This is a genomic window from Bradyrhizobium sp. LB8.2, assembly GCF_040548035.1.
Classification (GTDB): Bacteria; Pseudomonadota; Alphaproteobacteria; order Rhizobiales; family Xanthobacteraceae; genus Bradyrhizobium.
On the sequence record NZ_JBEPQV010000020.1, the window covers coordinates 1 to 55261 of the forward strand.

Sequence of the window (55261 nt, forward strand, 5' to 3'; positions counted from 1 at the left end):
TCCGAGACCCGCATAATCCACCGAACCGCCGTATACGGACCCGTACGTACGGTGGTGTGGGAGGGGCGACGCCGCGAGGCGTCCCCCTATCCCGAATTGAGGCCGGGCAGAACAGTGTCAGGCGTAATCGCTGCCGCCGTCGTCTCCGCCGCCAAAGTCGCTGTCGTCGGCAACGTCCACATTGTCGTCGTCGTAATTCTGATCGTTATTCTGATCGTTGTCGTTGTGATCGTTATTCGACGCCTGATCTGCGAAGTTTTGACGCGAATCCTCGCGATTGCCCGAGCCGATGTCGTTGAGACCGGCGTCGCGCGCGAGCGAGCCGCCGGACTGGTCGCTACCGCTCCAGGGGCTGCGGTCGCCCGTGACATTGGTGTCGCCGAAGGCCTGCTGGTGCGATCCGCCCATCATGCCGCGAATGCTGGAGAGCAGCAGCGAGCCGCCGACGACGCCGGCTGCGGCTGCCGCCGCCGTGCCGAGAAACGAGCCGCCGCCACCGCCGACTGGCGGGGCACCATAGCCCTGACCTTGACCCGGACCTTGTTGACCTGGACCTTGGCCGTAAGCCTGCCCATAAGGCGGCTGGCCATATCCCGGTTGACCCGGCTGCGTCGCCTGGCCGCTGTTCCAGACAGGGCGCGAGTCGCGCTGCGGCACGTTCGGAACCGAGCCGCGCGACGGGCCCCCGCCGAACAGCGTGTCGCGCATGGTATCCAGGAAGCCGCCGGACTGCGCCTGCTCGGGCGCCTGCCCCGCCTCCAGTTCCTGGATGCGGACATGGGCCCGCTTTAGGGCTTCGTCCTGCAACAGCACGGTCTGCACCAGCGCATAGATGGCGCCGGGAGCCTTGCGCAGACCGTCGGAGATTGCGGCGATCGCGTCGGGGTCGCGCGGTGCGTTTTCCAGTTTCGATAGCCGGTCAAAAAGCTCGTCGACGAGCTGGCGTTCCTGCGGCGTCATGGTCAGTCTCCCTCGCGCAAAACAAGCGCGAGCCAGATGTAGGGTTCCATTGTGGCCCCAACAGTGCCGGCCGGATTAAATTTCGGTATGCGACAAGCTGCCTCGCGGGGGCGGCTTTTCGCCGATTTCATCCCAGCGTGACGCCGCTGTCCGTTAGCAGGCGCGCAAAGGCTTCACTGGCGAGATAACCGTGTTCGCGCTCGCGGACATCCGTCATCGGGTCGAGGCCGGTGAGGACTTCGTCGACGAAGCCGGGATGACACATGATGAGGCCGCCATCCGGCAGGCCTTCGAGAAATTGCCGCATCAATGCACCGAAATCGGCCGCCTGCGTGAAATCATAGGCGCCGGCGAAGCCGGGATTGAAGCTGAGGCCCGCACTGCCGGCGCGGCGGCGGAATTGCGCGCTGAGGATATCGAGCACCATGGCTTTTGGTGAAGCCAGCCGCTGCATAAGCGGCAGGTCCCGGCCGCCCTGGCGCACCCAGGCTTTTGGCGCGGCTTCGGCGACCGCGTCGACAAAGCCGTCGCGCACCTGCGGATAGAGCTGCACATGCTGATGGCCGTCGACGAAGTCAGGCGCGCGCCCGAACGCTTTCGCGAAGGCTGCCAGCTGCGCCTTGACCTCGTTGCGAAAGAATTCACGGTCGAGCCTTCGCGCAAGGCCCGCGCGCAGCAGCTTTGGAAACGGCAGAAACATGTCGCCGTCGAGCGGGCGGAAATGCATGGTGAGCGGCCGGAACGGCGCGGACAATGTCACGTGCAATCCGATCGCGCAGCGTGGGCTCGCCTTCGCCGCGGCCTGGAGCGCCTCGATCTCGCTGCGTTCGATCGCAGGTCCCACCATCATCACCGACGTGGCGTTGAGACGGCCGCGCTCGATCAGGTCGCGGATGGCGCGATTGACGCCCGGGCTGATGCCGTAATCGTCGGCGCAGAGCCAGATCCGCCGCGGACTCGCGGCCGCGCTCATTCGGCCGCCGTCCTCTTCGAGGCGTCGTCGGCCTTGTCGGTCTCGAAATGCTTTTGGCTGTGCTCGGCAACGAAGTAGATCGGGCGCGCCTTCAGCTCGGACAGGATCTTGCCGATATATTCGCCGACGATGCCGATCATGATGAGCTGCACGCCGCCGATTGTCATCAGGCCGATCACGAGCGAGGGATAGCCGGGCACCTGCTTGCCGGTGGTCAAGACCTCCCAAAGGATCGAGATGCCGAACAGGAAGGCGCCGCCGGCGAGGATCACGCCGAGCAGGCTGGCAAAGCGCAGCGGCGCCACCGAGAACGAGGTCACCCCTTCGATCGAAAGACCAAGCAGGTGCGCGGCGCTGAAGGTCGTCACGCCATGGGTGCGCGGCGCGGGCTCGTAATCGACGCGGATCTGGCGGAAGCCGATCCAGCTCGCGAGACCCTTGAAGAAGCGGTTGCGTTCCGGCAGCTGCCTGAGAGCCGCGACCGCCCGCGGCGACAGCAAGCGGAAGTCCCCGGCGTCCTCCGGGATCTTTTGGCGGGCACCCCAATTGATCAGCGCGTAGAAGCCGCGCCCGGCGAGCCGCCGCAGGAAGGGCTCGTTGTCTCGATGCGCCTTGGCGGTATAGACAACGTCATAGCTGTCCTCGATCCAGTGCCGCACCAGCTGCTCGACCAGCGCCGGCGGGTGCTGGCCGTCGCCATCCATGAACAGCACCGCGCCGAGTCTGGCATGGTCGAGGCCGGCCATCAGCGCCGCCTCCTTGCCGAAATTGCGCGACAGCGAGACCACCTGGACGTCGACCGCGTCGGCCGGCAGCGAGTGGGCGATCGCCAACGTTGCATCCGCGCTGCCGTCGTCGACGTAGACGATTTCGCAGCCGAGCCGATAGCGTTGCCGCAGGGTCTTGGCGAGTTCGCAGATGCGCTGGTGCAAGGCGGCGAGGCCCGCCGCCTCGTTGTAGAGGGGGACGACAATTGACAGTCCCTTCGCGGCGGCGCTCGCCGCGGTGGTCGTCATGCCGGAAACGTCAGAGCCCAGCGTCATCGATCAAGGTTCCAGAGGCGTTCAAGGTCATCTCAACAGCATATGGTAGCTGCCGTTTGCTGTCGCTACGCTGAACGGACCTGAGGCTCACTGCCGCAGGAATGCCTCGAGTTTGGCGAACAGCGGGTTCTCCCGGTCGAACACGTAATCCAGCGAAACCACCGAGACGGTCTCGGCGCCATGCGCGCGCAGGAAGCTCGCGAGTGCATAGAGCTGGCCCGGCGGGCAGTGCAGCGTGAGCATGCCTGACGAGGTCGGCCCGCCGAAAGGGGCTTCGACGCCGAAGCGCTCGTGGGCCTCGGTGAGCATGGCGGCGTCGCACTGCCGGAAGCGGGTGCGGACCTCGCGGTATTTGTTGGCCCGCGCCCGCGCCGCGATGTGATCCAGGATGACGCGCGCGGTCTCCCGCGCCTGCGGCGACCAATCGGCATCTTTCGACGCCACCAGATTGGCCTGGCTGCGCAGGATGATGCCGTCGTCGAGCACCCTGAGCCCGTTCGCGGCCAGTGTCGCGCCGGTCGTGGTGATGTCGACGATCAGCTCAGCGCTGCCGGCCGCGGGCGCGCCCTCGGTCGCGCCGGTGCTTTCGACGATGCGGTAATCGGTGATGCCCTGGCTCTGGAAGAAGGTGCGGGTGAGGTTGATGAACTTGGTCGCGACCCGCATCCGCATGTGATGCTGCTCACGAAAGCCGGTGGTGACGTCGTCGAGGTCGGCCATGGTGCGGACATCGATCCACGCCTGCGGCACCGCCACGACGACGTCGGCATAACCGAAACCCAGCCCCTCGATCAGCGCGACGCGCTCGTCGGCGTCCGCAATGTTCTCGCGCACCAGATCTTCCCCGGTAACGCCGAGATGCGCCACGCCGCGCGACAATTGTGAGGCGATTTCACTCGCCGAGAGGTAGGCGACCTCGACATGGTCGAGGCCTGCAATCGTGCCGCGATAGTCGCGTGCGCCGCCGGCCTTCGACAGCTTGAGCCCTGCACGGGCGAAGAAGGCTTCGGTGTTTTCCTGAAGGCGGCCCTTGGAGGGAACGGCCAGAACGAATGGCGCGCTCATGACTTAAGCTCCCACCTTGCGGCCGATCCTGGTCAGCGCGTCCACCCAGACCGAGAAGCCGACCGCGGGGATCGGCTCGATTGAACCGAGTTGGGTCATGAGCCCGTCGTAGCGGCCGCCGGCAACCAGCGGCTCGGCGCCGTTGCCGCGGTGATGCAGCTCGAATTCGAAGCCGGTGTAATAGTCGAGACCGCGTCCGAACGCAGTCGAGAAGCGGGTCTGCTTCACGTCGATACCGCGCGCCGCCATGAAGCCGACCCGGCTTTCGAACTGGTCGATAGCGGCAGCGAGGTCCAGCTTCGCGTCAGTGGTGAGCGCGCGCAGTTCGGCGACAGCGTCGTCGGGATTGCCGGTGATTCCGAGGAAGCGCTTGAGCACGGCGATGGCCTCGCGCGGCAGCGCGCCGCCCTTCAGCGTCGACTGCTCCAGGAAGCGGTCGGCGATCTCGGCTGTGGTGCGGCCGCCGACATTGGTGGTGCCGGCGATCGACATCAGATCGGTGACGAAGGCCAGCGCGGCCTTGCGGTCGGAGCCGGCCAGGGCTGCCAGCACGCCCTCATATTCGCTGCGGGTCGCAGGGGTTACGGCCGCCAGCCGCTCCAGATCCTGCTCCAGGCTGATCTTGCGGTTGAAATCCTTGACCAGGCGGCGGCGCCAGACCGGATAGAGATCGAGCGCGTCGAGCAGCGCGTTGAACAGCGCCACGTCGCCGGTGCGGATCTCGACGTCGCGGACGCCGAAGGCCGCGGTTGCCTCCAGCGCCAGCGCCAGCATCTCGGCATCGGCGGCGGCACGGTCCTGGCGGCCGAACGATTCGATGCCGGCCTGCAGGAATTCACTGGCCTGGCCGCTGCGGTAGCGGAACACCGGACCGAGATAGCTGAACCCGGCCGGCTGGCCGGCGTGGCTGGAGGCGAGGTAATCGCGCGCCACCGGAATGGTCAGGTCCGGGCGCAGGCAGAGCTCCTCACCGGACAGATCCGTGGTCAGGTACAGGCTTTTGCGGATGTCTTCGCCGGAGAGGTCCAGGAACGGTTCGGCCGGCTGCAGGATCGCGGGCTCGGCCCTGACATAGCCGGCCTGCGCGAACGACAACAGCAGCGTGTCCGCCCAGGCGGCGGAGCCGGCAACATTTGAGGTGGCAGTCGCGGTCATCTCGGGATCCATCGTCCCGGTGGAACCGGGCAGGGCAAGCAACGGAAGCGAATTGCCGCAGGCCTTAGCATGGCCCGAAAGCGGTTTCGACCTCCAAAGGATCAATCGCTTAACGGTCGGCCAATGCCGGGATCAAGCCGTCTTGCCAGCCCAATCGCCCAGCACCGCCTGCACCAGCGCCAGCGCCGCCACCGCGGCCGTGTCGGCCCGCATGATCCGGGGTCCCAGCGCCAGCCGCAGGATTTTCGGCTGCCGCAGCAGCAGCGCCCGCTCTTCCTCGGCAAAGCCGCCCTCGGGGCCGATCAGCACGTCGATGCCGTCTCTTCCTTGGTCGTGTCCCGCCTCGCGTGCGCCTTGCAGGCTCCGAATCGGGTTTTCGAGCTCCGCCGCCTCGTCGCAGAAGATCAGCAGCCTGCCGGCGGCGCGCTGGCTGAGGAAGCGCTCCAGCGGCGCCGGCTCGGCGACAGTGGCGATGCTGAGGATGCCGCATTGCTCGGCTGCCTCGACGACATTGGCGCGCATCCGCTCGGTATTGACCCGGGAGGCCTGGGTGAACCGGGTCAGCACCGGCTGAAGCGTGGCTGCGCCCATCTCGATGGCCTTCTGCACCATGTAGTCGAGCCGGGCATGCTTGAGCGGGGCGAAGACGTAAGTGAGGTCGGGCAGCCGGTCCTGGTCCCGGGTCTGCTGGAGGATGACGAGGCCGTCCGGTCGCTTGCGGCCTTCAATGGCGGCCTGCCACTCGCCGTCGCGGCCGTTGAATGCCAAAACCTCGGCCCCGGCGGCAAGCCGCAGCACATTGCCGAGATAATTGGCCTGATCTCGGTCGAGTTCGACCCTGCCGTCCTGGGCAAGGGGGGCGTCGACGAATAGGCGGGGGCCGCGGAAATCGTGGGAGGGCATCGTTCAAAGGTCCAATTTGTGGCCGTTCTTAACCGAAAGCAGTACTTTCGGGGTAAATATTGCCAAATTGGTGCGTCGGCGCGCCGCGCTCTTGCCCTATTCGGCGGGTTGTTAAGGGCCGGCGGGAATCGTAAAATCGCGAGCGCGCTGGTTGCGCTTCAATTGGGAAGACGCCGAATCCCGCAAGCTCCTGCCGGAGAGACTGCCTTGATGATCCGTCATTTGATGGTTCCAATCACTGCCGCCATGGTCACGATGGGTGCCGCTTGTGCCTATGCGCAGGGTTTCCCGGCGCCGTTGCCAGGTCAGGCCCCAACCAGTTCCGCGTTCCCGCCCGTGAATGGCTCCGCGCCCGTCGCCTCCGTCGGCGGCGCGCCGCAATCGTCCTTCCCCGTGAACGGCGCTGCGCCCGTCGGTGGCGGCACCGGCGCTTTCAGCGCGGCTCCGCCGACGCAAGGTGGTCCCGCCGAGGATTGCATGAAGGCGTTCATGCCTCTGCGTGAGGAAGCCGAAAAGCGCGGCAAGCTGATCAAGATCGCAAGCGACCGTCACGCGCCGCCGGACGAGGCCTGCAAGCTGATCCGCAACTTCAGCCAGGCCGAATCCAAGATGGTCAAATACATCGAGGCCAACGCCGCCAAATGCGGGATCCCGCCGCAGGTCGGCGGGCAGATGAAGGATGGCCACAAGAACACTGAGGCCATGCAGGCGAAGGTCTGCAACGTCGCGCAGCAGATGCAGAACCAGCCGCGCGGTCCGGCCGGCCCGTCATTGAGCGAAGTGCTGGGCTCGTCGGCCTCGGCGCCCGAGGCCAATGCGGGCAAGAAGGGCGGCAGCACCTTCGACACACTCAACGGCAACGTCCTCACCCGATGAACGACACATCCGCCCGCGTTGCCGATTCCACCGGCAACTGGGTCGATACGCGCGCGCCGCAATGGGCGCGGCCTTATCTGCGCTTGTCCCGCTTCGATCGTCCGATCGGCTCCTGGCTTCTGTTGATGCCGTGCTGGTGGTCGGCGGCGCTCGCCGCCGGCATGGCGCATGACGTCGGCCGCCTGCCGCTCACCATCGTCCTGTTCTTCGTCGGCGCCTTCGTGATGCGGGGCGCCGGCTGTACCTGGAACGACATCACCGACCGCGATCTCGACGACAAGGTCGAGCGCACCCGCTCGCGGCCGCTACCGTCGGGCCAGGTGAGCGCGAAGCAGGCGCTGGCCTTCATGGTCGCGCAGGCGCTGATCGGGCTCGTGGTGTTGCTGCAGTTCAACCGCTTCGCGATCCTGACCGGCATTGCCTCGCTGCTGATCGTCGCGATCTACCCGTTCATGAAGCGCATCACCTGGTGGCCGCAGACCGTGCTCGGGCTCGCCTTCTCCTGGGGCGCCCTGATGGGATTTGCCGTCACCTTCGGACGCATCGACGTCACCGCGCTCGTGCTCTATGCCGGCGCGATTTCCTGGGTGATCGGCTACGACACGATCTACGCGCACCAGGACGCCGAGGACGATGCGCTGATCGGCATCAAGTCCACCGCGCGCCTGTTCGGCGCCCATACGCACCAGGCGCTGATCTTGTTCTACGGCCTTGCGGTGATGCTGATCGGCGTGGCGCTGGCGTCAGGCGATGCGCGCTGGCCGGCGTGGCTCGGACTGATAGCCTTCGCCGTGCATCTGTCGTGGCAGATCGCGCGGCTGGATATCAGCGACGGCGAACTCTGCAAGCGCCTGTTCTATTCGAACCGCGATGCGGGATTTTTGCTGTTTGCGGGTTTGCTGGCCGACGCGGTGATGCGGGCGGCTTAAGTCTGCGCGATAATCTCGCGCTCATCGCGATGCACCGACAACTCCCGTGCGACACCGGTGCGCCGGCGCATCAAGAATTTCGGACGGCGGTCGCGGATCGCGTTGGCGCGGCGACGGCGCGGCGACGGCTTGCGTGCGCCTTCGTCGAGCTGCGGAAGCGCGAACAGCTCACTCCAGATCGCCCATGCTTCGCTGAGCTCGTCGCCATCGGCGCTGACCAGCAGCGGAACGGAGAGCGAGGGATCGCGGTGCACGAGGACGAGGGACTGCGCCTCGTCATTGCCGCGTAGCGCGACGCCGGTGAAGTCGCTGACGCGGACGTTGATTGCCATCCGCATGCCGCGGACGGCACGGCGCAGCACGACGCGTTCGCGATGAAGCTCGATCTGCCGGACATATCCGTCGGCGCGCGGATCATGCGCATCGAATCGGACCGGAAGGGAAAGGGGGTCGAGCCGCAGGGAGCGGCTCGACCCGGCGGGAGCGGTCCCGCTTGTTGCTGTTTGACGCCTCACGGCTTTAGTTCTCCCCGCCAGGATTATGTTCCCGGTCGATGTGAGGACCTTAGCGCGGGCGTTTCCGAAACCGCTTAAAAAGGCTGGTTAATCCAACCTCACCGCCGAGCATGATTGACAAGACCTTGGCGCGCATGATTGACGAGACGTTGCGCCAACTGTGCGAATCTGAACTTTCGGCGGGCTGAAAATGCTTGAAGTCCGCGCTATCAGGGCACATCTGTGGGTTCCGGTCCCGAACCCCGCCCCAACAGGATTTCGTTTGTGAACCCTTCACCAAGCTCGACGCTTTCGCCCAAGGATTCGTCCACATCCGGCCGCGACCTGTTTGACCAGTCTGCGCTCTCCGATCTCGCGCAGCGGCTGGTGGAGGCTGCCAAACGCGCCGGCGCAGATGCGGCCGATGCGGTCGCGGTGCGTGGCGTCTCGCAAGGCGTCGAGGTGCGCGACGGCCGCGTCGAGGAATCCGAGCGGTCTGAGGGCGACGATGTCGGCCTGCGCGTGCTGGTCGGCCGGCGCCAGGCGGTGGTCTCGACCAACGACGCCAGCGGCGATGCCGTGACCGCGCTTGCCGAACGCGCCGTTGCGATGGCGCGCGTTGCGCCAGACGATAAATATGTCGGTCTTGCCGATCCCGCGCTGCTCGCGCGCGATTTCCCCGATCTCGATCTGCTCGACCCCGACGTACCCGCAACCTCGGAGCTGGAGCGCCGCGCGCTCGAAGCCGAAGCCGCGGCGCTCAGCGTGAAGGGCGTGGCCAAATCCGGCGGCGCCTCCGCCTCCGCCGGCATGGGCGGCATGGTGCTCGTCACCAGCACCGGCTTCCACGGCTCTTATCTGCGTTCCAGCCAGGGCATCTCCGCCACCGCAATTGTCGGCGAAGGCACCGGCATGGAGCGCGACTACGATTTCACCTCGGCGCCGCATGGTGCGGACCTCTTGTCACCGGAGATCATCGGCCGTTCCGCGGGCGAGCGCACCGTGGCGCGCGCCAATCCGCGCAAGGTCGAGACCTGCAAGGTGCCTGTAGTATTCGATCCGCGCGTGGCGGGCTCGCTGGTCGGTCACGTCGTCGGTGCCATCAATGGCGCTTCGATCGCGCGCAAGACCAGCTTTCTGAAGGACAAGCTCGGCCAGCAGCTGTTCGCCAGGAACATCCGCATCATCGACGACCCCCTGCGCAAACGCGGCCTGCGCTCGCAGACGTTTGACGCCGAAGGCGTTGCGGTGAAGAAGATCGCGCTGATCGACGAAGGCGTGCTGACGACCTGGCTGCTCGACTGCGCCACCGCGCGCGAGCTCGGCCTCACCACCACCGGCCACGCCCATCGCGGCGTGTCCTCCTCGCCGTCACCCGGGCCGTACAATCTGCATCTCGAACCCGGCACGCCGACGCCGGCCGAGCTGATCGCCGACATCAAGCAGGGCTTCTACGTCACCGATTTGATCGGCTCGGGCGTCAACGGCGTCACCGGCGATTACAGCCGCGGCGCCTCCGGCTTCTGGATCGAGAACGGCGAGCTCACCTATGCCGTTAGCGAGGTGACGATCGCCGGCCATCTGTTCGAGATCTTCAAGTCGATGCAGCCGGCGAACAATCTCGAGTTCCGCTACGGCGTCAATGCGCCGACGGTGCGCATCGAAAGTTTGACGCTTGGCGGACGCTGACGCGAACTCAACAAGCGAAACCGTCCTGACGCGCGACGCCGCGCTGCTGAGAGACACGGTGCGAGAGGCGGGCGCACTCGCGCGATCGATGTTCCGCACCGAGCTGAAGAAGTGGACCAAGGGCGCGTCCTCGCCGGTCTCGGAGGCCGACATTGCCGTCAACGATCTCCTGGAAGCGCGCCTGCGCGCAGCGACGCCCGACTATGGCTGGCTGTCGGAGGAGAGCGCCGACGACGAGGTGCGGCTGTCGCGGCGGCTGACCTGGATCGTCGATCCCATCGACGGCACCCGCAACTACCTCAATGGCCATGACGAATGGTGCGTCAGCGTCGCGCTGGTCGAGGATGCCTTGCCGGTGCTGGGTGCGGTGTTCGCGCCGACCAGCGACGAGTTCTTCTTCGCGGCGCGCGGGCAGGGCACGACGGTCAACGGCAAGGCCGTGCGGGCGACGTCCGGATCCGATCTCGACTTCTCGCGTGTCGCGGGCCCGAAGCCCTTGGTCGAGCGCCTGAAGCCGTCACTGGGCGAGATCAAGCTGCATCCGCGAATCGGTTCGCTCGCGCTGCGGCTCTGCCGGGTCGCCCACGGCGCGCTGGATGCGGCTTTTGCGGGCGGCAACAGTCATGACTGGGACCTTGCGGCGGCCGATTTGATCGTGCAGGAAGCGGATGGTAGGATGAGCGACCTCTCCGGAGATCCCATCCTCTATAACCGCCGGGAAGTCACGCACGGGGTGCTGGTGGCAGCGGGTCGCGATCGTCATGCGAACATTGTCGCGCATTTTCGAAACCGCCCCTTGCCGTGAAGCGCTTTCTCGTGCTTGTCGAACACTGCTTTGCCGGGCAGCCCGTTAGGAACAGAACCGATGCCAGATAGTGCCCCGCAACAACTGCTCCACCTCGTCGTCGGCGGCGAGCTCGTCGATCTCGAGCACAACACCTTCAAGAACCTCGACGAGGTCGAGGTCGTCGGTCTCTATCCGAATTATGCGACGGCCCACGCGGCCTGGCGAGCCAAGGCGCAGAGCACGGTCGACAACGCGCAGATGCGCTATTTCATCGTCCATCTCCACAGGCTGCTCGACCCGAATCAAGAACCGGCGCGTTGAAAAAGCTGCTTCGCAATACGCTGCGGAGCAGCTTCGTTCAGCGTGCCGTGGGAATCCTGGCGGCCGAATATCTGCGTCTGGTCTGGCGGACCAACACATTCACGTTCGATCCGCCTGACGTCTATGACCGCGTCGAGCCGCAGATCCCGGCGATCTTCGCGTTTTGGCACGGCCAGCATTTCCTCACCCCCTTCATCAAGAACAAGGATTCGTACAAGGCCAGGGTCCTGATCTCCCGTCACCGCGACGGCGAGTTCAACGCGATTGCCGCCGAGCGGCTCGGCATCGGCACCATCCGCGGGTCCGGCGACCATGGCGGCGCATTTCACCGCAAGGGCGGGGTCGGGGCCTTCAAGGAAATGGTGCGGACGCTCCAGGACGGTTGTAATGTCGCGCTGACCGCCGATGTCCCCAAACGCTCGCGCGTGGCCGGGCTCGGCATCATCATGCTCGCACGGGAATCGGGGCGGCCGATCATGCCTTTTGCGATGGCGACCAGCCGCTTCGTCCGGCTCGAGAACTGGGACCGCACCACCATCAACCTGCCGTTCGGGCGGGGCGCATTGGTCGGCATCAAGGAAATCCACGTTCCGCCGGATGCGGACGCCGCCACCATGGAAGCGCTGCGGCTCGAGCTGGAAGAGACCTTGAACGAGGCGACCCGGCGCGCCTATGCGCAACTCGGCCGCCCGGGACCTGCAGATGCCTAAATCGCTGCCCGGCTCGCTGCCGATGACGCTGCGGATGTATCGGCGGCTGGCTCGCGGCCTGGTGCCGCTCGCGCCTGCGCTGATCAAGCGGCGCCTGAAACAGGGCAAGGAAGATCCCGCGCGGGTCGGCGAGCGGCGGGGCCTGTCCCGGGACGTGCGGCCGCACGGTCCGCTGGTCTGGATTCACGGCGCCAGCGTCGGCGAGGTGCTGGCCGCTGCCGCGCTGATCGAGCGCTTGCGCGATCTCAATTTGCGCATTCTGCTCACCTCCGGCACCGTCACCTCGGCCGCGGTGGCGGCAAAACGCTTTCCGCCCGACGTCATCCATCAATACGTGCCGTATGATTCCCCGCGTTATGTCGCGCGCTTCCTCGACCATTGGAAGCCGTCGCTGGCGCTGTTCATCGAATCGGATTTGTGGCCGAACCTGATCCTGGCGGGCGCTGCGCGACGCGTGCCGATGGTGCTGATCAACGGGCGGATGTCGCCGCGCTCCTTCCCGCGCTGGCGCCGCATGCACGGCACCATCTCGGCGCTGCTGTCGCGGTTCGACATTTGTCTGGCGCAGTCCAAGACCGATGCCGAGCGCTTTTCGACGCTCGGCGGCCGCGACGTGCTCACCACGGGCAATCTCAAGCTCGACGTGCCGGCGCCGCCGGCCGATCCCGCCAAGCTCGAACGGCTGATGACGATGACGCGCGGGCGTCCGGTCATCGTCGCCGCCTCGACCCATCCGGGCGAGGAGGAGATGCTGGTGGCGGCCCATCGCAGCCTCGCCGGTTTCTTCCCGCAGCTTCTGACCGTGATCGTGCCGCGCCATCCGGATCGCGGCTCCTCGATCGCGGGCCTGATCACGGCGTCCGGCCTGAAGCCGGCCCTGCGCTCGCGCGACGAGCTGCCGACTGCGACTACCGACGTCTATGTCGCCGACACCATGGGCGAACTCGGTCTGTTCTACCGCCTCTCGCCGATCGTGTTCATGGGCGGATCGCTGATCCGTCATGGCGGCCAGAATCCGATCGAGGCGATCAAGCTCGGCGCGGCCATCGTCCACGGTCCGCACGTCTTCAATTTCGCCGATGTCTACGAGGCGCTCGATCGCAGCGGCGGCGCGCGCCAGGCCGAGACGCAGGAACTGCTGATCAAGCAACTCGGGCAGTTGCTCGCCGATCCCACCGTGCGCGACAAGATGCATCGGTCGGGCGCCGGCGTAGTCGAGGATCTCGGCGGCGCGCTCAACCGCACCATGACCGCGCTCGAGCCCTATCTGTTGCAGTTGCGGATCGAGATGGGAGCCGCCAATGCGTGAGCCGGCCTTCTGGTACCGGCCACGTTCCCTCGAGTCGCGCGTATTATCGCCGCTGGGCGTGCTCTACGGCGCGATCACCGAACGGCGGATGCTGCGCGAGGGCGTGGACGCCGGCATCCCCGTAATCTGCGTCGGCAACTACCATGTCGGCGGCGCCGGCAAGACGCCGACCGTGCTGGCGCTGACGAAGCTCTTGCGCGAGCTTGGCGAGACGCCGGTAGTGCTCAGCCGCGGCTATGGCGGACGCCTGACGGGCCCGGTGATGGTCGACCGGATGCGTCACACCGCTTCCGACATCGGCGACGAGCCGCTGATGATGGTGCGCGACGTCCCTGTTGCAGTCGCGCGCGATCGCCTTGATGGCGTCGTGCTGGCGAAGTCGCAAGGCGCCACCGTGATCCTGATGGACGACGGTTTCCAGAACCCGCGTGTCTTGAAGGACACCTCGCTGATCGTGATCGACAGCGAACGCGGCCTCGGCAACGGCAAGGTATTTCCGGCCGGGCCCCTGCGCGCACCGCTGAAGGCGCAGCTCGCGCGCACCGATGCGCTGGTGCTGATCGGCGGTGGCCGCGCCGCCAACGATGTCGCGGCCGAGCTGGCCAAGCGCAACAAGCCGGAGCTGCGCGCGCGGCTGAAGCCGGATGCCGGGTCGGTCGCAAGACTGTTGGGCAAGCCGGTGTTTGCGTTCGCCGGCATCGGCGATCCCGAACGATTCTTCCGCACGTTACGCGCTGGCGGTATCGAGGTCGCGCGCACGCGCGCCTTCGCCGATCATCACATGTTTTCAAACGATGAGATCGCAGCCCTCGCCGCGGAGGCACAGCGCGAGCAGCAAATCCTGGTGACGACGGAAAAGGATCTCGCACGCCTGCACGGCCGCGAAGGCGTGCCCGATGGCATCGTGCCTTTCGCCGTCCAGCTCGAGTTCGATGATCCGGCCGCGCTCCGGCAGCTGATCAGCAATCATCTCTACAAGGCGCGCGAGCGGCGGTTCGGCAGGCGATGATTCTGTAGGGTGGCCAAAGCGACTCCGCCCTAGCCCAAAGAGCGAAGGCGAAGACGCGCCCCGTATCCATGCCGCCCCGAACGACCGGAAGCAAAGTGACTCGGAGAAAGATCAGATTGCACGTCGCTCTCGCCTTAGTGGATTGTGGACGCCACGGTGTGATGGAAAAACAGCTCACCCGGCGTGATGCGACAACTGACAGGGGCGACATGTCGCGGCTGATGAATTCTCTTCCGCACGTTCGGGAGTTGATGTAGCCTCGCATGAGAGCCGTCACCGCCTGGAAGCTGACATCTGGATCTAAAGCGAAGCCGCCGCAGTCGAACGAAGCGGCGGCAACGCTCACCTCACAGCAAGAATCATGTCTGCAAATCGAGGCGAAGCGAAGTCCTTCCAGCGTCCATTGACGGACCATGCTGAACGGCGCGTGCTGCATCCGGCGCCATAGGTCCGACCGAACGTGCTTGCCAGCGCCTCGGTACGGCCTGCGATCGCGGTTCAGCTGTCAATCATGCTCACCACGCCCCAACGGCCATCAATCCGATAATGGTCAGGCACGAGACGCAGGCCACCATGACGGTATAGTACTCGGCTGTATTCATTGCTGCCTCCCAACTGTTGCCAATTGCTTGGTCACTGCTACACGGGAGAGATCGCCGATCTCGGGGCCGCTTCAATTCGGCGCGCCGCGACCGGTCTTGCGTTGCGCGTCCGTCCTCTCATCGTCACCCTGATGCGGATGATGATGCGCTTCGAGAGCTTCAGAGCGTTCAGCTGCGATCAGAAGCTGTTTCCGCATTTCGGCGAGGCGGGCGCGGCAATATTCACGATAGAGCAGGTCTAGTATGGTGGGCATGATCAGCCCCGTCGTTTGACTTTCGATTTACAGATATTCCACCGCGATTTTCGAGGTGATCGTAGCCCGTCAGATGGCTCTTCGATATGAGCCCGTTCACAGACTGCGCCAATTCCAAAGCTCAATGGCCGTTTGGTTGACTTGATTGTCTGTGCGATAAAAGAGCAGGGCTAATTACCTAAGGTCTCACTATAGCAGCGCTCTGTTTCACCAAGACTTCGTCAAACAACCTGAGAATGCCGACCGCAACAAAGAATCCAACCACAACGCGAAATAACTAACCACGGAGTGCAAGCACTATTCGATGCAACGCGGATTGGCACGACGGAGATCATTTGCTGTGAGACGCGCACTTCAGGCGCGCGCGAACACCGTCGCGACGCCGATGCGGACCATTCTCATACCTCGCGATAAGCTGCACCTGTCGTGCTACGCCGGCAGGGCAGCTGCGCTTTGCCCATCCGACAGCAGCCTGCCATTCAGGCGCCATTCATCGCAAGCTCCTATCGTTTTCAGACGTTCAGGAGAATTCGATGAAGTTGTCGTCCGCCGCCGTCGCCGCCGGCCTTGTGTGTCTGATCATTGTGCCCGTGCTTGCACAAACGGCGCCACCGGCCGCTCAAACCGCCACGGTTCCGGTTCCCGCGACCAAGCGCGTGACGTGCCTCAGCTCGACGCAAAATACGAAGGGGCAGGACAAGCGCGACCAGATGCAGCTCTGCATGGCGCAGGCGCGGGTCGATTGCCTGAAGCAGGCGATCGACCAGAAAATCGTCGGCGAGATCAGGAAGAGCTTCATCAAGACTTGCGTGGGCGCGGATGGCACGGAGCAGCACTAGAAGCGCGCCCGCGGCCTCACGATTGCGGCTTTGGCGCGCCGGGGTAATGTCGCTCGAGCACGGCGGCGGGCGTGGCGTAGGCTTCCTGCAGGTCCACGCTCCAGTACTTCAACTCGTCGAGCGGGATGCGCGTGTCGGTGATGGCGCAGCGCACGAAGGTCCCCGGCGAGATCACGCGGAAATCGCCGTCGAGATACTGCACCTGCGCTTCGCCATGGCCCGAGGGGCCGAACTTGTTCAGCACGGTCGAAAGTCTCCGTGGAAGGCCGCTCCGTGGAAGACCCTGGAGGGCACGATGTGTCGGACGGGATGTAGCATAAATAGGGTGGCTTGTCCGCCCGGTAAACCCACCGGTTTGTGATGTTTTGGCGCCGTTTCCGCGTGATAGTGCTTGAGCGAAGGATCCAACGGCAGAGTCCGATGCGCCTTCCGTTAACCGCCCTGTTCCTGACGTTCCTGATATCGGCCGCGCAAGCGTCGCCGGCGCCGCAGCAGGTCGAGATTCCGCTGGCGTCGGGCGTGCTGCATGCGCAGCTCTACAAGCCTGAGGGCACGGGGCCGTTTCCGGCCGTGATCGCGCTGCACGGCTGCGGCGGGCTCGGCGGCCATTCCGATTCCGTGCTGTCGCGCTATCGCGACTGGGCCGAGCGTCTGCTCAAGTCCGGCAACGCCGTGCTGCTCCCTGACAGCTACGGCTCGCGCGAGCTCGGGCCGCAATGTCGCGTCAAGGAGATGCACGTCAAGGCGCGGCGTGAGCGCGTTGCCGACATCGCGGCTTCGCGCGCCTGGCTGATGAAGCAAAGCTGGGTGGTGCGCGACCGCGTCAGCCTGATGGGTTGGGCGAATGGCGCCAGCGCGCTGCTCTGGGCCGTGCGTCCGCAGGGTGCTGCGCGCGACGCTGGTCCCGATTTCCGCGCCGCGATCGCGTTCTATCCGGACTGCAGGATTTCCGCAGGTTTGGGGTGGAGCACGCGGGTGCCGACTTTGGTGCTGATCGGCGCCAATGACGACGTGTCGTCGCCGCCGGCCTGCCGCCAGATGGTCGAGGGCGCGCATGGGCGCAGCGCGCTCGCGCGCATCGTGGTCTATCCCGGCGCCTATCACGATTTCGACCGCGCCAACACGCCGCTGCACGCAGCTGCCGGCAGCACCGACGCCGCCGCACCCGAGCACGGTCAGCTCGGCACCGATGCGGTAGCGCGCGCGGAGTCGCAGAAAGAGGTCGCGGAATGGCTGGCGCGGTAGTGCGAAGCGGGGCCGCCCGAAGGAACAACCGCGGACAGCCCCGCATCGACCACCGCCCTGCACGGCACTTGATGGCCGACTGTAACTTTACGGAACGCGCGCCGATGCGGTTTCAACATTTGACGACGCCATCATTCGACCACGATGTCGAATAAATGCATCTTCCATGCGCAACCACTTCGTCCTGTTCTCCTCCGCACTGATTGTCTTCACCGTCGCGGTCTTCCTGTTCGAAGCCCATGCCGGCGCGCCGCAACTCGCGCCGGAACATTGCGGCTTCTGGACCACGATCGACGCGGGATTGTCCTGCCGGTAGGTAGGCACTCCGTCATTGCGAGCGCAGCGAAGCAATCCAGCGTCTTTCCGGTGAGGGATTCTGGATTGCTTCGCTCCGCTCGCAATGACGGGGATGGGGCTGCATTTGCACGCACACTCGCTGTCATCGCCCGGCTTGACCGGGCGATCCAGTACTCCGAGACGTCAGTGGCTCATCGAGAGGCTGCGGCGTACTGGATTCCCCGCCTGCGCGGGGAATGACACTGAGGGCGGAGCAGCGCCGCGCCTCTAGAACAAATTACCCTGATCCACCGGCTTGCCCATGCGCTTCGCTGCGGGCTTGGTGTCCTGCGCGGCGGGCTTCGATTGCGTTGGCGCGCGCTTCGCCGCGGGCGCAGGCCGATCCGCATCCGCCGTCGCGGCCACACGGCCATCCGCAAACTCGATCTCCATCCGCGCATTCGGCCCGACGCTGTCGGCCGAGTGCAGCGGATGGCCGGCTTCATCGCGCACCAGCGCAAAGCCGCGCGCGAGCACGCCGCGATAGGACAAAGCGGAGAGCAGCTTGCCGCTGTTCTCGACGCGGGCATCCAGCCTCTGCAACAACGTGACCAGCGCGCGGCCCGCGCGCTCGGCAAGTCGATGCGTGCGTTCGCGCTGACGCGCAATCGCGTTGCGTTGCGCCTGCGCGTTGGAGAGCTTTGAGGCGCGCAAGCGCACCTCCAGCCCGGCAAAGCGGTCGCGCCGCCGCCGCAGCAGCGAGCGCGTGGACAGGCCGAGCCGCTCGCCGCACACGGTGAGGCGATGATCGGCCTGCGCGATCTGACCATGCAGCACCCGCAGCGTCAGCTTGGCGCCGGCGGCGGTGAACCGGCGGAAATGCGCATGCGTGTTGGCCTTGAGGCAGCGGGGCAGGGACGCACCTGCCGAATCCAGCCGCTGCCGCGGGATCGCCAACAGGTCGCCGGCCGCCGGCAGGGCGCGCGCGGCGGCACGCAGTTCGCTGCGGCGGCTCTCATGGGCGCGCTGCCAATAGGCGCGGGTGCGGCGCCCGAGATCGGCGACCTCGACGAAGAGATCGCTGCGAACCGGCACCGCCATCTCGGCCGCCGCCGTCGGCGTCGGCGCGCGCTTGTCGGCGACGAAATCGATCAGCGTGATGTCGGTCTCGTGGCCCACCGCCGAGATCAGCGGGATCATGCTCTCGGCCGCGGCGCGGACCACGATCTCCTCGTTGAACGACCAGAGATCCTCCAGCGAGCCGCCGCCGCGTGCGACGATCAGCACGTCGGGCCGCGGAATCTTGCCGCCCGGGGCAATCGCGTTGAAGCCGCGGATCGCGGCCGCGACCTGCTCGGCCGAGCCTTCGCCCTGCACCTTGACCGGCCACACCAGCACGTGGCGGGGAAAGCGGTCCTCCAGTCGGTGCAGGATGTCGCGGATGACGGCGCCGGTCGGCGAGGTCACGACGCCGATCACCTCTGGCAGCCAGGGCAGCAGCTGTTTTCGCGCTTCGTCGAACAGGCCTTCGGCGGCGAGCTTCCTCTTGCGCTCCTCCATCAGCGCCATCAGGGCGCCGATGCCGGCCGGCTCCAGCGCCTCGATCACGATCTGGTATTTCGAGGAGCCCGGATAGGTGGTCAGCTTCCCGGTGGCGATGACCTCGAGTCCCTCCTGGGGCTTGAAGCGCATCCGCCCGTGCACGCCCTTCCAGATCACCGCCTCGATCTTGGCGCTCTCGTCCTTGAGCGCGAAATAGCAATGGCCGGAAGAATGCGGCCCGCGGAAGCCGGAGATCTCGCCGCGGACCCGGACATGGCCATAGGTGTCTTCCACCGTCCGTTTCAGGGACTGCGAGAGCTCGGAAACGGTGAATTCGGGGGTGTTGAGCAGGGGTTCCGCTGAAGGCATCGGCAAACGATTCGGCATTTTGGGGTCAGACCCGACGTTAAGGATTTTCGCCGCGCGGCGCCATCGGGGGATTGATCAAAAGAGTACTCTGTATTATAGAGTTCTCTATATTTTATCAGTTTGAAGGGAGTAGATCATGGCAATTCGACTGCTACGCGGCGGTTTGAACGGACTGAAATGGGCCTTGTGTGCGGTCGGCGGTGTCGCGCTGATCCTGACCGCGATGATCGCAACGCCGCTGGAGCGGCCGCCGGAGATGCGATCGGTCTCCGACTCCGCCAAGGGCATCGATTGGTCCACGCTGCCGGCCCTGGAACGCTTTCAGGCCCGCGACGGCACCTGGATCGGTTTCCGCCACTACGTTGCCAGCGGCCCCGCGACAGGCCGTGGCGCGATCTTCATCCACGGCTCTTCCGGCTCCAGCGGCACCGTCAATCATGCGCTGACCCATGCGATCGCCTCGCGCGGGGTGGAGACCTGGGCGCTCGACATCCGCGGCCATGGCGGCTCCGGCACGCGCGGCGACATCGGCTATGTCGGCCAGCTCGAAGACGACCTCGTCGACTTCGTCGCTCAAATCCGCAAGACCGCACCGGAGCTGCCGCTCACCCTGATCGGCCATTCCGCCGGTGCCGGCTTCTCCCTGCGCGTCGCCGCGACACCGATCATGCAGGACATGTTCGTGCGCACCGTGCTGCTCGCGCCCTATCTCGGCTACGACGCACCGACAAACAAGCCGCGTGCCGGCGGCTGGGCCAATTTCGATCTGCCGCGCTTTCTTGGGCTCGCCACCCTGCGCAAGCTCGGCATCGACTGCTGCGCGCAGCTTCCGGTGCTCGCACTCGCCGTGCCGGCGAGTTCGGCAAAGTATCTCGTCTCCACCTATTCGGACCGCCTGACGCGCAATTTCGCGACGCGCGGCTATCGCGTCGATCTTCCGGCGGTAACGCATCCGATCACGATCTTCGGCGGCGCCGAGGACGAGATGATGATCTCGGATAAGTATGCGGAGACCGTGCAGGCCATCAAGCCGTCGGTCGAGGTCATGATCATCGACGGCATCAACCACATGGGCATCGTCACCAATCCGAAGGCGATCTCGGTCATCGCCGAGGATGTGGCAACGCGCGGGGCAGGGCAGTCATGATGCGATCCGCTGATGGCAAGGCAATCGTAGATAGGAGCGGTTTCCCCGTGGCCATCCTTCGAGACGCCCGCCTGCGTCGGGCCCTCAGGATGAGGGCGGAGTTTGCGGCAGCCGCTTTAACGGGTCCTGGTGCAGCTGAGCCTCATCCTGAGGAGACCGCTGGAAGCGGTCGTCTCGAAGCCTCATCCTGAGGAGACCGCGTAGCGGTCGTCTCGAAGGACGAGGCGCGCGCTCAGGTGTCACCGAGCGTCATACGAGCCCAGGGACAGAAAGGGACGACATGATCGACAGCAAAGAGGCGTCCGCGGCGCTGGCCGATATCGACGATATCGTCCAGCGCGTGAAGCAATCGCAGCTCTACGAGCTGGCGGGCCTCGCGGTCGTCTGGTGGGGCATATTGGTGTTCGCGGGCAATCTCGTGACCTGGCTTTGGCCGGTCTATGCGATCTACGCCTGGGTTGCCGTGGATGTTGTCGGCGTCGTCGGTCTGGTTGCACTCCGCCTGGTCAATCCGCCGCGGCACTCCCATGGTCGCGGCTTCGAGATCAGACTGCTTCTGCTGTTCGTGCTGTTCTTTGCCTTCGGTTATCTTTGCACCAGCGTGATCGGCCATTTCGGTCCGCGCCAGCTGGGCACGTTCTGGCCGCTCTACTTCATGCTGTTCTACGCGCTGGCGGGTCTCTGGTTCGGCTATGCCTTCATTGCGATCGGTCTTGGAATTGCCGCGCTGACGCTGATCGGCTTCTTCTATATCGGCGAGGCGTTTCCGCTCTGGATGGCCTTCGTCAATGGCGGAGGCCTGATCCTCGGCGGCCTCTGGATGCGGCGGATCTGATGGCCGAGCTCGACGATATCATTCACCAGCCGTTGCGGCTGAAGATCATGGCGGCTCTCAACGCGCTGCCGGCCGCCGCAGGATTGGAGTTTTCCCGGCTGAAAAAGCTCACCGGCGCGACCGACGGCAATCTCGGTGCGCATATCGAGACGCTGGCCAAGGCGGGTTACGTTTCGGTGGAAAAAGCCTTCGTCGGCAAGAAGCCGCAGACCACGGTCACTGCCACCGCGGCGGGTCGTGGCGCCTTCGCGCGGCACGTCGCGACGCTGCAGGAGATCATTGCGGGGAAGCAGGTGTAGCGCCGATTATCGACCAATTTCCATCTGGCTTCCGAATGACCGTTACAGTAGCTTCGATCCGTACTGGCTACCAGGGGTTTTGGGAACAAAAATGACGCAACAGCTTAGTTTAATTGAAGCTCACGAAAGCAGACTCAATCAAATCTTCAGTGACGATTACGAATTCGAAATTCCGTCCTATCAGCGTCCGTATGCGTGGGAAGAGCAACAAGCTCAAGAACTTCTCACGGACTTCATAGAAGCCATGGACAACGGCGACGACGTTTATTTTCTCGGCAGCATCGTGCTTATCAAAGAGCCACACAAGCCGCTGTCGCGCGTTGTCGACGGTCAACAGCGACTTACCACTTTGACCATCATCTTGAGTATATTGCGGGACCTGACGACCGATCAGGAAGTGAGAGGAACGCGGCGCGTTTATGTCTATCAGAAAGCCAATCCAGATAGCGGCGCAGCCGAGCGGTTTCGCTTGTTGCTTCGCCAGCGTGACCGCGCATTCTTTCAGAAGTACATCCAGAATCCGGATGCAACAAACTCCCTTCCCGATCCGGACCTCCTCGAAGGTAGCCAACAAAACATAGCTCGCAATGCAATTCATCTCCGATCCGAACTCTCAAAACTCGACGAAGATCGGCGCAACAAACTGATTGCTTACTTAATTCAGCGTTGCTACCTCGTCGTCGTCGCTGTCCCGACGCCCGAAGCCGCGAGACGCATCTTCACTGTGCTCAACGCCCGCGGGTTGGACCTCACCGCCACTGATATTTTAAAGGCCAATCTTCTGGAGCGCGCGGGCTCGAACGAGAAGGACTTGGCCGAGCGATGGGAAACCGCCGAGCTTGCACTCGGTAGAGATCGCATGGTCGAACTGTTTGGCCACATTCGAACAATGTTCGAGAGAGACAAGCCCCGCATCGCGCTTGAAGTTGGCTTTCCGAAGTTCGTTCAAACCTTCAATGAGAACGCAGAAAGATTTGTGTCGGATACGCTAGAGCCGATCGCTGACGCAATGCTCCTTGTGGGCGAGTCTCCTGGCGTGAAAAAGCAATTCGGAGACGAAGCCGCAAAGGCCGTTCGCTCTCTGGAACGAATCGATAACAAGGACTGGATGCCGCCAGTTCTGCTTCGACTCTGGAAGCGCAAAAAGGACGATCAAACAAGCGTTGCCGCATTTCTGGTTGAGATCGAACGCCTCGCTTATTATCTCTTTGTGACGCGAGCGGATATTAACACGCGCATTGCGCGATACTCCGGGGTTATGGACGAATTCGACCCTCGTTCAGGCAAGGAGAAGCCAAAAGCGGGCATTGCTTTAACTGCTGCCGAGCAACAGGAATTCTTGGATGCACTAAGTGGGCCGCTTTATCAAAAGGCACGTGTTTGCAAACCCGTGTTACAGCGACTCGACGAAGCCCTGTCTAGCGGCGGGGCAAGCTATGATGAGCTTGTCTCCATCGAACATGTGTTGCCGCAGACCGTATCGGATAGCAGTGAATGGGCGACCCTTTTCCCTGAAGAGGCCCAACGCGCTGAATGGACGCACCGGCTTGCCAATCTTGTGTTCTTAACCCGCCGCATCAACACCCGCGCTTCGAACTGGGACTTCGGCCGAAAAAAGAAAGAGTACTTCGTATCCAAGGACGGAGCCTCGCCGTTTCCATTGACACAAGGTGTCTTACAGGCGGGCAGCTGGACGCCAGAGCATTTAGTTCAACGCCAAGCAACCCTGATAGGCCGGCTGGCAAGCGTCTGGAGCTTAGCTCAGCTTCCAACCGATGGGTCCACGCAGCAGGCCAAGGAAGGAAAGTTGACTACAACGGCCTGAGGACTGTCCACGCTTCGACGCGTGCTTGATGCCACCTCGCTTGCCTCCGCTCCGCCAGATTGACGGTGAAGAAGAAACACCCACCCGGAACGAAGTTGCGGCGGTACGCGGTCATGACGCGACGTCACCACGAAACAAGTGCGATGGGTTTCGCAAGCGCTCAACCCATCCTACGGGCTGGCGCGTTGCTGGGCTCCGCGAAGTGAGGGGCATTAGTATCATAGTCGCAACCCCCTAATGTTGAAAGAGAGTCGGCTCGGTTCTGCTGGCAGTGCAGTAATCACGCGAGTCGGAATCCGAGGATGTGTGAACTTGTACCGTCAGAACGAGATCGACGAATGGACCTAGGTTTTCAACCTCACTAAAATCGCAAGTAATTCAATCAGAAAGGCAAGGGGCGGGACGCAAGTTCCGCCCCTTGTCGTTTGTGACAGTAAATGCCCATCTTTGCGCTATCATAGTCGCTGAGAGGCCGAAGAAGTTAACGCGATTCAAACCGCCCTAGTTTTAAAGGGGTGTTCGAGTCTCGGGATATTAACCATTCGGCCTTAGGTTGTTTGGCAAACATTCGAACCCTCATTGTGAGGACAGGGATATGGCGGACGTGAAACTGCCCCAACGGGCGGGCGATAAAACTCGGCCTGAATCTGAACTAAGTCAGATCTTGGCTCGGGCACCCGAGCTGATAGCCGCCGCCGGGACTCGGTACGGTAGCTTCCTCGTCTTCATGGCCATCATGAGGAGCAGGGGGCCGTGGGGGATGGCCATCGGCTCTGTCGCCGTGCTGCTGTACAAGTACGGGCTGCGATAGCCGATGGTCGCGCTACGCCCAAAGGGGTGTTGACCGGAATCCCAGTAATTACTATCCATATACGCACTGAAGCCCGCCTCGGGTTGGATTCGAGAACGGGCTTCAGCTCTTACCCCTTGTGGAAGGGGGCAGTACGGGGTGGGTGACCGAGGTCACCTATTCGGTAATGTCCGGCTGATGATCCACATCAGTCTCCTCCTCTCCCTTCGGGTGTTGTGGACTGCTCCTTCGCTTTCCAGGGGACGGAGCCTTCCGAAGTTTAGATGCGGCGCGGGCCTTCTTGGCCGGCGCCGTTTTCTTTTTGGCCTCCTCCTTCGGCTTCTTCGCGTCAGGGTACCATGCGGCCAGGCCCCAGGTTCCTTGAGGCAGCCGGTGGAAGACAAGCGGCTGGGTGCGCAGCAGGGCGCGCATGCCGACCATGGCGATGTCGGGCGTCTTGGATTCGAACTGATAGCCGCCCTGGACAAGAGCGTCGTAGATCTCACGGGTGTTGGCTGGACCGAGGCCCTGTGCCTTTCGCATCTCTAGGTACGCGCGCATCGCCGGCGTCTGCTTCATGCCGTAGAAGGTGTCGTCGCTGATCTGCGTGACCTTGGTGGCGTTGCTGACGGTTGCCTCGTTGTAACGGGGAGGGTAGCCGGCCTCTTTGCACAGGTGGTTGATGGTCCGCTCCAGGTCAGCAACTCCCGCTAGCGCCTCCTCGCGGCGGCGCTCCATGGCGGCTATTGCTGGGTCGAACTCAGAAGGCATCGGAAATCCGAACAGGTGATGTTAGCCGCAATGTAAATGGGTTCCGTTGGAATCTACAAGGGCTTGGTGCAGATTCTTTCGGGGAAAGATGAAATTGGCTTGTCGCGTGTACCGCGCGGGCAAATATACGATATCATTTATTTCGGAATTAGATAGTAATTACAGTACTTTGATAGGAAGAACTGTTTCACATAAATTTTCACGTGAAACGAACGTCGAAACGACCGCCGCTGTAAAACACCGGGATAACACCGATACAAAACGTAATGCGATCACCGCAAATCATCATCAAGAACCATCACCGCGGCGAATCGCGCGCCCATACACCGAATTTTACAACCCCCGATTCGCCGAAAGCATTGCGGATACGGCCAGCTGCCCGTGCAATTAATTTCACTTCGACAACCGACTAAACGGAGGAGTTCAACGTGAGCATCGTCTATCAGCAGATGCCGGAGGGCACCGTCCTAGAGGCCGTGATGCCCGATTGGGTTAAGCTCAGCATCGCGGATTGCATCATTGTGTTCGGACGTGTCGAACAGAAAATGGTTGAGATTGCTTGGGACCTAGCCGGCACGACTGAGGTGAAAGATCGGGTGAAGCGCGCGCGTGTACCAGCTGCGGATAACTTCGACGAACTTCTTTCTGTCATTGAGGAAGCTGCAGGGCAGAAGTTCGATGCACTCAGAGAATCATTCACCAAGCTCGCACACGACCGCAATCTGATAGCCCATGGTCACTGGCTCATGGCTGGCGGCAAGCCGTACGTCGTGTGGCACGAGTTTTTGACGGACACCGATAGCGCGATGGGCGAATTCTTTGAAGAGCATCGCTTCCAGTACTTCAAGACGCGCGGAGACAAGCTGCACGACACATGCAAACGGTGGCACGACATGATTACGGAAGGGCAGGGCAAGACGGCCGGAATTCTTGACCGCATCCCCCACAGTTCACAAACCTAGCCGGCTGTGCGCGCAATAGCGCGTCCTGACGGGGAATGGGAGGTCACCCCCCCTTGAGCCCCACCCCGATTCATGCGACCTCGCGTCCAGCAAACCTCTCCTTTTCGAGCCCTCGATGCACATTCTCCTGCTTGGTTCCGGCGGCCGCGAACATGCCCTGGCGTGGAAGATCGCAGCCTCTCCCCTGGTGACCAAATTCTGGTGCGCGCCGGGCAATGCCGGGATCGCGCGCGAGGCGGAATGCGTGGCGCTCGACGTCGCCGACCATGCCGCCGTGATCGCCTTCTGCAAGACCAATGCGGTCGAGCTCGTGGTGGTCGGCCCGGAGACGCCGCTGGCGGCCGGGATCGTCGATGACCTCACCGCCGCCGGCATCAAGGCATTCGGACCGGACAAGATCCCCGCCCAGCTCGAAAGCTCCAAGGGCTTTACCAAGGCGCTCTGCACCGAATTCGGCATTCCGACCGGCGCCTACAAGCGCTTTACCAACGCCAGCGATGCGCGTGCCTATGTCCAGAGCCAGGGCGCGCCGATCGTGGTCAAGGCCGACGGCCTTGCCGCCGGCAAGGGCGTCGTCGTCGCCAAGACCGTGCGCGAGGCCGAGGACGCCATCGCCATGATGTTCGAGGGCGCCTTCGGCGAGGCTGGCGCTGAGGTCGTGATCGAGGAGTTTTTGCCGGGCCGCGAGATCAGCTTCTTCGCGCTGTGCGACGGCGAGACCGCCATTCCGCTGGCGTCCGCGCAGGACCACAAGCGCGTGTTCGACCACGACGTCGGCCCGAACACCGGCGGCATGGGCGCCTATTCGCCGACGCCGCTGGTCACGCCTGCGATCCACGACGCGATCATGGCCAAGATCATTCTGCCGACGGTCGGCGGCATGAAGCAGCGCGGCACGCCGTTCCGCGGCATCCTCTATGCCGGGATCATGCTGACGACGCAGGGCCCGAAACTGTTCGAGTTCAACGTCCGCTTCGGCGATCCCGAGTGCCAGGTGCTGATGCTGCGGATGATGTCGGACATCGTGCCGGCGTTCCTGGCGTCCTGCGACGGGCAGCTGAAGCATTTTGATCTGCGCTGGCATCCGGATTCCGCGCTCACAGTGGTGATGGCGGCGAAGGGATATCCCGGCGACTATCAGAAGGGCACGCGGATCGAGGGGCTCGATGACGCCGCGAAGGTCGAGACCGCCGAGATCTTCCACGCCGGGACGGTCGAGAAGGACGGCGCCATCCTCGCCAATGGCGGCCGCGTGCTCAATGTCTGCGCGCTCGGCAAGACCGTGACGGAAGCGCAAGGCCGCGCCTATCAGGCCGTCGACCGCATCAACTGGCCGGAAGGCTTCTGCCGCCGCGACATCGGCTGGCAGGCGGTGGAAGCCGAGAAGGCCAAGGCCTGACAGCGGTTTTTCGCACGCGCGCGCAATGTCCGGCCGCGCCCGTCGGCACTCCAAAATTGTGCAGGCAGGTGTTGAACTTAGCTACTGTGCATGGGGTTGTTTTCGAGATTTTTGTTTTGGGGCCTCCCAAGTCTTGGGCACTTCAAGACTGAGCAGATCCAGCTGACCAGATAAGGATGCAGAAGATGTCCGATCTCGCCGACCTCTATCCCGGCTTCGCCTCCGAATGGATCAACACCTCCTTCGGCCGCATCTTCGCCCGCGTCGGCGGCAAGGGACCGCCGCTGTTGCTGCTGCACGGCTTCTCCGAGACCAACGTGATGTGGCACCGCGTCGCGCCGCAGCTTAGCGACCAGTTCACGCTGATCATCGCCGATCTGCCCGGCTATGGCTGGTCCGACATGCCCGAGAGCGATGCGCTGCACATGCCCTACAGCAAGCGCGCGATGGCCAAGGCCATGGTCGAGGCGATGGAGAGCCTCGGCCACGTGCACTTCGCGCTCGCCGGCCACGATCGCGGCGGTCGCGTCTCCTATCGCCTTGCGCTCGATCATCCCGGCCGGCTGTCGCGCCTCGCCGTGCTCGATATCCTGCCGACCTATAATTACTGGGAGCGGATGAACCGTGCCTATGCGCTGAAGATCTATCACTGGACTTTTCTGGCGCAGCCCGCACCGTTGCCGGAAACGCTGATCTCGAGCAATGGCGAGTTCTTCCTGCGTTTCAAGATGGCGAGCCAGACCAGGTCGAAGACGCTCGACGCCATCGACGAGCGCGCGCTCGAACACTACATCGCCCCGTTCCGCGATCCCGCCCGCGTCCACGCGATGTGCGAGGATTACCGCGCCGGCGCCTATTTCGATTACGATCTCGACAAGGCGGACTTCGAGGCCGGCAAGAAGATCACCATTCCGATGCTGGCGCTGTGGGGCGATGCCGGTATTGCGCAAGCCGCCGCCACCCCGCTCGGCATCTGGAAGCAATGGGCGACGAATGTCGTCGGCATGCCGGTGGATTCGGGACACTTCCTCACCGAGGAGAACCCTGATGTCACAGCCAAGGCGCTGCGCGAGTTCTTTGCGGCGGGTTAGCGCCGCTCCTGGAAGAAGTCCTTGAGCAGCCGCGCCGACTCGCTTTCGCCGACCCCGGAATAGACATCCGGGACGTGATGGCAGGTCGGCGAGGTGAAGAACCTCACGCCGGACTCGACCGCGCCGCCCTTGGGATCGGCGGCGCCGTAATAGAGCCGCCTCACCCTTGCAAAGGAGATCGCGCCCGCACACATGGTGCAGGGCTCCAGCGTCACGTAGAGGTCGCAGTCGACCAGGCGCTCGCTGCCGATCTTTTTGGCGGCTTCGCGGAGCGCGATGATCTCGGCATGAGCCGTAGGGTCGTAGTCGGTCAGGGTCCGGTTCGCCGCGGTGGCGATGACCTCGAAGTTGCGGACCACGACGCATCCGATCGGAACTTCGCCCGACTTTCCGGCGTTTTCAGCCGTTCTGAGCGCCAAATCCATGAAAGAGGGGGCTTTCAAGCCTCGTATCATCCCGAGAAACCTGCTAGTAGCTGCGCCTTCAGCAGAAGTGCTTACCGAATTTGCCTGAGCATGCGGCTCGAAACGAGCGCGCACAATGCTTTCTGGCCACCCCCCTGAGTGAGATTATTCATGCCTCGCGACAGCGACAAAGACAATGATTCCCGCGGCCGGCGCGACCGTGGCCCGGCCAAGGGCGGCCGTTCCGGCAAGGCTCGGGGCCCCGAGAAGAAGTTCGCCAAGCGCGGATTTGAGGGCAAGAGCGACAGCCGCCCGCCCCGCGGCGACAGTGACAGCCGACCGGTCCGCCGCCGCGAAGACGGTGATGCGCCGCGCCGCGATTTCAGCGACCGCCCGAAGTTCAAGCGCGAAGACCGGCCGCGCGGCGAGGATCGGGGCGAGCGCAGCTTCAAGCCGCGTGGCGACCGTCCCTTCAAGCCGCGTGAAGACCGTCCGTTTTCCGATCGCCCGTCGCGCGACGGCGAGAAGCGCCCGTTCAAGCCTCGTGGCGACCGCCCATTTTCTGATCGCCCCTCGCGCGATGGCGAGAAGCGGCCGTTCAAGCCGCGCGGTGATCGCCCGTCCTATGGGCGTGATGACCGTCCGCCGCGCAGGGATCGCGACGATTCCCGTCTGGCCGGCCGGACCGGTGACACGAAATTTGGCGACAAGCGACCTTACGCACCGCGCGGCGACCGTCCGGAACGCAAGTTCGACGGCGAGCGGAAGTTTTCGCGCGGCGCACCGGGCCGTGGCGAGCGCAGCGATTCAAAGCCTTGGCAGAAGCGCGATGCGGCTCCCCGTGGGGACCGGCCGCCGCGCAAGGACTTCAGCAAGGGCCCGCGCAAGGATTTTGGCGGCAGCGACCGCGGTCAGGACAAGCCCTGGCAGAAGCGCGACGATCGGCAAGGCGGCGGCGAAGACCGTCCACGCTTTTCGCGTTCGCGCGACGATCGTCCATCGGGTGATCGTCCGTTCCGTGAGCGTCCCAAATTCGATCGTCCCCGCGATGATCGTCCCAAGTTCGATCGGCCCCGTCGTGACAGCGATGGTGAGCGTGGTGGGCGCGGCGGCGACCGCCCAAAATTCGATCGTCCGCGCGAGCGCTCCGACTGGCACGAGCATCCGCGCAGCGACAGCGATCGTCCGCGGCGTGAAAACGAGGACGACAGCCGGATCTTCGAGAAGCGTCCCGCCTTCGGCGGTCGCGGCGCTTATCGCGAGCGCGATCGTGATTTCGACCGCCGGCCGCGCCGGGAAGAAGAGCCCAAGCCGAAGAAAGCCGGTGAGCGTATCGCCAAGGTGTTGTCGCGTGCGGGTCTCGCCTCGCGCCGCGATGCCGAGGAGATGGTCACGCAGGGTCGCGTCGCCGTCAACGGCCGTGTCATCAATTCGCCGGCGCTCGACATCACCTCGAACGATGTCGTCACCATCGACGGCAAGCCGATGCCGGAGCGCGAGCGCACGCGGCTGTTCCTCTATCACAAGCCGCGCGGGCTGATGACCACGCATGACGACCCCGAGGGGCGTCCGACCGTGTTCGACAATCTGCCCGAAGGCCTGCCGCGGCTGATTTCGATCGGCCGGCTCGACTTCAACACCGAGGGCCTGCTGCTGCTCACCAATGATGGTGGGCTCGCGCGCACGCTCGAGCTGCCGGACACCGGCTGGCTGCGCCGCTATCGCGTCCGCGCCCACGGGGACGTCACGCAGGCGCAGCTCGACGAGCTGAAGAACGGCATCGAGGTCGAGGGCGTCAAATACGGTCCGATCGATGCCACGCTGGAGCGTGACCAGGGCGCCAATGTGTGGCTGGTTTTCGCGATCCGCGAAGGCAAGAATCGCGAAGTGCGCAATGTCTGCGCCCATCTCGGGCTCGAGGTGAACCGTCTGATCCGCGTGTCCTACGGCCCGTTCCAGCTCGGCGAGGTTCCCGAAGGCCAGGTCGAGGAGATCAAGTCCCGCGTGCTGCGCGACCAGCTCGGCGACAAGATCATCGAGAAGTCGGGTGCCCAGTTCGACGTGCCGCAGAAATCTGCCGCGCGTGAGGGAGACGACGCGCCGCGCGAGAAGAAGCCCGCCAGCAAGCGCGGCGTGATCAGCGACCGCAAGGGCCGCCGCGTGCTGGTGCAGCGCACCGGCAGCGAGGAGGCGCGCGAGCGCAATGAGTCCGAGGCCAGTGGCTACGGCCCGCCGCGCCGTCCCAAGCGCGGCTATCACGGCAAGCGCGATCTGGCGCCGAAGGAGGACTGACGTTGCGCGTCGTCGGCGGTCGATTGAAGGGGCGCAATTTGGCCTCACCGTCCTCGCGCGACATCCGCCCCACGGCGGACCGCCTGCGCGAGTCCGTGTTCAACATCCTCGTGCACGCCTATGACGATCCGATTTCGGACGCGCGCGTGCTCGATCTCTTCGCCGGCACCGGCGCGCTCGGCATCGAAGCGACGTCACGCGGCGCGAAGTTCACGCTGTTCGTCGACAACGGCGCGGAAGCGCGCGCCCTGCTCCGCAACAATGTCGAGTCGCTGGGCTTGGGTGGCGTCACCAAGGTCTATCGCCGCGATGCGACCGATCTCGGGCCTGCACATCCGGTCGAGCCGTTCTCGCTGGTATTCCTCGATCCGCCCTACGGCAACGGTTTTGCGGAGAAGGCGCTCGCGAGCCTGCGTGATGGCGGCTGGCTCACGCCAGGCGCGCTGCTCGTGGTGGAGGAGGCGAAGACGGCGCAATTCATCACGCCCGAAGGCTTCGAGGAATTGGAGCGGCGGGCGTATGACGACACGGAGTTCGTGTTTCTGAAGGCGCCGTAGCCTACGAACTCACCGCCGCCCGAACAGCTTCTCCACATCCGACAGCTTCAGCTCGACATAGGTCGGGCGGCCGTGGTTGCACTGGCCGGAGTTCGGGGTGTCCTCCATCTCGCGGAGCAGGGCGTTCATCTCCTCCGGCCGCAGCCTTCGGCCGGCGCGCACCGAGCCGTGGCAGGCCATGGTTGCGGCGACGTGCATCAGGCGGCGCTCGAGCGGCAGCGCCTCGTCCCACTCGGCCATGTGCTCGGAAAGATCGCGCAACAGCCCGCCCGCGTTGGTCTTGCCGAGCAGTGACGGCGTCTCGCGCACCGCGACCGCGCCGGGGCCGAAGGATTCGATCGCAAGGCCAAACGACGTCAGCTCTTCGCTGCGCTCGAGCAGGCGCTCTACCGTGGCCTCGTCCATCTCGACGATCTCGGGGATCAGCAGGATCTGCCGCTGCACGCCATTGGCAGCCAGCGAAGCCTTCAGCCGCTCGTAGACGATGCGTTCATGCGCGGCGTGCTGGTCGACAATGATCAACCCGTCGCGGGTCTGCGAGACGATATAGGTCTCGTGGATCTGGGTGCGTGCCGCGCCGAGCGGACGGTCGACCAGGTCGCCGACGGGCTGGCTCTCGATCCGCACGTCTGCGCTCGGCGCGCCGACGTCGAATGCGGCCTGCGCGCGCTCGGCGAAGGAGGGCGCCGCGGCACCGTCGAAAGACGGCATCGAGGCGGATGGCGACTGGCGCCAGTCCCAGCTTGCCGGGCGCGGCGTGAATGCGGGGCGGAACGAAGACAGTGCGCTTTCGCCGCCGTTGGCGGCCGTACGCCGGCCCTCCCGCGCGAGCCCTTCCTTCAATCCGTGCACGATCAGCGCGCGCACGAGGCCTGCGTTGCGAAACCGGACCTCGGTTTTGGCCGGATGGACGTTGGCGTCGACCTCGCGCGGATCGAGCGTGACGAACAGCGCCAGCACCGGATGGCGGTCGCGCGGCAGATAATCGGCATAGGCCCCGCGCACCGCGCCGAGGATCAGCTTGTCGCGCACCGGGCGGCCGTTGACGAAAAGATATTGCCCGAGCGCGTTGGCTTTGGTCAGCGCGGGCGCCGCGGCATAGCCGGCGACCACGACGCCCTCGCGCTCGGCATGGACCTCGATGGCATGGCTGCGGAACTCCGCCCCCAGGATGTCGCCGAGGCGGGTCAGTCGACCGGCGACGCCGGGCAGCGCCGCAGCCCAGGTCACCGGCGCGCGCTCTTCGCCCGCCAGCGTGAAGGCGATTTCGGGCCGCGCCATCGCGAGCCGCCGCACCACCTCGCGGATCGCTTCCGCCTCGGTGCGGTCGGTCTTCAAAAACTTCAGCCGCGCCGGCGTCGCGTAGAAGAGGTCGTTGACCTCGACCCGCGTGCCGTGCGCGAGCGCGGCTGGCATGATCCCGGATTTCTCGCCGCCCTCGACATTGAGCGCCCAGGCGTGCGGCTCGCCGGCATGCCGCGTGGTGATGGAGAGCCGCGCGACCGAGCCGATCGAGGGCAGCGCCTCGCCGCGGAATCCAAGCGTGCGGATCTGCAGCAGGTCCTCGTCGTCGAGTTTGGAGGTGGCGTGACGCTCGACCGCCAGCGACAGGTCCTTGGCGGTCATGCCGCCGCCGTCGTCGGTGATGCCGATCCGCCGGCGCCCGCCGCCATCGGTGAAGACGTCGATCCGGCTCGCGCCGGCATCGATGGCGTTTTCGACCAGTTCCTTGACCACGCTCGCGGGACGTTCGACCACCTCGCCGGCGGCGATGCGGTTGACGACCTGTTCTGGCAATTGGCGGACGGGCATGAACTCGATCTTGGGCTTGCGATCTGGATTCGCTGACAGCGCTATTCTAGGCCGTGTTGCGTCAAAAGCATGTGTTGGGCAACAGGAACGTGGCGGGCTGGGGAAAAGGGCCGTCTATCGCATTGAAGAGATTGGACGTTCGAGAAAATCGCGCACCCCGGATGGATTGATCTCCGGGTGCTGGTCCCGATTGTGGGGTACCGGGCTGCGGTGTAGCATCGTGAAAAAACGGCAACAGGACGGGAGGACGCCATGTGCCATCTCTTCGCGCACCAGCCCCAACGCGACTACGAATCCCAGACCCGTTCGTTACGGATCGGTGGGCATTGCACCTCGATCCGTCTGGAAATGGCATTCTGGGACACGCTGGACGAGATCGCGGCCAAGGAGAACATGAGCGTCGGCAAGTTCCTGACGACGCTCTACACCGAGGTGCTCGACCACCACGGCGAGGTCAATAATTTCGCCTCGTTGCTGCGCTGCTCCTGCCTGATCTATCGCTCCCGAAGCATAGCGTCGGTGCAGGAATTCAAGGCCACGGTGACGCCCATCCTCGATGCAGCCGAATAGCGACTATAAGATCCCTCCGCCGTCATTGCGAGGAGCCCTTGCGACGAAGCAATCCAGACCGTCACTGCGGCGGGATTCTGGATTATTTCGCTTCGCTCGCAATGACGGGGAGAGAGCGATCAGATCTCCTTCTTCTGCATCGCGCCGGCAATGTAATCCGCCTGCCGGATCGCGAGCGAGACGATGGTCAGCGTCGGATTGCAGGCCGCACCGCTGGTGAACTGGCTGCCGTCGGAGACGAACAGATTCTTGACGTCGTGGCTCTGCCCGAACTTGTTGACCACGCCGTCGCGCGGCTTCTCGCTCATCCGGTTGGTGCCGAGATTGTGGGTGCTCGGATAGGGCGGCGTCGGATAGCTCACGGTGGCGCCGACAGCGTCGTAGACCGCCGCCCCCTGCTTGTAGGCATGCGCGCGCATCGCGAGATCGTTGGGATGATCGTCGAAATGCACGCTTGCGACCGGCTGTCCGAACTTGTCCTTCACGGTTGGATCGAGCGTGATGCGGTTGGTCTCCTGTGCCATGTCCTCGCCGACCAGCCACATGCCGGCCATTCGGGGATAGCCGTCGAGCGCTGCGGTGAACGGACGTCCCCAGGCGCCGGGGTTGAGGAACGCCGCCATGAAGGGCAGGCCGATCGACAGCGTCTCCATCTCGTAGCCGCCGACGAAGCCGCGCTTCGGATTGTTGGTGGCCTCGTCGCGGATGATGCCGGCCATGGTGGTGCCGCGATACATGTGCACCGATTTCTCGAACACGGCGTAGACGCTGCCGGTCATGTGGCGCATGTAGTTGCGGCCAACCTGACCACTCGAGTTGCCAAGGCCGTCCGGAAACATCGTGGATGCGCTGTTCAACAGCAGCCGCGGGCTTTCGATCGAATTGCCGGCCACCGCAACGATGCGTGCCTTCTGGCGCTGCATCGCGCCCGTCTCGTCGGCGTACACCACGCTGGTGACCTTGCCGCCCGCGTCATGCTCGATCTTGACCGCCATGCTCGCGGGGCGGACTTCGAGATTGCCGGTCGCCTCGCCCTTGGGTATCTCAGTGTAGAGCGTCGACCATTTCGCGCCGGATTTGCAGCCCTGGAAGCAGAAGCCGATCTGCTGACAGGCGCCGCGGCCATCTCGTGGCTGGCTGTTGATGGCCATGTTGCCGGTGTGCACGGTTTTGTATCCGAGCTTCTTCGCGCCGGCCTCCATCACCCTGAAGTTATTGTTGCCGGGAAGTCCGGGAATGCCGTTGGTGCGGGTCACGCCCATCTTGTTCTCGGCCTTGGCGTACCACGGCTCCATCTCCGCGAGCGTGACCGGCCAGTCCAGCAGGTTGGCGCCGGGAAGGCTGCCGTAGGTGCTCTTCACCTTGAACTCGTGCTCGTCGAAGCGCAGCGACGCGCCGGCCCAGTGTGTGGTCGAGCCGCCGACCGCCTTGACGATCCAGGCAGGAAGACCCGAGAAGTCTTTTGCGACGCGCCATGTTCCCGATGTGGTGCGCGCGTCGGTCCAGGCGAGCTGCGAGAAGCTCTCCCACTCGTCATTGACGAAGTCCTGATTCTCGATGCGGGGACCTGCTTCGAGAATGACGACCTTGACGCCCTTCTGTGCGAGCTCGTTGCCCAGCGTGCCGCCGCCGGCACCGGAGCCGACGATCACCACAACGCTGGAGTCGTTCAGATCGAATTTTGCCATTTGCGTTCTCCTGAACCGTTGGGTGGCCTTAAGCCTTCGGCAGCCAGTCGATGTCGGCGAAGCCGCGGTTGATGTAACCGCCGTGCTCGGCGGAGGAGCCCTCGTAGCCGAACCGCGGCCAGACCTCCTTCTGGTTGTAGAGAGAGACGATGAGGTCGCCGCGCACCTTCTGGAAGAAGTCGCTCTGCTCGATCTCCTTCAAGAGCACCACGCGGTCGGCTTCCCAGGGCACTTCGGCATAGGGCGCCTTGTGGCGATCACGCGCGTTCTGATCGAGCCTGGTGATGCCGTCGCTGATCAGCACCTTGACGGACGCGTCTTTCGCCGCCTTGCCGTCCCACGGCTTGATCGCGGTGATGTAGTAGCTGTCGCCGAGGGCGTCGTGTGGATAGATATCGCGCGCGACCTTCAGCAGTGTCTTCATCGTCGCAGGCGAAAGCGCGCTTGCGTCATCGGCCCAGGCGCCATCGATGCTGACGGCGACGCTGGTCGCGACTGCCGCGACCGGAACGGCGGCCGCGGCGCCCTTGAGAAAGATGCGGCGGCTGTGCTTGCTTCGACGATCGACTTCTCTCATGGCATTCCTCCTTCGATTTTTGTGATTTTGATTTTTGTAGTTTGATCAGTTGAACCGTCCGCCGCGCTGGATCACCTCGATCTTGTAGCCGTCAGGGTCACTGACGAAGAAGAAGCGCGCCAGCGTTTTGCCGTCGTGCTTGAAGTCGCGCAGCGGACCCGGTGCGAGCTTTTCACGCTCGAAGCGGGAATGTTCGGCATCGAGATCCTCGACCACCACGGCGAGATGTCCATAGCCGTCGCCGAGCTGGTACGGCTCCTCGCGATCAGAGTTCACCGTCAGCTCCACTTCGAAGGTTGAGGAGGGGTGACGCAGATAGATCAGGGCAAAGTCCGAAAATTTCAGATGGTCGGCGATCTCCAGGCCGAAGGCGCGTCTGTAGAAGTCGAGCGAGCGCGCCTCGTCGAGCACGCGGATCATGGAATGAACGGGCTTCGCCATTCAGTTCTGCTCCTTCAGATAAGCGATAACGGCAGCGCGCGTCTCTGGCTTCGCCTGCCGGTAGACCATGGTCACGCCGGGAACGACGGCTTGCGGATCGGTCAGCCAAGCGTCGAGCCTGGTCTCGTCCCAGGCGAAGTCGGCTTTCGACAGCGCCTCTGAGTATTTAAAGCCTTCGGCCTTGCCGGCGGGGCGGCCCACGATCTTCACCAGTGGTGGGCCTTGCCGCATCGGTTCTGACAAGCTCAAGGTGTGGCACACCGCGCAGTGCTGCTTGAACAGTGTTGCGCCATCCGGCGGCTTTGCGGTCGGCAAAGGCATTTGCGCCTCGGCCACCCGCACCACCAGCACCATCGCGGTGCACAATCCCAGCACGATCGCGCGCATCGTCAAAAGCCCGCCCGTCCACGTCAATTCAGCGTGCGCAAACTCTAGGCGCGGCCAAACATGCGGTGGTAGTAGCGGGCTGTTTCGCCGCGAGCGGAGATGCTCACGGCCGCGTGTGTTCCGCACTGCCTAATATGCGGAGCACAATTCCGCGAAACCGCCGTCAAATCCCTAAACGATTACCACATGATGCGGATTGCATGACCAATGCGCCGCTTGATTTCTTTACGCGATGCAATGGACCGGTGCTGGCAAGCGGTGTCGGGAACGGCCGAGCCATTCATTGCAAAAAAATCCAGGAGAAATGGATGAAGTTGGTGAAGACCTCGATGATCGCATGCGCTCTGTCGGCTCTCATTGCGACGCCCGTTCTCGCGCAAGGCGCGCCATCCGCCAAGACAGGCGGCACCGTGCAAAGCAAACCCATGCAAGGCGGCACGATGGGCAGTGGCGATGAGGAGATGAGTGCTCAGCCGGGCGCAGCGGGCGAGAAGACCGGCATGAAGTCGACCAAAGGCACCAGAGGCACGGCCGGTACCACCGGCAGCGCTGCGCATAAGGGGACCGCCGACGATCCCACGACGGGCGGTGCTGCCCCATCCAAGCGTTACTAACCCGGCCGGGTCTGACGGCAGAACTCCGGTCGCCCTGCGGCCGGAGTTTTCTGCGCTAGCTAGTCGTCGAAGTGTCCGCCGCGCTTCGACTTGATGTCGCTGCGGCGCTTCTTGCCCTCGAGCCGGCGCTGCTTGGAGCCAAAGGTCGGCTTTGTCGCGCGCCGCGGCTTCGGCCGGACCATGGCTTCGCCGAGCATCTCCGTAAGGCGGTCGATGGCGTCCTGGCGGTTGCGCTCCTGGGTGCGGAAGCGTTGGGCCTGGATCACGATGACGCCGTCCTTGGTCATGCGCTGCCCTGCGAGCCGTGCGAGGCGCAACGCGGCATCCTCCGGCAGCGTCAGCTTCCGGGTATCGAAGCGCAATTGCGCCGAGGTCGCGACCTTGTTGACGTTCTGCCCGCCCGGGCCGGAGGCGCGGACAAAGCCGATCTCGATGTCGTCCTCGTCGATGACGAGATCGCGGGATATCCGCAGCATGGTGGCACCATTCGTGATGTCCGGACATATCGCGGACGTCTACGTTCGGCAATGGCGCTCATCCGAAACGCAAATGGCCGGGCGAACCCGGCCATTCCAAGCGACGTCGCGGAAGTCAGTTCGACTTCGGGGCCGCTGCGGCCGGTTGCGCCGCGGCCTGCGAAGCGCGGCCGACGACGACGGTCAGAAGCCCCTGGCCCCAGAGGCGCTTGGCGGCTGCCTTGGCGTCGTCCAGGGTCACCGCATCGACGACGCCGTTGCGCTTCTCGATATAGTCGATCGGCAGCTTGTCCTGCTGATATTGCAGCAGCGCCTGCGCGAGCTTCGAGGAGGTGTCGAGCGCCAGCATCTGTGAGCCCTTGAGATAGGATTTGGCCTCGTCGAGTTCCTTCTGCGTCGGGCCCTCCTCGGCGATCCGGCGCACTTCCTTCTCGATGGCGTCGATGGTGTCGCCGGCACGGTCGGCACGGGTACCGGTATTGCCGATGAAGACCGCCGAATGCTCCATCCAGAGCAGCGATTCGAACACCGAATAGGCCAGCCCGCGCTTCTCGCGCACCTCGCGATAAAGCCGCGAGGACAGCCCGCCGCCGCCGAGAATGTGGTTGACGACGTAGGCCGCCATGAAGTTCGGATCGCTGCGCTTCACCCCGGGGCCGCCGAAGGTGATCACGGTCTGGGGAACGTCGAGCGTCACGAAGGCGCGTTGCGGCGGCCTGGCGGCTTCGACGTCGGGGATCGGCACGAGATTGGCCTTGGCGGGCAGGCTGCCAAACGTGTGGTCGAGCAGCTTGCCGAGCGTGGCTGGATCGACGTCGCCAACCACCGCGATCTTCAGCGTGTCCTTGGCGAGTACGCGGCCGACATAATCCTTCATGTCGGCGATCGTGATTGTCGGGACACTGTCGAGATTGCCGTTGGACTGCCGGCCGTAAGGATGCTCGCCGAAGGCGACCTCCAGGAATTTGCGGCTCGCCAGCGAGGTCGGGTTGGTGGTCTCGCGGCGCAGGCCCGAGACCACCTGCGAGCGGATGCGTTCGACATCGGCGGTTTCGAAATGCGGCGAGGTCAGCGCGCTCCGCAGCAGGTCGAAGGCCTCGTCCTTGTTGTCGCGCAGCATGCGCAGGCTGCCGCGGAATGTGTCGCGCGTGGCGCTGAAGGAGAGCTCGATGGCGCGGCGGTCGAGCCGCTCATGGAAGGTCTTGGAGTCGAGATCGCCGGAGCCTTCGTCGAGGAGATCGCCGACCAGATTGGCGAGGCCCGACTTGTCCTTGGGATCCTGGGTCGAGCCGCCGGCGAAGGAATATTCCATGGCGATCAGCGGCACGGTCGCATCCTGCACGAACCAGGCTTCGATGCCGCCCGGCGAGGTCAAATGCTGGATCTTTGCAGCCGCCTGCGACGGCGACACCGCAGCGAGCGCGAGTGCCGCGCCGGTGACGAGGGAGAATGCGACGCGTCGAAGGAAGGGATAGGTCACGAACGCTTCTCCTCGCGCTTGGTGGTCGCGGTGTCCTTGATCAGATAGCCCGTCACCGAGCGCTTCTTCTCGAGCCATTTCTGCGCGACGGTGCGGACCTGCTCGGCGGTGACGGCGCGGATGCGGTCGGGCCAGCTCCGGATGTCCTCAATCGACAGGCCCGTGGTCAGCGCGCCGCCATACCAGCGCGCCAGAACAGCCTGGTTGTCCTGGGCGTAGATCGCCTCCGCGATGAGCTGGGTCTTCACGCGCTCCAGATCCTCGGCGCGAACCGGGTTCTGGGCGATGTCGGCAATGACGCCGTCGACCACCTGCTCGACTTCGGCGAAGCTGACGCCGGATTTCGGCGAAGCCGAGATCGCGAACTGGGTCGGGTCGAGCGAGATGCTCGAATAGCTGGCGCTGGCGGAGACCGCGAGCGGCTTGTCGACCACCAGCGCGCGGTAGAGATAGGAGTTGCTGCCGCTGCCCATCAGCTGCGCCAGCACGTCGAGGGCCGCGCTTTCGCCGGCTGCAGCCGTGGTCGCCGAGGGCACCAGGTAATAGCGCCGCAAGCCCGGCTGCTCGACGCGCGGGTCGGACAGCGTGACGGTGCGCGGTGCCGCGGGCTCCGGCTCCTGCGGGCGGATGCGTTGCGCCGGGATCGCGGGCTGCGCCGGGATGGAACCGAAATTGCGCTCGACCAACGGACGGATGTCGGCGGCGTCGACGTCGCCGGCGATCACCAGGATCGCGTTGTTCGGCGCGTAGAAACGACGGTAGAAGGCAAGTGCGTCTTCGCGATTGAGCTTCTCGATCTCCTGGTGCCAGCCGATCACCGGACGGCCATAGGGATGGTTGAGATAGAGCGCGGCCATGATCTGCTCGTTGAGGCGCGCGTCGGGGCTGTTGGCGACGCGCATGTTGTACTCTTCGAGCACGACGTCGCGCTCAGGCAGCACGTTCTCGTCCTTGAGGATCAGGCCGGTCATGCGGTCGGCCTCGAACTCCATCATGGTCGGCAACTGCTCGCGCGGCACGCGCTGGTAGTAGTTGGTGTAGTCGACCGAGGTCGAGGCGTTCTCGTTGCCGCCGACGCGGAGCACGGTCTGGGAGAATTCGCCGACCGGATGCTTCGAGGTGCCCTTGAACATCAGGTGCTCGAGGAAGTGCGCGAGCCCGGACTTGCCCGGCGTCTCGTCTGCGGAGCCGACCTTGTACCAGATCATCTCCGTGACGACGGGCGTGCGGTGGTCCGGAATCACCACGACCTGCATCCCGTTACCGAGCGTGAAGCTGGCGGGCGGAGCCGATGTCACCGTGGTCTGGGCGAACGCGGCGCTGGCTGAGAGGACACTGGTCGAAAGCAGCGCGGCAAGGAGGCAGGCAACCGATCGGTTTGCTGACATCATGATCCCTGGTGAAAGGCCGAGCCCGGATGCCCGGCTCGGAGGCACGGCATGCTACACCGTGCGGCTGAGGCTTCGCGTCACGAAGCAGAGAACGCAACTCGTAGGCAAGTTACTGATTAGCAATTTATAGACCGCGTCCGGCGTGCATCAGCCGCCGGTGCCGGGTTCGCGCCTGTCAGGACGTCGCGGCGGGTGAGGGGCGCTATTGTACCTTGTCCTTGCCCGTCATGATGTCGAAATAGGTCCGCCGCGATTTGTCCTCGCCGGCGCCATAGGCGTAGTTCGGTGACGGCGTCTGGTATCCCGGCGGCGGCTCGACCAGCGACGAGCGCGGCGGCTCGGTGGTGAACTGCTTGTTCTCGGCGCTCTTGCCGCCCTTCATCATATTCCACAACCCGCCGGTAAAACCGAGTTCGGCGGGGCTGAGCGACGGGTTGCTGTTGGCGCCCGGCTGAATGGGATCGTTGCTCGTGCGCTCGGGAGCGGCCGTCTGGCCGGCCTTCATCTCTGCGGGGGTCAGCGGCTGGGCGGCCTGCCAGTTCTCCGTCGCCTTGGTGGCCTTCTTCCGCGCGGCGATCGCTTCCTTGCGGCGCTTCTCCTCGGGATCCTTGGGCCAGTTCGGCGCATTCTGGGTCTGGGTCGCGGGCGGCGGCAGGTCGAGCTTGGGCGGCACCACCAGCGGCGAGCGCTCGCGGTATTCAATGCCGGGCTTTTCCATGCTCTTGGCGCCGATGCCGGACATCAGATTGTCGATGAGCTTCTCTTCGAAGGTCATGTCGTCGTCATCGGCATCATCGCCGTCACCGGCGCGGGCCGCGCCTGCCGACATGGCGAGACCGATGCCGAGGGCAACAGCGGACAATTTCAGTGCCCGCCAGAACCCCTGCTTGGGGTCTCGAACCATCGAACCGCTGGTCTTCGAGCTGCGCATCACTGTACCTGTTCCAAAATGTGCCAGTTTGCCGCTCTCGCGCGGCATAACCCCCCGCAAAAGCAAGGTTCCGCCTGCCGGTCCGTATCGGCCGGGATCAGGGCGCTTTTGCGGCGGGTACCCCCAGGAAGGAATCATACAATAGCGCCGCCACGCCGACAACGATGGCCACGTCGGCGAGGTTGAACACGTACCAATTATAGGTATTTCCGCCGATCTCGATGTGGAACAGGGCGAAATCGACCACCGCGCCATAGGCGAAGCGGTCGATGCCATTGCCGATGGCACCGCCGATGATCAGGCCGAGTGCGATGGTTGCCAGCAGGGTGTGCGAGCGGGCCATCCAGACCCCCAGCGCGACCACCGCAATGACTTTGACAGCCATCAGCGCCAGCTGCGCCGCCTGACCGTCGTTCTGGAGCCAGCCGAAGCTGATGCCGATGTTCCAGGCCAGCACCAGGTCGAAGAACGGCGTCACGCTCACCGCGCCGCGACGGGCGAGGTCGAACACGTTGAGCAGCCAGAGCTTTGAGGCCTGGTCGGCCACGAGCGTGAGCAAGGCCGTGAGGATGCCGGCGCGGAGCGGGGTCATGGCCGCGGGGATCAGACCCCCACCCCCAGCGCCTTCCATTCGCGCAGCGCCCTAGCATCGCGCGGGGTGACGTCGGGGTATTCGGGATCTTCACCCACCGTCGGCGAAATCTTCCAGGAACGGGCGCATTTGGTGCCGACCGCTTTCTCCACCACGACGGCGACGCCGGGCACGGCATCGAGCCGGAACGCAGACGCTGGCGCCTCGCCCTCGCGCACCTCGTAGTTCGAGGTGATGCAGATTTCGGCGAGGTCGGTGTCGAACAGCGTCGCCAGCATGTCACGGTCGGCGACATAGATCACCGGCGAGGCCTCCAGCGACGAGCCGATGTTCTTGGCGGCGCGCTCGAGCTCCAGCGCGCCGGTGACGACGCGGCGGACGTTGCGGATGATCTCCCATTTCGCGGCGAGCTTGTCGTTGCGCAAGCTTTCGAGGTCGTGGGGAAACTGTGTCAGGTGCACCGAGGGTTCGGCATCGGGCCTGTACATCCGCCAGGCTTCCTCCGCGGTGAAGCTCAACACCGGCGCCAGCCATTTCAGGATCGCGTGACACAGCAGGTCGATCGTGGTCAGCGCCGCCTTGCGCGTCGGCGAGGACGGCGGATCGCAATAGAGCGTGTCCTTGCGGATGTCGAAATAGAACGCCGAGAGCTCGCTGTTCAGGAAGGCGGACAGGGTCGCGACCACGGTCTTGTAGTCGAACTCCTGATAGGCCTTGCGGACGACGGCAGCACGGACCGCGAGTTCGTGCAGCATCAGCCGTTCGAGCTCCGGCATCTCGGCGGCCGCGACCGCGTCGGCCGGCTTGTAATGATGCAGCGTGCCGAGCATCCAGCGCACGGTGTTGCGCAGCTTGCGATAGGTCTCGACCGTGTTCTTCAGGATCTCGGGGCCGATGCGCTGGTCGTCGGTGTAGTCGCAGGCGGCGACCCAGAGCCGCAGAATGTCGGCGCCGGATTCTTTGATGACGGTCTGCGGCGCGATGGTGTTGCCGAGCGACTTCGCCATCTTGCGGCCGTGCTCGTCCTGGGTAAAGCCGTGGGTCAGCACGATATCGTAAGGCGCGCGACCGCGCGTGCCGCAGCTCTCCAGCAGCGAGGAGTGGAACCAGCCGCGATGCTGGTCCGAGCCCTCAAGATACATCACGGTATCTTTGCCGCCGTCGACCTTGCGCTTGATGCCGGCGAGGCCGGGGAAGTGCACGGGGTCTTCGAGCACGAAGGCGTGAGTCGAGCCGGAATCGAACCAGACGTCGAGAATGTCGTCGACCTTCTGCCAGTCCTCGTTCGCGTGCGGCCCAAGGAAGCGCTCGCGCGCGCCTTTCGCGTACCAGGCGTCTGCGCCTTCCTTCTCGAAGGCTTCGCCGATGCGCGTATTGACGGCCTCGTCCTGAAGGATCTCGGCCGAGCCGTCGCCCTTCTCGCGCACGAACACGGCGATCGGCACGCCCCAGGCGCGCTGGCGCGAGATCACCCAGTCGGGCCGCGACTCGATCATGCCGTTGATGCGGTTCTCGCCGGATGGCGGCACCCATTGCGTCACCGAGATCGCGTGCAGCGCGCGGGCGCGCAACGTGTCGCCGGACTTGGTCTTGCCGCCTGCCGCGATATCCTTGTCCATCGCGATGAACCATTGCGGCGTGTTGCGGAAGATTACCGGCTTCTTGGAGCGCCAGGAATGCGGATATTGGTGCTTCAGCCGGCCGCGTGCCAGCAGCATGCCTCTTTCGACGAGCGCCTTGATGACGGCCTCGTTGGCCTCGCCCTTCTCGCCCTTGTCGTTGATGACGCGCTTGCCGGTAAAGCCCGGGGCATGATCGGTATAGGCGCCGTTCTCGTCGACGGTGTAGGGGATTGCGGTGTTGATGCCGCGCGCATCGAGATCGCGTGCCTGCGCCGTCCAGGCGTCGAAGTCCTCGCGACCATGGCCGGGAGCCGTATGCACGAAGCCGGTGCCGGTGTCGTCGGTGACGTGATCGCCTGGCAAAAGCGGCACGATGAATTCGTAGCTGTCGGCAAGACCCTTCAGCGGGTGGGCGCATTCGATCGCGTCGATGGTATCGCCGGGGATGTCGCGGACCTTCTTGTAGGCGGTCACGCGCGCCTGCTTGAACACTTCTTCGGCGAGCGCGTCCGCAAGGATCAGGAGATCGCCCGTCTTGGCCCAGTTGTCGCCAGGGGCGTCCGTGACCTCAAAGAGGCCATAGGCGATCTTCGGCGAGAACGAGACGGCGCGGTTGCCCGGCAGCGTCCACGGCGTCGTGGTCCAGATCACGACGCTGGCGGAGGCGAGCGCACCATGCGCGGGCGAGGTGACCGGGAATTTTACCCACACCGTATCGGACGTGTAGTCCTCGTACTCGACCTCGGCTTCGGCGAGCGCGGTCTTCTCGACCACGCTCCACATCACCGGCTTGGAGCCGCGATAGAGCGTGCCGTTGGCGGCAAACTTCATCAACTCGCGCGCGATCTGGGCCTCGGCCGGATAGCTCATGGTGGCGTAGGGATGGTCCCAGTCGCCGATCACGCCGAGGCGCTTGAATTCCTCGCGCTGCACGCCGAGCCAGTGCGTCGCGTAAGCGCGGCACTCTTTGCGGAAATCGATCATCGCGGCACTGTCGCGGAAGTCGGGCTTCTGCTTGCCCTTCTTGCGATAATGCTCCTCCTCGACTTTCCACTCGATCGGCAGACCGTGGCAGTCCCAGCCCGGCACGTAGTTGGAATCGAAGCCGAGCATCTGCTGGCTCTTGGTGACGAGATCCTTCAGGATCTTGTTCAGCGACGTGCCGATATGGATGTTGCCATTGGCATAGGGCGGGCCGTCATGCAGCACGAACTTGTCGCGGCCCTTGGCGCTCTCGCGCAGCTTCTCGTAGAGGCCCATCTCGTACCAGCGCTTGAGGATCTCCGGCTCGCGCTGCGGCAGGCCGGCGCGCATCGGGAATTCGGTCTGCGGCAGATAAAGGGTCTTGGAATAGTCTTTGGCGTCGGACTTTTGGGCGTCGGACTTTTGCGGCTTATCGGACATGGGGCTGACTGGCTCGGAAGTGCGCGGGAACGGATGGCGATGCGGAATCGCGGGGTGAAACGACAACATCCCGGTCTTGCGCCGAGCCGAAGGCTCAGGCGGAAGCCGGGCCGCTAATCCCTATGATGCACCGCGCAAACATGGGGCCCTCCATAGCAGCCGGGCCGGGGAAGCGCAAAGGCCCGGCAGGCCGGCTTTGGGACCTCAGTCAATCGCCCCAAGCCTCGGAAATGCGTCAGGGGCGGCTGCCAGGATGGCGCGGGCGCGGGCGGAATCGTCGTCCATCTGGCGGATCAAGGCATCCAGGTCGTCGAATTTCAGCTCCTCACGGATGAAGCCGACGAAAGCGCAATCCAGCGCCTGCCCGTAAAGGTCGCCCTTGAAGTCGAACAGGAAGATTTCCAGTAGCGGGGCGCCATTATCAAACGTCGGGCGGCGGCCGAAGCTTGCCACCCCGTCCAGCCGCTCGGCGCCGCGACCGACCCGCACCGCATAGATCCCGTGCTTCAGGCCGCAATTCGCGTCGAGCCTGATGTTGGCGGTGGGATAGCCGAGATCGCGGCCACGCTTCTGGCCGTGGATGACTTCGCCGGTGACGAACCAGGGTGCGCCCAGCATGGTGGTGGCCTCGTCGAGCTGACCTTCGGCGAGTGCGATCCGGATCGCGCTGGAGGAGACCGGCCGCTCGTCGATATCGACATGCGGCTGCACGTCGACCTCGATACCGAGCCGGGGCGCCTCGTTGACGAGGAGGCTCGGCGAGCCGACGCGACCCTTGCCGAAATGAAAATCGTAGCCGACGGCGATTCCGCCGATGCCTAGGCGCCCGATCAGGTCATGGTGAATGAAGTCTTGCGCGCTGGTCCCGGCGCGGGACTTGTCGAAGGTCATGACAACGGCGCCGGCAAGTCCGGTGCCGGCCAGAAGCCGCAGCTTGGCCCGCTCATCCGTGAGGCGGAATTGCGGGGTGTTGGGGCTGAAAAACCGGCGCGGATGCGGCTCAAAGGTCAATGCCAGCGCAGGGCGGCCATGCGTCCGGCCCATTTCCAGGGCTGCAGCGATCACGGCGCGATGGCCGAGATGAACGCCGTCGAAATTGCCCATGGCGACCACGGCGCCCCTCGCAATAGCGGAGTCCGGCGTGGTGTCGCGGATAACGGTAAAATGCGGGGCCATCAGGGGAATTCTCGAGCCGGCGGGACCGGCCGGGACCGTGGCGCGACGGGCCGGATGAAGTCAAGCGGGAGGGGCGGCCGCATCGAATGCGATTTCCGTTCAACGGCGGCCTCCCCGGTTAACGCGCTGTTTAACGCCTCGGTGTTAGTCCTTGAGCGTGGAACCGCCGGCTCCGGTCTGGCAGGTCCGATCGTAATATTTCCTGGGTTTGCGTTGGGGGAGTCGAGATGGCGGTTGATTTGTCGATGTCGGTTCTGGTGGTTGATGACTACAGCACCATGATCCGTATCATCAGGAACCTCCTGAAGCAGCTTGGCTTCGAGAATATTGATGATGCCAGCGACGGTTCGGCAGCGCTGAACAAGATGCGCGGCAAGAAGTACGGGCTCGTGATTTCCGACTGGAACATGGAGCCGATGACGGGTTACGATCTGCTGCGCGAAGTGCGAGCGGATCCGAACCTCGCCACCACGCCCTTCATCATGATCACGGCCGAATCGAAGACCGAGAACGTGATCGCGGCCAAGAAGGCCGGCGTGAACAACTACATCGTCAAGCCGTTCAACGCGGCGACGCTGAAGACCAAGATCGAGGCGGTCTTCCCGGACATGGCGAGCGCGTAAGGCGCAATCGAAGCCATCATCGAATTCGGAAGGCCCGGGCATCGTCCCGGGCTTTCTGTGCTGGATTTGTCATTCGGGGTTCGATGCTCACATCACCCCGGAATGACGATCAGCTCGTTACCACTTCAGTTCGCGCATCAGCGCCTTCGGCGGATGGCCGAACAATTCCAGCACCGAAGCCGGGTCGAACTGGTCGAGACCCTCGAACTCCTCGGCATGGATGCCGCGGGTCACGAACAGGCAATCGATGCCGAATTCGCGCGCGCCGGTAAGGTCGGTGCGCACGGAATCCCCGATCGCGAGTACCTTCTTGCGGTCGATCTGGTGACCCTGGCGTTCGCCTGCCAGCGCCATCGCGCGCTCGTAGATCGGCCGGTGCGGCTTGCCGTAGAAGAGCACTTCGCCGCCGAGCTCGCGATAGAGCTCCGCGATCGCGCCGGCGCAATAGATCAACCGGTCGCCCTTCTCCACCACGATGTCGGGATTGGCGCAGATCAGCGTCAGCTTGCGCTCGCGCGCCTTCAGCATCATGCCGCGATAGTCTTCGGCCGTCTCGGTCTCGTCGTCATAGAGGCCGGTGCAGACGATGTAATCGGCCTCTTCCAGCGGTGCGAGCACCGCGTCGAGGCCGCGATAGATCGAGTTATCGCGCTCAGGCCCGAGCCAGAACATCTTGCGGCCGGGATGGTCGGCGACATAGAGCCGCGTCAGGTCGCCCGATGAGACGATCGCGTCATAGGTCTCGTCGGCGACGCCGAGCTTGCGCAATTGCCGCTGCACGGAGTCGGCCGGGCGCGGCGCGTTGGTGATCAGGATCACCGTGCCGCCATGGCTGCGATAGGTGTGCAGCGCCTCGCAGGCTTCGGGGAAGGATTCGAGGCCGTTATGGACCACGCCCCAGATGTCGCTGAGCACGACGTCCACGCCACCCACGAGTTCGCGCAGGCTCTTGGCGAAATGCAGCGTCGTCATGATGCGTGCGGCCGATCAGATGCGGCGCGCAAGCGCCGCGTTGCCGGTGACGCGCTGTGGCGGAGGCGCAGCTGATGTCGCGCCTGAGCTGGGTGTGCCGGAGCCATTCGATTCCTGAGTGTCCTGTGCCTGGTTCGACGGGGCCCCGGCGGTAGCAGATGCCCCCTCCGGCCGCAATGGTCGGGGCGGCGCGAACAAAAACCCCTGGCCGAACCGCACGTCGTAGTCGAGCAGGTCGATCACGGCGCGCTCGCCCTCGATCCGCTCGGCGATCAGGTCGATGCCGAACCGGCCGAGCAGATCCGAGAGGTCCGAGGGGTGGATGTCCGAGGCCGACGCCTGTTTGGGGTCGAGCAGCAGGGACGCCGGCACCTTGATGAAGCGTACGCCGCGGTCGGCGAGCTCGCGCGGCTCGATGCGCAAATCCGTGACATGGTCGATCGAGAAACGGAAGCCACGCTGGGCGAGCGCAGCGAGGTTCTCAGTCTCGGCCGGGCCGAGATTGCGGAAGGTCGATTGCTTGAATTCCAGCACCAGCGAGGGCGCCAGCGCCCGATTGGCTTCGAGGAAGTCGAGGTATTGCGCGAAGGTCGTGGAATTGCCGAGCGTGGAAGCCGCAACGTTGCAGAACACGCCGACATCCTTGTTGCGCACCATCAGGCGCCGCAGCACCTGCACACAGCGCAGCATCACCATGTTGTCGATGCGCCCGATCAGGCCGGAGGCCTCCGCGAGGCTGATGAACTCCTCGGCCGCGATCAGCTGGTCACGCTCGTCACGCAGGCGCGTCACGGCTTCGTAGAAGCGGACCTTGCGCTGCGGCAGCGTCACCATCGGCTGGAGGAAGATGTCGATGCGGTTCTCGTCGATCGCGTTGCGCAGCGTCGCCAGCAATTGGGTCTGGTTGCGGCCGTTCGCCGTCTGAACCGGATTGGCGGTCTGGGTCTGGATCGCCGGTGGTGCCGGTCGTGGCGGCGGCGCGGAAACTGGGGGAGGGGCAGCCGGCCGCTCCTCGTCGAACGGAGCCATCAGGTCGAGCGGCCCCTCCGGCTCCAGCCTCGCGACCGGAGCGGGAGCCGGAGGCGGCGCGTTGCCGGCCATCAGATCCTCATGAGCCGACACGGTGGTGGCGAGCTGCCTGACCAATCCGCCGAGTTCGTTGATCTCGCCGACCACCGACTGGATGCGGTCGGAGTTGGTCGAATTGGAGGAGGCGATGCGTCCTTCGATCGTGGCAAGCCGGCGGCCGTATTCGGCCACCTGGCGGGCGAGGTCGGCGGTGCCGCGCGAAAGGTCGGCGATCTGGCCGCCGACGTCGCTGCGGTCGCGCAGCCGCATCGACACTGCATTGTAGAGGATCAGGAAGGTCAGCGCCGTCAGCGCCACGATCGCGGATTCGGTTCCGCTGATGCCGGCAACCGCGTAGAGCACAAGGCCGAGCGAGGCCGCGACCAGAACCATGCAGATGGCGATGAAGATCGTCGAAATACGAATCATGCCGCGCGTTACGCCTCAAGAGCTGACTGCCTGACCGGGAAAACACGGGTGGCGTTTCGAACCCGTCACGCCCCATGCTCCCCCAAGCGAGCATGACGTTAGCATCATTGTTGATTCGAGGGGATAGCGGCCCTCCTGCAGAGTCCGGACGGCGCCGCAGCGCCGACCGTGTCGGCCGAGACGGCCTGACGGGTGCCAAGCGGCTTGGGCGGCCCGGTGGTCGTGTCGTGCAGGGTCTGCCGTTCGACCTCCGAGTTCAGCTCGGCCCCGAACATGATGACGATGGCCGACATCCACATCCACGTCATCAAGCCGATCGCAGCGCCGAGCGAGCCGTAGGTCGCATTGTAGTTGGCGAATTCCGAGAGATACCAGGACAGCAGCGCCGAGCCGGCGATCCAGAGGATCGCGGCCGTCACCGCGCCGAGGCTCAGCCATTGCCAGCGCGGCGCATCGCGGCTGGGCGCGAAACGGTAGAGGACGGCGAGCGCCGCAAGGAGAATGACGAACAGCACCGGCCATCGCGCCAGCGCCACGATCAGCTTGCTTTCGGGCGCCATGCCGAGATGATTGAGCGCGAGCGGGAAGGCGACGACGGCGCCCACCATCAGCAGCAGGGCAACGATGCCACCGACCGTGAAGGCCAGCGAGACCGCGTTGAGCCGGATGAAGCTGCGCTTTTCGCGCTCTTCATAAGCGACGTTGAGGGCGTCGAAGATGGCTTTGACGCCGGCATTGGCGCTCCAGATCGCGAGCACGAGGCCAAACAGGAAGGTGACACCAAGGGTCGCACCGCCGTTCGACACGACGCGCGCCACCTGGTCCTCGACGATCTGGAACGCACCCTCGGGCAGCATCATCGCGAGCGACTGCAGGTTGGAACTGATCGTCGAGGGATCGGCGAACAGGCCGTAGAATGAAACCAGAGCTGTGACGGCCGGAAAGATCGCGAGCAGCCCGAAGAAAACGACGCCGCCAGCGGTCGCGAGCAGGCGATCGTCGCCGACGCGCTGATAGGTGCGCCAGAAGATGTCTTTCCAGCCAGCCCAGGGGATCGCGAACGGGCTTTTCGAGCGGCGGCCATGGCCGGGCTGCTTGGCTGCGCCTGTCGGGCTCGTTTCCGGCGAATTCGCCTCGCTGTTGCGATGGTCTTGCGGAGGTCCCGGCCGGATCAGGCCGGAATCCTGGAAATACCGTTCTGCGGTGAGCACAAACACGGTCGTGGCTGCCACTAGCAGCCAGCTGTCAAGTTGCTCGGCGCGCCGCACACGCATTTAGCTGTCCGCTCCGTGGCCGTGACGCCGCCGACGCGCTGCCGTGAGCCCTACCAGCCCCACAGCCGCGAGCATCAGCCCGAGTTGCACGGGCCGGTTGGATCGAACCGGCCATGTGCTGCCGCCATGTCCTCGTTCGTGGCCGCGTTCGCCCGGCGCGAGCGGCACCAGGGGAATTGTCGTCGCGACCTCTTTCACCGCCTGCTTTACCGTTCCGCGCGGGATGCGCGGGGTGGCGATAGCCACGCGCAGGCGGCTGGCGAGCGGCACGATCGGCTTGGTCTTGCGCTTCATCTGAGCCATGGCCACGCCGGCGCAGGCGCCGGCCAGCACCAACAGTACGCCGCCGACGGCGCCCAACCCCCAGAATTGCCCGTAATGGATTGCAACCCAGCGGTACAGCGCGATCAGGCCGACGAAGAAGGCTGCAACGACGAACAAGCCGGCAACCGCGAGCAGTCCGGCCGCAACCGCGTACGACGTCATGCGCCCTGTGGCTTGATTGCTCCGGTCACGGGCATAGGACCGGGCGGCGCGCTTGAGATGGTTGAGCTTGAGCGCGACGCCGGCGCGCAGCAATTCGCCCGATGGCGCGAGCATGCGGATATCCTCCGAGAGCGAGACATTCGTCCGGGGATGAACGTGGCGGTATTTGACTTGTTCCGACGAGGTCTGCCGGTCGTGACGGATCAGCCGAGATCGGCTGCCGCGATCCAGAACACCTCGCCCTCGGAATCCTCGGTGTCGAGCCAGAGCAGCGGCAGCTCCGGGAAGGCCTCGTCGACCAGCTCGCGGCCGCGGCCGATCTCGCAGATCAGCCCGCCATCCGGCGTCAGGTGTTCGGGCGCCTCGCGCAGGATCCTGCGCACCACGTCGAGACCGTCGGCACCGCCGTCGAAGGCGAGCTTCGGCTCGGCCCGGCACTCCGGCGGCAGCGCCGCCATGCCTTCGGCGTCGACATAAGGCGGGTTGGTGATGATCAGGTCGTATCTGGTGTCGCCGAGCGGGGCGAACAGGTCGCCGCGATGCAGGCTGATCCGGTCATCGAGCCCGTATTCGCCGACATTTCGGCGGGCGACTTCGACCGCGCCCTTCGAGATATCGACGGCGTCTATCGTGGCGTTCGGGAAATGATGCGCGGCGAGGATCGCGAGGCATCCCGACCCCGTGCAGAGATCGAGCACGCGCTCGACGGCGGCACGATCGTCGATCAGCGAGCCGGCTTCGCCGTCGCCGCCGAAATGCGAATCCAGCAGCTCGCCGATGAAGGAGCGGGGAACGATGACGCGCTCGTCGACATAGAAGGGCAGGCCGCGCATGTAGATCTTGTTGACGAGATAGGCGGCTGGTTTGCGCGTGGTGACGCGCTGATGGATGAGATCGATGATGATCTTGCCCTCGGCGGCCGTGACGCGCGCGTTGGCAAAAATCTCGAACTGTTCGGGATGCAGATGCAGGGCTTCACAGACCAGGAAGGCCGCTTCCGCGACCGGATCGGTCGTGCCATGCGCAAAGGCGAGCTTGGCCTCGTTGAAGCGGCTCACCGCATAGCGGACGAAATCGATCAGCGCGACAAGCTCGCCGCGGCCCACGTTCGCGAGCTTTGCCGCGGCGCGGCCGCACATGGCCTTTTTGGATGTTGTTGCCATCAGGGTCGGGTCCAGCGTGCGGCGGCTTCGTCGTCGCGGGCCTGGGCCTCGACCCAGCCGGTGCCGGTGGCGCTCTCTTCCTTCTTCCAGAACGGCGCGTTGGTCTTGAGATAATCCATCAGGAACTCGGCTGCCTGGAACGCCGCCTGGCGGTGCTGCGAGGCGGTCAGCACCAGCACGATGTTCTGGCCGGGCATGAACCGGCCGACGCGATGGATCACAGTGACACCGTCGAGCGGCCAGCGCGCGGTGGCCTCGTCGGCATGACGCCTGATCTCTTCCTCCGCCATACCAGGATAATGCTCGAGCGTAAGCGCGGCGATCTTCGCACTGTCCTCGTCGCCGCGGCAGATGCCGGAGAAGCTCACGACCGCGCCGATGTCGGTGCGGCTCCCGGTCAGGACCGCGATCTCGCGCGCGATGTCGAAATCGTCCTGCTGGATACGGATGGTGACGGAGCACGCGGTGACGGGAGAGGCGGTGACGGGAGAGGCGGTGACGGGAGAGGTCATGGCCTAGCCGCCGGTCATCGGCGGGAAGAACGCGATCTCACGGGCGCCCGCGATCGCGGCGTCCGGCTTGACGTGGGTATGGTCGATCGCAGTGCGGATCACCTTCGGCTTCTCGAACGCGTACGCGTAGGCTTCGCTTTGGCCGGATAGCCAGGCGATCAGCTCTTCCACGGTGCGCACGGTCGCAGGCGGTTCGATCGTCTCCTCGGCCTTGCCGACGCGCTCGCGCACCCAGGCGAAGTACTTCACCTTCATCCCTCATCCTCCTTGATGAGGTGATGGATGCCGGCGCGGAAATAGTCGTAGCCGGTGTACATGGTGAGGATTGCCGAGGCCCAGAGCAGGACCAGTCCGACCATCGAGACCATGGGTATCACCTCATCGCCGGCCGGACCAGCCAGCAGGAAGCCGATGGCGATGAGCTGAACGGTTGTCTTCCACTTCGCAAGCTTGGTCACGGGCACGCTGACGCGCAGCGCGGCGAGGTACTCGCGCAGGCCCGAGACCAGGATCTCGCGGCACAGGATCACGATGGCAGCCCACAGCGACCAGCCGTGGATGATGCCGTCGGCGGCCAGCATGAGGAGGCACGAGGCGACTAGCAGCTTGTCGGCGATCGGATCGAGCATTCGGCCGAACGCCGATTGCTGATTCCATATCCGCGCGTAATAGCCGTCGAGATAGTCCGTGACCGCGGCCGCGATGAAAATGGCGACCGCAACCCAGCGCAGCCACAGAGGGCCGTCCACGATCGACTGCGCGTAAATGCACCCGACCACGACCGGGATCGCAGCGATCCGGCCGTAGGTCAGAAGGTTCGGGAGGGACATCGCGCGGCTGGTCGTCCCTCGTGTCGTGGCGATGTTCATCCGTCCTACCAATACCGCTGCAGCCTGAAGGTCAACCGGTCCGCTCCCCAAATGGGGTGCGAGCTGCGACCACCATATGACCGCGGCCCCTTTAGATCACCCCGGCTGGGGGTGGAAATAGTCGAAAATCTTGCGGGCGCTTTCGGCGCTCACCCCCGGAACCTTGCCGAGATCGGCGATCGAGGCCCGTTCGATCTCCTTCAGGGTTCCGAAATGATGCAGCAAGGCACGTTTGCGTGACGGACCGATGCCCGCAATCTCCTGCAAACCGGCCTCGCGGATGTCCTTCTTGCGCAGCTTGCGGTGCGAACCGATGACGAAGCGATGCGCCTCGTCCCGCAGCCGCTGGATGAAATAGAGCACGGGGTCGCGTGGCTCCAGCTTGATCGCCTCGCGCTCCGGCATGAACAGGGTCTCGCGGCCGGCATCCCGGTCCGGCCCCTTGGCCACCGACATCAGCGCCACCTGGGTCAGGCCGAAATTCGTAAAGATCTCCCGGACGGCGTTGAGCTGGCCGCGGCCGCCGTCGATGATCACGAGATCCGGCCATTGCGGGAAATCATCGTCCTTGGCCTTGTCGTTTTCCTTGGCCGCACTGTCCTCGGGTGGATTGATCAGGCGCTTGAAGCGGCGTTCGAGCACCTCGCGCATCATCCCGTAATCGTCGCCGGGCGTGAGCCCTTCCGACTTGATGTTGAACTTGCGGTACTGGTTTTTCACAAAACCGTCCGGGCCGGCAACGATCATGGCGCCGACCGCGTTGGTGCCCTGAATGTGGCTGTTGTCGTAGACCTCGATCCGCTTCGGCGAATGCGGCAGGCTCAGCGTCGTGGCCATGGCGTCGAGCAGGCGGCTCTGCGTCGCGGTGTCCGCGAGCTTGCGGCCGAGCGCCTCGCGCGCGTTGGTGAGCGCGTGGGCGACGAGCTTCTTCTTCTCGCCGCGCTTCGGCGTGGAAACCTCGACCTTGCGGCCCGCCTTGATC

The 55261-nt window shown here is 64.5% G+C and carries 56 protein-coding genes (1 of these 56 cut by a window edge); 23 read left to right on the top strand and 33 right to left on the bottom strand.

The genetic code is table 11. The features are described 5' to 3' along the window. Positions 1-117: 117 nt before the first annotated feature. The 6 genes from ABIB06_RS22935 to ABIB06_RS22960 form a co-directional block, all read right to left on the bottom strand. The gene (locus ABIB06_RS22935; protein WP_354052463.1) at positions 118-960 is read right to left on the bottom strand and encodes a DUF2076 domain-containing protein; all 843 of its coding nucleotides are present in this window, start codon (positions 958-960) and stop codon (positions 118-120) included. A gap of 127 nt (positions 961-1087) precedes the next feature. Then, positions 1088-1933: a ChbG/HpnK family deacetylase gene (locus tag ABIB06_RS22940; protein ID WP_247343621.1), complete on the bottom strand. Its 846-nt coding sequence runs from the start codon at positions 1931-1933 to the stop codon at positions 1088-1090. Further along, positions 1930-2976 carry a glycosyltransferase family 2 protein gene (locus ABIB06_RS22945; RefSeq protein ID WP_354052461.1) on the bottom strand — a complete coding sequence of 349 codons (1047 nt, stop codon included), beginning with the start codon at positions 2974-2976 and terminating at the stop codon, positions 1930-1932. The genes ABIB06_RS22940 and ABIB06_RS22945 overlap by 4 nt, the downstream gene beginning before the upstream one ends. Positions 2977-3063: 87 nt before the next feature. After that, on the bottom strand, positions 3064-4041 hold the full coding sequence (gene hisG / locus ABIB06_RS22950; protein WP_247442228.1) for an ATP phosphoribosyltransferase: 978 nt from the start codon (positions 4039-4041) through the stop codon (positions 3064-3066). Between the two features lie 3 nt (positions 4042-4044). Further along, the gene (locus ABIB06_RS22955; protein ID WP_354052459.1) at positions 4045-5196 is read right to left on the bottom strand and encodes an ATP phosphoribosyltransferase regulatory subunit; all 1152 of its coding nucleotides are present in this window, start codon (positions 5194-5196) and stop codon (positions 4045-4047) included. A gap of 132 nt (positions 5197-5328) precedes the next feature. Then, entirely contained in the window at positions 5329-6099 is a 771-nt protein-coding gene (locus ABIB06_RS22960; protein WP_354052457.1) for a 16S rRNA (uracil(1498)-N(3))-methyltransferase, read from the bottom strand. A gap of 210 nt (positions 6100-6309) precedes the next feature. On the opposite strand from ABIB06_RS22960, the gene ABIB06_RS22965 reads away from it, so the two are divergent. Continuing rightward, positions 6310-6975, top strand: a complete 666-nt coding sequence (locus ABIB06_RS22965; RefSeq protein WP_354052455.1) for a hypothetical protein — start codon at positions 6310-6312, stop codon at positions 6973-6975. Next, positions 6972-7904 carry a 4-hydroxybenzoate octaprenyltransferase gene (gene ubiA / locus ABIB06_RS22970; protein WP_354052454.1) on the top strand — a complete coding sequence of 311 codons (933 nt, stop codon included), beginning with the start codon at positions 6972-6974 and terminating at the stop codon, positions 7902-7904. Before ABIB06_RS22965 ends, ubiA begins: the two co-directional genes overlap by 4 nt. Here ubiA and ABIB06_RS22975 read toward each other — a convergent pair. After that, entirely contained in the window at positions 7901-8419 is a 519-nt protein-coding gene (locus tag ABIB06_RS22975; protein ID WP_354052452.1) for a DUF6101 family protein, read from the bottom strand. The two genes, ubiA and ABIB06_RS22975, sit on opposite strands and share 4 nt — an antisense overlap. 264 nt (positions 8420-8683) lie before the next feature. On the opposite strand from ABIB06_RS22975, the gene ABIB06_RS22980 reads away from it, so the two are divergent. The 6 genes from ABIB06_RS22980 to lpxK are packed head-to-tail and all read left to right on the top strand — an operon-like array spanning position 8684 to position 14223. Beyond that, entirely contained in the window at positions 8684-10087 is a 1404-nt protein-coding gene (locus tag ABIB06_RS22980) for a TldD/PmbA family protein (RefSeq protein WP_354052451.1), read from the top strand. Further along, positions 10074-10892: a 3'(2'),5'-bisphosphate nucleotidase CysQ gene (locus ABIB06_RS22985; RefSeq protein ID WP_354052450.1), complete on the top strand. Its 819-nt coding sequence runs from the start codon at positions 10074-10076 to the stop codon at positions 10890-10892. The genes ABIB06_RS22980 and ABIB06_RS22985 overlap by 14 nt, the downstream gene beginning before the upstream one ends. Before the next feature lie 60 nt (positions 10893-10952). Beyond that, entirely contained in the window at positions 10953-11195 is a 243-nt protein-coding gene (locus ABIB06_RS22990; protein ID WP_247343592.1) for a DUF4170 domain-containing protein, read from the top strand. Then, entirely contained in the window at positions 11192-11905 is a 714-nt protein-coding gene (locus ABIB06_RS22995) for a lysophospholipid acyltransferase family protein (RefSeq protein WP_354052448.1), read from the top strand. The genes ABIB06_RS22990 and ABIB06_RS22995 overlap by 4 nt, the downstream gene beginning before the upstream one ends. Then, positions 11868-13214 carry a 3-deoxy-D-manno-octulosonic acid transferase gene (locus ABIB06_RS23000; RefSeq protein ID WP_354052446.1) on the top strand — a complete coding sequence of 449 codons (1347 nt, stop codon included), beginning with the start codon at positions 11868-11870 and terminating at the stop codon, positions 13212-13214. Before ABIB06_RS22995 ends, ABIB06_RS23000 begins: the two co-directional genes overlap by 38 nt. Further along, positions 13207-14223: a tetraacyldisaccharide 4'-kinase gene (gene lpxK, locus ABIB06_RS23005; RefSeq protein WP_354052444.1), complete on the top strand. Its 1017-nt coding sequence runs from the start codon at positions 13207-13209 to the stop codon at positions 14221-14223. Before ABIB06_RS23000 ends, lpxK begins: the two co-directional genes overlap by 8 nt. Before the next feature lie 673 nt (positions 14224-14896). Here lpxK and ABIB06_RS23010 read toward each other — a convergent pair. Continuing rightward, entirely contained in the window at positions 14897-15079 is a 183-nt protein-coding gene (locus ABIB06_RS23010; protein WP_354069247.1) for a hypothetical protein, read from the bottom strand. Positions 15080-15612: 533 nt separating this feature from the next. On the opposite strand from ABIB06_RS23010, the gene ABIB06_RS23015 reads away from it, so the two are divergent. Beyond that, positions 15613-15918 carry a hypothetical protein gene (locus ABIB06_RS23015; protein WP_354052442.1) on the top strand — a complete coding sequence of 102 codons (306 nt, stop codon included), beginning with the start codon at positions 15613-15615 and terminating at the stop codon, positions 15916-15918. 16 nt (positions 15919-15934) lie between these two features. On the opposite strand, the gene ABIB06_RS23020 is transcribed toward ABIB06_RS23015, so the two are convergent. Beyond that, complete coding sequence (locus tag ABIB06_RS23020; RefSeq protein WP_247343579.1) at positions 15935-16162, bottom strand: DUF2093 domain-containing protein; 228 nt, start codon at positions 16160-16162, stop codon at positions 15935-15937. Positions 16163-16338: 176 nt separating this feature from the next. On the opposite strand from ABIB06_RS23020, the gene ABIB06_RS23025 reads away from it, so the two are divergent. Together ABIB06_RS23025 and ABIB06_RS23030 are read left to right on the top strand one after the other, a co-directional pair. After that, positions 16339-17163: a dienelactone hydrolase family protein gene (locus ABIB06_RS23025; protein WP_354052439.1), complete on the top strand. Its 825-nt coding sequence runs from the start codon at positions 16339-16341 to the stop codon at positions 17161-17163. Between the two features lie 166 nt (positions 17164-17329). Continuing rightward, entirely contained in the window at positions 17330-17479 is a 150-nt protein-coding gene (locus ABIB06_RS23030) for a hypothetical protein (protein ID WP_247343573.1), read from the top strand. A 248-nt stretch (positions 17480-17727) separates the two neighbouring features. On the opposite strand, the gene xseA is transcribed toward ABIB06_RS23030, so the two are convergent. Further along, the gene (xseA, locus tag ABIB06_RS23035; protein WP_354052437.1) at positions 17728-19350 is read right to left on the bottom strand and encodes an exodeoxyribonuclease VII large subunit; all 1623 of its coding nucleotides are present in this window, start codon (positions 19348-19350) and stop codon (positions 17728-17730) included. A 136-nt stretch (positions 19351-19486) separates the two neighbouring features. Here xseA and ABIB06_RS23040 point away from each other — a divergent pair, with 136 nt between their 5' ends. From ABIB06_RS23040 to ABIB06_RS23055, 4 genes are all read left to right on the top strand, one after another. After that, entirely contained in the window at positions 19487-20497 is a 1011-nt protein-coding gene (locus tag ABIB06_RS23040; RefSeq protein ID WP_354052436.1) for an alpha/beta hydrolase, read from the top strand. Between the two features lie 280 nt (positions 20498-20777). Continuing rightward, complete coding sequence (locus tag ABIB06_RS23045) at positions 20778-21332, top strand: hypothetical protein (RefSeq protein ID WP_354052434.1); 555 nt, start codon at positions 20778-20780, stop codon at positions 21330-21332. After that, a complete protein-coding gene (locus tag ABIB06_RS23050) occupies positions 21332-21631 on the top strand; it encodes a winged helix-turn-helix domain-containing protein (RefSeq protein ID WP_354052432.1) in 300 nt (99 codons plus the stop codon). The genes ABIB06_RS23045 and ABIB06_RS23050 overlap by 1 nt, the downstream gene beginning before the upstream one ends. A gap of 91 nt (positions 21632-21722) precedes the next feature. Continuing rightward, complete coding sequence (locus ABIB06_RS23055; protein ID WP_354052430.1) at positions 21723-23456, top strand: DUF262 domain-containing protein; 1734 nt, start codon at positions 21723-21725, stop codon at positions 23454-23456. Positions 23457-24423: 967 nt separating this feature from the next. On the opposite strand, the gene ABIB06_RS23060 is transcribed toward ABIB06_RS23055, so the two are convergent. Next, the gene (locus ABIB06_RS23060; RefSeq protein WP_354052429.1) at positions 24424-25017 is read right to left on the bottom strand and encodes a hypothetical protein; all 594 of its coding nucleotides are present in this window, start codon (positions 25015-25017) and stop codon (positions 24424-24426) included. A gap of 428 nt (positions 25018-25445) precedes the next feature. Here ABIB06_RS23060 and ABIB06_RS23065 point away from each other — a divergent pair, with 428 nt between their 5' ends. The 3 genes from ABIB06_RS23065 (at position 25446) to ABIB06_RS23075 (ending at position 28469) form a co-directional block, all read left to right on the top strand. After that, the gene (locus ABIB06_RS23065) at positions 25446-25979 is read left to right on the top strand and encodes a hypothetical protein (protein WP_354052427.1); all 534 of its coding nucleotides are present in this window, start codon (positions 25446-25448) and stop codon (positions 25977-25979) included. Positions 25980-26094: 115 nt separating this feature from the next. After that, complete coding sequence (gene purD, locus ABIB06_RS23070) at positions 26095-27378, top strand: phosphoribosylamine--glycine ligase (protein WP_354052425.1); 1284 nt, start codon at positions 26095-26097, stop codon at positions 27376-27378. 185 nt (positions 27379-27563) lie between these two features. Next, positions 27564-28469, top strand: coding sequence for an alpha/beta fold hydrolase (locus ABIB06_RS23075; protein ID WP_354052423.1), 906 nt, complete (start codon positions 27564-27566; stop codon positions 28467-28469). Here ABIB06_RS23075 and ABIB06_RS23080 read toward each other — a convergent pair. After that, a complete protein-coding gene (locus tag ABIB06_RS23080) occupies positions 28466-28924 on the bottom strand; it encodes a nucleoside deaminase (protein WP_354052421.1) in 459 nt (152 codons plus the stop codon). The two genes, ABIB06_RS23075 and ABIB06_RS23080, sit on opposite strands and share 4 nt — an antisense overlap. Before the next feature lie 120 nt (positions 28925-29044). Here ABIB06_RS23080 and ABIB06_RS23085 point away from each other — a divergent pair, with 120 nt between their 5' ends. Continuing rightward, entirely contained in the window at positions 29045-31165 is a 2121-nt protein-coding gene (locus ABIB06_RS23085) for a pseudouridine synthase (RefSeq protein ID WP_354052420.1), read from the top strand. Positions 31166-31167: 2 nt separating this feature from the next. Next, positions 31168-31722 carry a 16S rRNA (guanine(966)-N(2))-methyltransferase RsmD gene (rsmD, locus tag ABIB06_RS23090; protein WP_354052418.1) on the top strand — a complete coding sequence of 185 codons (555 nt, stop codon included), beginning with the start codon at positions 31168-31170 and terminating at the stop codon, positions 31720-31722. A gap of 9 nt (positions 31723-31731) precedes the next feature. Here rsmD and mutL read toward each other — a convergent pair whose 3' ends face one another. After that, entirely contained in the window at positions 31732-33534 is a 1803-nt protein-coding gene (mutL, locus tag ABIB06_RS23095; protein WP_354052417.1) for a DNA mismatch repair endonuclease MutL, read from the bottom strand. A gap of 252 nt (positions 33535-33786) precedes the next feature. Between mutL and ABIB06_RS23100 the strand changes: the two genes are divergently transcribed. Further along, on the top strand, positions 33787-34104 hold the full coding sequence (locus ABIB06_RS23100) for a ribbon-helix-helix domain-containing protein (protein WP_247343537.1): 318 nt from the start codon (positions 33787-33789) through the stop codon (positions 34102-34104). Positions 34105-34223: 119 nt separating this feature from the next. On the opposite strand, the gene ABIB06_RS23105 is transcribed toward ABIB06_RS23100, so the two are convergent. From ABIB06_RS23105 to ABIB06_RS23120, 4 genes are read right to left on the bottom strand one after another with little or no spacing between them, the layout of a single operon-like run. Next, the gene (locus ABIB06_RS23105; protein WP_354052415.1) at positions 34224-35792 is read right to left on the bottom strand and encodes a GMC family oxidoreductase; all 1569 of its coding nucleotides are present in this window, start codon (positions 35790-35792) and stop codon (positions 34224-34226) included. A 28-nt stretch (positions 35793-35820) separates the two neighbouring features. Then, positions 35821-36369, bottom strand: a complete 549-nt coding sequence (locus ABIB06_RS23110; RefSeq protein ID WP_354052414.1) for a gluconate 2-dehydrogenase subunit 3 family protein — start codon at positions 36367-36369, stop codon at positions 35821-35823. A gap of 45 nt (positions 36370-36414) precedes the next feature. Beyond that, positions 36415-36810: a VOC family protein gene (locus ABIB06_RS23115; protein ID WP_354052412.1), complete on the bottom strand. Its 396-nt coding sequence runs from the start codon at positions 36808-36810 to the stop codon at positions 36415-36417. Further along, complete coding sequence (locus ABIB06_RS23120; RefSeq protein WP_354052411.1) at positions 36811-37197, bottom strand: c-type cytochrome; 387 nt, start codon at positions 37195-37197, stop codon at positions 36811-36813. 200 nt (positions 37198-37397) lie between these two features. On the opposite strand from ABIB06_RS23120, the gene ABIB06_RS23125 reads away from it, so the two are divergent. Beyond that, complete coding sequence (locus tag ABIB06_RS23125; protein ID WP_247352944.1) at positions 37398-37811, top strand: hypothetical protein; 414 nt, start codon at positions 37398-37400, stop codon at positions 37809-37811. A gap of 59 nt (positions 37812-37870) precedes the next feature. On the opposite strand, the gene arfB is transcribed toward ABIB06_RS23125, so the two are convergent. The 7 genes from arfB to ABIB06_RS23160 form a co-directional block, all read right to left on the bottom strand. After that, positions 37871-38287, bottom strand: a complete 417-nt coding sequence (gene arfB, locus ABIB06_RS23130; RefSeq protein WP_247352946.1) for an alternative ribosome rescue aminoacyl-tRNA hydrolase ArfB — start codon at positions 38285-38287, stop codon at positions 37871-37873. A gap of 115 nt (positions 38288-38402) precedes the next feature. Continuing rightward, positions 38403-39767: a M16 family metallopeptidase gene (locus ABIB06_RS23135; RefSeq protein WP_354052409.1), complete on the bottom strand. Its 1365-nt coding sequence runs from the start codon at positions 39765-39767 to the stop codon at positions 38403-38405. Further along, positions 39764-41155: a M16 family metallopeptidase gene (locus ABIB06_RS23140; RefSeq protein ID WP_354052466.1), complete on the bottom strand. Its 1392-nt coding sequence runs from the start codon at positions 41153-41155 to the stop codon at positions 39764-39766. Before ABIB06_RS23140 ends, ABIB06_RS23135 begins: the two co-directional genes overlap by 4 nt. A gap of 205 nt (positions 41156-41360) precedes the next feature. Further along, positions 41361-42089 (bottom strand): hypothetical protein, encoded by a 729-nt coding sequence (locus tag ABIB06_RS23145; protein WP_247353091.1) that lies wholly within the window; start codon positions 42087-42089, stop codon positions 41361-41363. 97 nt (positions 42090-42186) lie between these two features. Then, on the bottom strand, positions 42187-42681 hold the full coding sequence (gene lspA, locus ABIB06_RS23150) for a signal peptidase II (protein WP_354052407.1): 495 nt from the start codon (positions 42679-42681) through the stop codon (positions 42187-42189). An 11-nt stretch (positions 42682-42692) separates the two neighbouring features. After that, entirely contained in the window at positions 42693-45707 is a 3015-nt protein-coding gene (ileS, locus tag ABIB06_RS23155; protein ID WP_354052405.1) for an isoleucine--tRNA ligase, read from the bottom strand. A 204-nt stretch (positions 45708-45911) separates the two neighbouring features. Beyond that, the gene (locus ABIB06_RS23160) at positions 45912-46883 is read right to left on the bottom strand and encodes a bifunctional riboflavin kinase/FAD synthetase (RefSeq protein ID WP_354052403.1); all 972 of its coding nucleotides are present in this window, start codon (positions 46881-46883) and stop codon (positions 45912-45914) included. Between the two features lie 227 nt (positions 46884-47110). Between ABIB06_RS23160 and ABIB06_RS23165 the strand changes: the two genes are divergently transcribed. Beyond that, positions 47111-47506 (top strand): response regulator, encoded by a 396-nt coding sequence (locus ABIB06_RS23165; protein WP_007596883.1) that lies wholly within the window; start codon positions 47111-47113, stop codon positions 47504-47506. Positions 47507-47623: 117 nt separating this feature from the next. On the opposite strand, the gene ABIB06_RS23170 is transcribed toward ABIB06_RS23165, so the two are convergent. The 9 genes from ABIB06_RS23170 to uvrC form a co-directional block, all read right to left on the bottom strand. Then, positions 47624-48478 (bottom strand): TIGR01459 family HAD-type hydrolase, encoded by an 855-nt coding sequence (locus tag ABIB06_RS23170; protein ID WP_354052401.1) that lies wholly within the window; start codon positions 48476-48478, stop codon positions 47624-47626. A gap of 15 nt (positions 48479-48493) precedes the next feature. Beyond that, positions 48494-49975: an EAL domain-containing protein gene (locus ABIB06_RS23175; protein WP_247352957.1), complete on the bottom strand. Its 1482-nt coding sequence runs from the start codon at positions 49973-49975 to the stop codon at positions 48494-48496. Positions 49976-50079: 104 nt separating this feature from the next. Then, positions 50080-51249, bottom strand: a complete 1170-nt coding sequence (locus ABIB06_RS23180) for a YihY/virulence factor BrkB family protein (protein WP_354052400.1) — start codon at positions 51247-51249, stop codon at positions 50080-50082. Then, positions 51250-51849, bottom strand: a complete 600-nt coding sequence (locus ABIB06_RS23185) for a phage holin family protein (RefSeq protein WP_354052398.1) — start codon at positions 51847-51849, stop codon at positions 51250-51252. 89 nt (positions 51850-51938) lie between these two features. Continuing rightward, on the bottom strand, positions 51939-52898 hold the full coding sequence (prmB, locus tag ABIB06_RS23190) for a 50S ribosomal protein L3 N(5)-glutamine methyltransferase (protein WP_354052396.1): 960 nt from the start codon (positions 52896-52898) through the stop codon (positions 51939-51941). Then, complete coding sequence (locus tag ABIB06_RS23195; protein WP_354052394.1) at positions 52898-53410, bottom strand: molybdenum cofactor biosynthesis protein MoaE; 513 nt, start codon at positions 53408-53410, stop codon at positions 52898-52900. The genes prmB and ABIB06_RS23195 overlap by 1 nt, the downstream gene beginning before the upstream one ends. 3 nt (positions 53411-53413) lie before the next feature. After that, the gene (moaD, locus tag ABIB06_RS23200; RefSeq protein ID WP_247352964.1) at positions 53414-53665 is read right to left on the bottom strand and encodes a molybdopterin converting factor subunit 1; all 252 of its coding nucleotides are present in this window, start codon (positions 53663-53665) and stop codon (positions 53414-53416) included. After that, positions 53662-54279: a CDP-diacylglycerol--glycerol-3-phosphate 3-phosphatidyltransferase gene (pgsA, locus tag ABIB06_RS23205; RefSeq protein WP_247352966.1), complete on the bottom strand. Its 618-nt coding sequence runs from the start codon at positions 54277-54279 to the stop codon at positions 53662-53664. Before pgsA ends, moaD begins: the two co-directional genes overlap by 4 nt. A 96-nt stretch (positions 54280-54375) precedes the next feature. Then, positions 54376-55261, bottom strand: the 3' end of a protein-coding gene (gene uvrC / locus ABIB06_RS23210) for an excinuclease ABC subunit UvrC (RefSeq protein WP_354052392.1). The gene runs 1190 nt beyond the window's last position; only the last 886 of its 2076 coding nucleotides appear in the window; its start codon lies beyond the right edge, outside the window; its stop codon occupies positions 54376-54378.

Excerpts from the sequence above, each read along its gene's own strand:
- ABIB06_RS22935 (WP_354052463.1), bottom strand. The coding sequence starts at position 960 with ATGACGCCGCAGGAACGCCAGCTCGTCGACGAGCTTTTTGACCGGCTA.
- ABIB06_RS22940 (WP_247343621.1), bottom strand. The coding sequence starts at position 1,933 with ATGAGCGCGGCCGCGAGTCCGCGGCGGATCTGGCTCTGCGCCGACGAT.
- ABIB06_RS22945 (WP_354052461.1), bottom strand. The coding sequence starts at position 2,976 with ATGACGCTGGGCTCTGACGTTTCCGGCATGACGACCACCGCGGCGAGC.
- hisG (WP_247442228.1), bottom strand. The coding sequence starts at position 4,041 with ATGAGCGCGCCATTCGTTCTGGCCGTTCCCTCCAAGGGCCGCCTTCAG.
- ABIB06_RS22955 (WP_354052459.1), bottom strand. The coding sequence starts at position 5,196 with ATGACCGCGACTGCCACCTCAAATGTTGCCGGCTCCGCCGCCTGGGCG.
- ABIB06_RS22960 (WP_354052457.1), bottom strand. The coding sequence starts at position 6,099 with ATGCCCTCCCACGATTTCCGCGGCCCCCGCCTATTCGTCGACGCCCCC.
- ABIB06_RS22965 (WP_354052455.1), top strand. The coding sequence starts at position 6,310 with ATGATCCGTCATTTGATGGTTCCAATCACTGCCGCCATGGTCACGATG.
- ubiA (WP_354052454.1), top strand. The coding sequence starts at position 6,972 with ATGAACGACACATCCGCCCGCGTTGCCGATTCCACCGGCAACTGGGTC.
- ABIB06_RS22990 (WP_247343592.1), top strand. The coding sequence starts at position 10,953 with ATGCCAGATAGTGCCCCGCAACAACTGCTCCACCTCGTCGTCGGCGGC.
- ABIB06_RS23000 (WP_354052446.1), top strand. The coding sequence starts at position 11,868 with ATGCGCAACTCGGCCGCCCGGGACCTGCAGATGCCTAAATCGCTGCCC.
- lpxK (WP_354052444.1), top strand. The coding sequence starts at position 13,207 with ATGCGTGAGCCGGCCTTCTGGTACCGGCCACGTTCCCTCGAGTCGCGC.
- ABIB06_RS23010 (WP_354069247.1), bottom strand. The coding sequence starts at position 15,079 with ATGCCCACCATACTAGACCTGCTCTATCGTGAATATTGCCGCGCCCGC.
- ABIB06_RS23015 (WP_354052442.1), top strand. The coding sequence starts at position 15,613 with ATGAAGTTGTCGTCCGCCGCCGTCGCCGCCGGCCTTGTGTGTCTGATC.
- ABIB06_RS23025 (WP_354052439.1), top strand. The coding sequence starts at position 16,339 with ATGCGCCTTCCGTTAACCGCCCTGTTCCTGACGTTCCTGATATCGGCC.
- ABIB06_RS23030 (WP_247343573.1), top strand. The coding sequence starts at position 17,330 with ATGCGCAACCACTTCGTCCTGTTCTCCTCCGCACTGATTGTCTTCACC.
- xseA (WP_354052437.1), bottom strand. The coding sequence starts at position 19,350 with ATGCCTTCAGCGGAACCCCTGCTCAACACCCCCGAATTCACCGTTTCC.
- ABIB06_RS23040 (WP_354052436.1), top strand. The coding sequence starts at position 19,487 with ATGGCAATTCGACTGCTACGCGGCGGTTTGAACGGACTGAAATGGGCC.
- ABIB06_RS23045 (WP_354052434.1), top strand. The coding sequence starts at position 20,778 with ATGATCGACAGCAAAGAGGCGTCCGCGGCGCTGGCCGATATCGACGAT.
- ABIB06_RS23050 (WP_354052432.1), top strand. The coding sequence starts at position 21,332 with ATGGCCGAGCTCGACGATATCATTCACCAGCCGTTGCGGCTGAAGATC.
- ABIB06_RS23055 (WP_354052430.1), top strand. The coding sequence starts at position 21,723 with ATGACGCAACAGCTTAGTTTAATTGAAGCTCACGAAAGCAGACTCAAT.
- ABIB06_RS23060 (WP_354052429.1), bottom strand. The coding sequence starts at position 25,017 with ATGCCTTCTGAGTTCGACCCAGCAATAGCCGCCATGGAGCGCCGCCGC.
- purD (WP_354052425.1), top strand. The coding sequence starts at position 26,095 with ATGCACATTCTCCTGCTTGGTTCCGGCGGCCGCGAACATGCCCTGGCG.
- ABIB06_RS23075 (WP_354052423.1), top strand. The coding sequence starts at position 27,564 with ATGTCCGATCTCGCCGACCTCTATCCCGGCTTCGCCTCCGAATGGATC.
- ABIB06_RS23080 (WP_354052421.1), bottom strand. The coding sequence starts at position 28,924 with ATGATACGAGGCTTGAAAGCCCCCTCTTTCATGGATTTGGCGCTCAGA.
- ABIB06_RS23085 (WP_354052420.1), top strand. The coding sequence starts at position 29,045 with ATGCCTCGCGACAGCGACAAAGACAATGATTCCCGCGGCCGGCGCGAC.
- mutL (WP_354052417.1), bottom strand. The coding sequence starts at position 33,534 with ATGCCCGTCCGCCAATTGCCAGAACAGGTCGTCAACCGCATCGCCGCC.
- ABIB06_RS23100 (WP_247343537.1), top strand. The coding sequence starts at position 33,787 with ATGTGCCATCTCTTCGCGCACCAGCCCCAACGCGACTACGAATCCCAG.
- ABIB06_RS23105 (WP_354052415.1), bottom strand. The coding sequence starts at position 35,792 with ATGGCAAAATTCGATCTGAACGACTCCAGCGTTGTGGTGATCGTCGGC.
- ABIB06_RS23110 (WP_354052414.1), bottom strand. The coding sequence starts at position 36,369 with ATGAGAGAAGTCGATCGTCGAAGCAAGCACAGCCGCCGCATCTTTCTC.
- ABIB06_RS23115 (WP_354052412.1), bottom strand. The coding sequence starts at position 36,810 with ATGGCGAAGCCCGTTCATTCCATGATCCGCGTGCTCGACGAGGCGCGC.
- ABIB06_RS23120 (WP_354052411.1), bottom strand. The coding sequence starts at position 37,197 with ATGCGCGCGATCGTGCTGGGATTGTGCACCGCGATGGTGCTGGTGGTG.
- ABIB06_RS23125 (WP_247352944.1), top strand. The coding sequence starts at position 37,398 with ATGACCAATGCGCCGCTTGATTTCTTTACGCGATGCAATGGACCGGTG.
- arfB (WP_247352946.1), bottom strand. The coding sequence starts at position 38,287 with ATGCTGCGGATATCCCGCGATCTCGTCATCGACGAGGACGACATCGAG.
- ABIB06_RS23140 (WP_354052466.1), bottom strand. The coding sequence starts at position 41,155 with ATGTCAGCAAACCGATCGGTTGCCTGCCTCCTTGCCGCGCTGCTTTCG.
- ABIB06_RS23145 (WP_247353091.1), bottom strand. The coding sequence starts at position 42,089 with ATGCGCAGCTCGAAGACCAGCGGTTCGATGGTTCGAGACCCCAAGCAG.
- lspA (WP_354052407.1), bottom strand. The coding sequence starts at position 42,681 with ATGACCCCGCTCCGCGCCGGCATCCTCACGGCCTTGCTCACGCTCGTG.
- ileS (WP_354052405.1), bottom strand. The coding sequence starts at position 45,707 with ATGTCCGATAAGCCGCAAAAGTCCGACGCCCAAAAGTCCGACGCCAAA.
- ABIB06_RS23160 (WP_354052403.1), bottom strand. The coding sequence starts at position 46,883 with ATGGCCCCGCATTTTACCGTTATCCGCGACACCACGCCGGACTCCGCT.
- ABIB06_RS23165 (WP_007596883.1), top strand. The coding sequence starts at position 47,111 with ATGGCGGTTGATTTGTCGATGTCGGTTCTGGTGGTTGATGACTACAGC.
- ABIB06_RS23170 (WP_354052401.1), bottom strand. The coding sequence starts at position 48,478 with ATGACGACGCTGCATTTCGCCAAGAGCCTGCGCGAACTCGTGGGTGGC.
- ABIB06_RS23175 (WP_247352957.1), bottom strand. The coding sequence starts at position 49,975 with ATGATTCGTATTTCGACGATCTTCATCGCCATCTGCATGGTTCTGGTC.
- ABIB06_RS23180 (WP_354052400.1), bottom strand. The coding sequence starts at position 51,249 with ATGCGTGTGCGGCGCGCCGAGCAACTTGACAGCTGGCTGCTAGTGGCA.
- ABIB06_RS23185 (WP_354052398.1), bottom strand. The coding sequence starts at position 51,849 with ATGCTCGCGCCATCGGGCGAATTGCTGCGCGCCGGCGTCGCGCTCAAG.
- prmB (WP_354052396.1), bottom strand. The coding sequence starts at position 52,898 with ATGGCAACAACATCCAAAAAGGCCATGTGCGGCCGCGCCGCGGCAAAG.
- ABIB06_RS23195 (WP_354052394.1), bottom strand. The coding sequence starts at position 53,410 with ATGACCTCTCCCGTCACCGCCTCTCCCGTCACCGCCTCTCCCGTCACC.
- moaD (WP_247352964.1), bottom strand. The coding sequence starts at position 53,665 with ATGAAGGTGAAGTACTTCGCCTGGGTGCGCGAGCGCGTCGGCAAGGCC.
- pgsA (WP_247352966.1), bottom strand. The coding sequence starts at position 54,279 with ATGAACATCGCCACGACACGAGGGACGACCAGCCGCGCGATGTCCCTC.